Consider the following 56,306-nt stretch of genomic DNA (forward strand, 5'->3'; position numbering starts at 1 on the left):
GCTGGGTGGTGGGGCGGCAGCCGCACCGGTGGCCACCGGGCCGGACGGGGGTGCGGCCGGTGCGCAATGGGCGGCGACCCACGACGGGCCGCAGCAGTACCCGAATATCCACATCACCTGGGATGTGCCGATCACCATGAGCGACGGCACCGTGCTGAAGGCCAACGTGTACCGGCCCGCCGATGCCGCGTCCCATCCGATCGACACGCGCACGCCCGTCTTGGTGAATATGACGCCCTACACCAAGCTGGCGACCAATCTCATGGACCATATGAATTCGGTGCCGGGGATATCCGACGCCATGATGCAGCTGGCCCGCGATATCGATATGACGGGTACGCCGTTGTCCGGCCTCACCGATCTCACCAAGGCGCTGGGCGGCGGTGCGATGCGCAACTTCTCCGTCGACCGGCAGCTGGTGAAGAGCGGCTATGTCCAGGTCGTGGTGGATGTCCGGGGTACGGGGTTCTCCCAGGGCGTCTGGGATATGTTGCGGCAGCGCGAACAGGCCGACACCGTCGAGGTGATCGACTGGGCCGCGCGGCAGCCCTGGGCCGACGGGCAGGTCGGGATGACGGGGATGTCGTATTCGGGGATCAACCAGCTGCAGGCCGCCGAAAAGCATCCGCCCGCGCTGAAGGCGCTGTTCCCGGTGGTGCCGGGCAGTGATCTCGCGCAGGACGTACTCATGCCCGGCGGCGGTTTCGGGTTCAACTTCATTCCGCTGTGGATGACGCTGATCAACGCGACCAAATGGATGCCGAACGTGGAATCCATGGTCAACGGCACCTTCGATCCGGTGTGGCTGCACGACCGGCTCTCCTCGCCGTTCACCTATCTCGACGTCTTCCTCAACGCCTACACCACGCCGCGCGTCGAGGATCTGGATCCGCGGTTGCAGGAGATGATCCGCGGCGACAGCCCCGACCGGCAGGCCTGGCTGGGCGACCCGTCGCAGATCGAGGTGCCGACCTTCGTGACCGGTGGCTGGCACGATCTGTTCACCTACTCCGAATCGCAGATCTACAACGAAATGCCGCTGGTGCCGGGGCAGAAACAGCTGCTCATGGGCGATACGTATCACATCAACTCGGGTAGCGAATCCGGTAAACCGGGGCTGCCGCCGCGCCTGGACGTCCTGCAACGCGCCTGGTTCGACAAATGGCTGAAGGGGATCGACAACGGTATCGATCAATACGGCCCGGTGACCCTGCGCCAGCAGGGCGGCGGCTGGGTGACCCGGGACGGATTCGGGGAGAGCGCACCGGCGAACCAGCAGGCCGGGCACCGGCGGATGTATCTGTCCGCGGCGCCCAGCGGGACCGGCGGCCACAGCGTGCACGACGGGTCGCTGACCTCCGTCGCCGACAGCTCCGCTCGGCTGACCGTAGCGCCGGGACTCACCGGATTGTGTTCCAACGATGCCGGTCAGGCCACCGCGGGGGTTATCGCGATCGTCAACGCCTGTGGTGCGGATTCCCGGATCCAGGAGTCGAACGGGCTCACCTTCACCAGTGCCCCGGTCGCCGAGGCCGTCGATATCTCCGGGCCGATCGCGGTGCATCTGGAGACCGTGCAGGACGCGGCCGACGGGTATTGGTCGGTGACAGTGAACGATGTGGCACCCGACGGGCAGTCGCGGGTGCTGTCCTCCGGGCAGCTCATGGCCTCGCTGCGGGAGATCGACGAATCGCGCAGCAGCCGGTCGGCCAACGGCGACTACACCGATCCCCGGCCCTACGTCACGATCGAGCACCGGCGGCTCACCGTGCCCGGTGAGGTCACCACGCTCGATATCGCGGTGCCCGCGATCGAGGCGCGGCTCGAGCCGGGGCACCGGCTGCGGGTCGATGTCTACGCCGGCAATCCGCCCAAGGGGGTGCCGCCGCTGCCGATGCTCCTCGACACCGGATTCAAGCCGCAGCATGTGCAGCTCGACCCGAACCGGCCGAGTTTCGTGAACGTTCCGGTACGCGGAAACCCCGGTTGGTGAACACCCGCCCCGGATGGGCGGCCGACGCGAACCCCGTTGTGTCCCAGACGCAACGGGGTTCGGCGTCTTCGGGGAGGTGAACACGCCCGGGCCGATTCGAAACCCGGCCACTGCCGAACAATGCGTAAACGACGGGCAAACACCGCCGGAATCGCCCGTGACCTGCATGAAACTTCGCCGACCCCGGGTTTGTTTACGCGTTGTCGACCGTACGATTCTTGATGTGAGCGTTCCCCAGGCCGTACTGCTGGCAGTCCTGGCGGCTGTCGTCGGACTGGCCGTCGGCGGACTGGTGATCCCCTATGTGAACGCCAGGACGGCCCAGCGGCGGCAGGCCGATTCCGGTCTGACCATGTCCCAGGTTCTCGACCTGATCGTGCTCGCCTCGGAAAGCGGTATCGCCGTGGTGGACGAATATCGCGATGTCGTATTGGTGAACCCGCGCGCCGAGGAACTCGGCCTGGTGCGCAACCGGCTGCTCGACGAACGCGCGTGGGAAGCGGTGGAGAAGGTCCTGGCCACCGGCGAATCGGCGGAATTCGACCTCACCGCGGAAAAGCCCACACCCGGCCGGGGGCGGATCGCCGTCCGGGGTCTGGCCCGGCCGCTCTCGCCCGAGGAGACCAGTTTCACGGTCCTGTTCGCCGACGACGATTCCGAGCAGGCTCGGATGGAAGCGACCCGCCGCGATTTCGTCGCCAATGTCAGCCACGAGCTCAAGACCCCGGTCGGTGCGATGAGCCTGCTGGCCGAGGCGCTGCTGGAATCCGTCGAGGATCCGGAAGCGGTCCGGCATTTCGGTCAACGTGTCCTGGCCGAATCCAGCCGTCTCGGGAAGATGGTCACCGAGCTGATCGCGCTGTCGCGGCTGCAAGGTGCGGAGAAACTGCCCGAACTCGAGGTCGTGGACGTCGACACCGTGGTCAACCAGGCCGTGGACCGGTCCCGCACCGCCGCCGAAGCCGCCGGGATCACGGTCAGCACCGACCGGCCCAGCGGACTCGAGGTGCGCGGCGACGAAACCCTGCTGATCACCGCACTGTCGAATCTGGTGGAGAACGCCATCGCCTACTCGCCGCGGGGCTCACATGTCTCGGTGAGCCGCTCCATCCGCGGCAACTACGTCGCGATGGCCGTCACCGACCGGGGCATCGGTATCGCCAAGGAAGACCAGGAACGCGTGTTCGAACGGTTCTTCCGGTCCGATAAGGCGCGTTCCCGCGCCACCGGCGGAACCGGCCTCGGCCTGGCTATCGTGAAACATGTGGCCGCCAACCACAACGGTGAGATAACCCTGTGGAGCAAATTGGGCACCGGCTCGACATTCACCCTGCGCATACCCGCGCACCAGGAGGCCGACGGTAACGGTGCCGCCGGTCTGCCCGCGTTGACGAAGAGAGAACCCAGCCCGCGGCCGAACGGCACGGGCCGATCGAATGGTGTGGAGGCACGCAGATGACGAGTGTGTTGATCGTCGAGGATGAAGAGTCGCTGGCCGATCCGCTCGCCTTCTTGCTGCGCAAGGAAGGTTTCGAGGTCACGGTCGTCGGCGACGGCCCCTCGGCGCTCGCCGAGTTCGACCGCGCCGGCGCCGATATCGTGCTGCTGGACCTCATGCTGCCCGGGATGAGCGGTACCGACGTCTGTAAGCAGCTGCGCACCCGCAGCGGGGTTCCGGTGATCATGGTCACCGCGCGCGACAGCGAGATCGACAAGGTGGTCGGCCTGGAACTGGGCGCCGACGACTACGTCACCAAACCGTATTCGGCCCGCGAACTGATCGCCCGGATCCGGGCGGTGCTGCGCCGCGGCGCCGGCGACGAACTGGATTCCGGCAGCGAGAACGGTGTCCTCGAGGCCGGCCCGGTGCGGATGGATGTGGACCGGCACACCGTGCTGGTGAACGGCAACCCGGTGACGCTGCCGCTGAAGGAATTCGATCTGCTCGAATACCTGCTCCGCAATTCCGGCCGCGTACTCACCCGCGGCCAGTTGATCGACCGGGTATGGGGCGCCGACTACGTCGGCGATACCAAAACCCTCGATGTGCACGTCAAACGGCTGCGCTCGAAGATCGAGGCCGATCCGGCCCGCCCCGAGCACCTGGTCACCGTGCGCGGCCTGGGGTACAAACTCGAAGCCTGAGCGCGTCAGGCCCGGAGGCGGTAGCGGAGCGTCACCACGTAGGGCCCGTGCTCGGGCGCAATGGACACAGCCTGAGCGCGTCAGGCCCGGAGGCGGTAGCGGAGCGTCACCACGTAGGGCCCCGCGCTCGGGCAGAATGGGCAGAGCTCAGGGGAAGTAGATCCAGACTTCGCCGACGGGTGTATCGGTGCGGTGCAGGGGCGCCCAGCCGAGGCCGTCTTCCTGGCTGCAGTCGTAGCGGGGCACGGTGGTCCCGTTGCCGCGGCAGACGATACTGCGCCCGGTGCCGTGCGGGCTGAGTACGAGCTGTTTACCCGAATCCCGGGCGGCGAGTGCGTTCGGTGCGCCGAGCGGTACGAAGTCGGCGGTGTGGTCGGAGAACTGATGCGGGTCCGCGGCCGGCTGGGCGTTCGCCCACGGCGCCGCCGCGGTGATCATGACCGCGGCGAGGGCGGCGGCACCGGCGGCGCCGAAACGCAGAGCGAGCGGCCGGGTGCGGACCGGCGGTATCGCGGTCCGGTTGGTCCGGTTGTGCGAAGAGGTGCGGCGAGTCCTGCGCAGTCGCATGGCGCGGCCTCCGGTGAGGGTGGGATCTATCGCAGCTCGAGTCCCAGAATTTTATCGGGTTTGGCGGGAAACCCGTTCTGACGCGCCTGGGCTTTGCGACGTGCCCGGGTGGTCGCGGGGTGTTCCGCGGCGATCTGCGTGCCCTCGCGGCGGCGCAGCTGTCGTTCCAGTTCCCGGTAGGCGGGTTCGCCGAGCAGTTCGATGAGTTCGGCACGATAGGCCTGCCACACGGGGCGCTCGCCGATATGCGCATCGGGCGAGCCGGAGCAGTACCAGTCGAGGTCGATACCGCCGGGGCCCCAGCCGCGCCGATCGTATTCGGTGATCACCGTTCGCAGGATCTCCACGCCGTCCGGCCTGGTCACGTACTCCTGGGTGCGGCGGATCGGCAGCTGCCAGCAGACGTCGGGTTTGACCGTATGCGGTTCCAGGCCCCGGCGCACGGCCATGATGTGCAGAGCGCATCCGGCACCACCCGGGAAATCCGGCCGGTTCAGGAAGATGCAGGCATCGTTGTAGCGGCGGGTGCGTTCGGCGGGCTCGTCGTCGAGATCGTCGGTTTCCAGATAGGTCTTCCGGCTGATCTTGCCCTTGTCGTCGCGCGCCACATCCATCAGCTGCCAGTCCTCGGCGGTCAGCATTTTCACCGCCTTGCGCAGGCGTTTGCGATCGTCGTCGTCGGAGAGGAACGCGCCGTGCGTGCAGCAGCCGGCATCCGGTTGTTCGGCGAGGATGCCCTGGCACGCGGGGGTGCCGAAAACGCAGGTCCAATGGGAGAGCAGCCAGGTGAGATCGGCCGCGATCAGATGCTCGTCATCGGCCGGATCCACGAACTCCAGCCACTCCCGGGGGAAGTCGAGCGGCACTTCCTGGCTCGGCCGCATCTTCGGCATCGGAAGATCGGTCGGAGCGGGTGCGGAGTCGTTCGTGGCTGCGCCAGACGTCACAACCCCTAACGCTAACACCACGACCAGGTCGATTGCTGTTCAGGTGGACCAAGTACCGTGTTCGTGTGCGTCTAGGTGTCCTCGATGTCGGCAGCAACACCGTTCACCTACTGGTGGTGGACGCACACAGGGGTGGTCATCCGATGCCGATGAGCTCCACGAAAGAGTCGTTACGGCTCTCGGAGAGCATGGACGACGACGGCCGGATCACGGCCGAGGGGGCCCAGAAACTCGTCGATACGGTGGCCGATCTGGCCAATCTGGCGGCGGCCTCGGGCTGCGCCGAACTCATGGCGTTCGCCACCTCGGCGGTGCGCGAGGCGACCAATTCCGACGAGGTACTGGCGCGGGTGCGTGCGGAAGCCGGCGTGGAGCTGCGGGTGCTGTCCGGACCGGACGAGGCGCGACTGACCTTCCTGGCCGTCCGCCGCTGGTACGGCTGGAGCGCGGGCCGGATCATCAACCTCGATATCGGCGGCGGATCGCTCGAGGTGAGTTGCGGGGTCGACGAGGAACCCGATGTCGCGCTGTCGCTACAGCTGGGCGCCGGCCGGTTGACCCGCAAATGGCTGCCCGAGGATCCGCCGAGCAAGCGCCGAATCGGCATCCTGCGCGACTGGCTGACCGCCGAACTGGTCGACCCGGCCAAACAGCTCACCGAGGCCGGGAAACCCGATCTGGCGGTGGGTACTTCCAAAACGTTCCGGTCGCTCGCCCGGCTGACCGGCGCGGCCCCCTCCGGGGCGGGGCCGCGGGTGCGGCGGACGCTGACGAGTTCGGGCCTGCGGCAACTGATCGCGTTCATCTCCCGGATGACCGCCGCCGACCGCGCGGAACTGGAAGGGGTCAGCGCCGAGCGATCGCAGCAATTGGTCGCCGGGGCGCTGGTCGCCGAGGCCGCGATGCGCGCGCTTTCCCTCGATACGCTGGAAATTTGTCCATGGGCGCTGCGCGAAGGGCTGATCCTGCGCAAACTGGATACCGATATGGATGGTGGACCACTGACAACGAACGCTCCGAACGCGGCAACCGGTAACGGTGTGGCGCCCGGCAGCGGTGCGTCGGCGGGCCCGGTCGAAACGGTGCCTTCATGAGCAGGAACTCCAATCAGCTGTCGGTGGCCGAACTACTGGCCCGTAACGGGCAGCAGCCGTCGTCCGGCGGCGGTGGGCGCAGACGGCGCGGCGGGCGCGGGGTTTCGGTCAACGAGCTGACCGGCGATCTACCGGCCGTCGAGGGCGGCTCGGCGCACGCGGCGCCCGACGAGGCCGAGGAACCGGCCGGCAATCCCGCGGACCACGCGCCCGCGGTCGCCGACACCGGTTACGCCCCGCAAAACTATGCGGGGCAAGAATATTCGGCCGAGCCGAGTCATTCGCCGATGTCCGGGCCGATCACGGTGTACAACCCATTGGCTCCGTACCCGGGTGATACGTCCCAGGAGCGCCCGGCCGACCCGGACCCCTACGCCCCGGCGTCGTTCCCGGCCGAGGACAGCGCACCGCGGCGTGGCCGGCGCCGCCGCGCCGATCCGGACGACGATGACGAGGGTTACCCCGGAACCGATTCGGCGAGCCAACCCTGGGAAACCGGACCGCCGCTGCCCAGCGGTGGCCGGGCCGCGCGCCGGCGGGCGGCCGAAGCCGCGGCCGCCGAGACGGCCGAACCCGTGGAGGAGTCGCACCCGGGCTACGACCTACCACCCCGACCCGGCGCCTTTCCGGCGCCGTTCCCCGCGCCGCCACCGCCCGCGCCGCCCGAGTTCGGCGGCCCGGAGTTCGGGCGTCCGGACATGGGTCCACCACGGTCCGGCCCGGAGGCCGGGCCGCCGCGGCTGGGTCCGCCGGCACCTGCCACCGAGGCGTGGCCGGCCTCGACACCCGCCACCGAGGCGTGGCCGGCTCCCGCGCCCACCGGCGATCCGCGACCCGCGCTGGAACGCCGGCGTCGCGGTGCCCGTCCGCTTCCCGATCCCGCGCCGTGGCCGGAACCGGCCGGCGGACAGGCGAACGCGGAACAGGCCACCTCCGTGTGGTCCCTGGCGGAGCAGAGCCAGGGATTCGGGCCCGGCACACCCGATCTCGAAGCTCCACCGCCCGAGCACAGTGACCGCGGCGTGGCCCGCGGGTTCCGCAACGGTCACTCGGCCGGGAAGCCGGACCCGGGCTACGCCGAGCCGCACCCCGAGCACGCACCGGACGACGGTTTCCGCAACACCGATATGTACGCCACGGACGTACACGGCCCCATGCCTCCGGTGCCCGGTCCGCTACCGCGCGAGCACGGCACCGACACAGGCGATTTCGAACCGGATTCCGATATCTACGCCGTCCCGGACGACGACGAGGACGCCGAACCCCGGAGCAGCCGTGCCCGTTCGGCGCTCACCGGCCGGCTCGGCGCGGCGACCGAAAAGTTCACCGCGGTCCGATCCCGGGCCGCCGGATCCCGGAAACGGGACAGCGAAGACGTGGTGGATCCGCGCAAACAGTGGATGATGCTGGGCGCCCAGAGCGTCGGCGCCGCCCTCGCCGGAATGCTGGCGTTCAAGGGTTTCGAACAGCTGTGGGCGCTGCAACCGCTGGCCGCGCTCGCGCTCGCCGTCGTGGTGATCCTCGGTCTCGTGGCGCTGGTGCGGATACTGCGGCGCACCGACGATATTCTCAGTACCGTGATCGCCGTGGTCGTCGGTGTGTTCGTCACATTGGGGCCGCTGGCATTCCTACTCAGTGCGGGCTGAACGAGGCGGCGATGACAGGCAACTCTCCCGCGGCCGGATCGCCCGGCGGTGGGCGCACTCGCGGAATCAAGGTCGGTCTCTCCACCGCCTCGGTATATCCGCAGAACACCGAAGCCGCCTTCCGGTATGCGGCCGAACTGGGTTACGACGGTGTCGAATTGATGGTGTGGGCCGAGCCGGCCAGCCAGAACATCGATACGGTGCGCCGTTACGCCCGTAAATACTCGGTACCGGTCCTCGCGGTACACGCGCCGTGCCTGCTGATCTCCCAGCGGGTCTGGGGTGCCGACCCGGTGGCCAAACTCGCCCGCAGCGTGCGCAGCGCGGAAACACTCGGCGCGGACACCGTTGTCGTGCACCCGCCGTTCCGCTGGCAACGGCGCTACGCCGAGGGGTTCGCCGAACAGGTCGCGGAGCTGGAACAGCGGAGCTCGGTGGCGGTGGCCGTGGAGAACATGTTCCCGATGCGCGCCGACAAATTCTTCGGCCGCCGCTCCGGCGATATCCGGCGCCTGGAACGCCGCGGCGGCCCGGGGCTGTCCCTGACGGCGTTCAGCCCCACCTACGACCCCACCGACACCGGCTTTCAGCACTACACGCTCGACCTCTCCCATACCGCCACCGCGGGCACCGACGCGCTGGCGCTGGCCGACCGTATGGGCGCGGGCCTGGTACACCTGCACCTGGCCGACGGCCGCGGCGCCGCACACGACGAGCATTTGATCCCGGGCGAGGGCACCCAGCCGTGCGCCCAGGTCTGCGCCGCGCTCGCCGGCAACGGTTTCACCGGCCACGCGGTCGCCGAGATCAACACTCAAGAAGCCCGCACCACCGCGTCCCGCGCGGCCATGCTCGCCAAAACCCTCGATTTCGCCCGCACCCACCTCAAGCTCTGTTAATTGGTGCCGCCTCCGGCGGCACGGGTTTTGGCCGCTGTGTTTTTTGGCGCCGCCTGCGGCGCCGCGGGTTTTGGCCCCCTTGGTCCCTGCTGTCAGCACTCGACACTCGCGGCTGCGCCGCATCGCATCGAGCACTGACAGCAGGGACGGGCCAAAACCTCCAAGGGCCTCGTAAGACTCGGCACCGCCGTGGTTGCGTTTCGATTTCGGAATTATGTGAACCTCTGAGGGCCTTGTAAGGCTTGGCGCCGCCGTGGTTGCGTTCGGTTTCGGGGTTATGTGAACCTCTGAGGGCTTTGTAGGACTCGGCGCCGCTGTGGTTGCGTTCGATCTTGGGTTATGAGAACCGCGAGGGCACCGTGGGCATCTCGGCGCCGACGCCGGGATCTTCGGTTTCGGGGTTCATGGGAGCACTCGGGCCCACGCCGGACGCCGTGCCGTCGCTGGGCAAGTCAGGTCTGGGCAACCGTGAAAGGAGGCGGACAGGTCCTCCTTTCACGCAACCTCGGGGGTCACCCGTAGGCTGGTCCCCCAGGAACGTGGCGTTGCCCGCTGGCCGGCGGTGCGCCGGAAAGCACAGGAGTAGTGATGACGACGGAGACGGAGCCTGCCACCGAGCTAGACGTGGTGCGTGCGGAGGCGCCGTTCAGCCGGGTCTGTGTGCTGACCGAACTCGCTGCCGACGAACCGGGTGCCGGCCGTTATCGCGGCATCATCGACGAGATCTGGACCATCGGGCCGAAGGTGCACGGTGGCACGATGGTCGCGGGGTCCGCCGCGGCCGCGACACGCTGGCTGCGCACCGTGGAACCGGATCGGTCCGCTATGGCGCCGCTGTCGGGGAGCACCGACTTCCTCGGCGCCCCGGAGCCGGGCGAGGTCACCTACGAGGTCTCCATCCGCAAGGTGGGCCGGCAGATCTGCCTGGTGGATGTGACCCTGATCCAGCGCGGCCGGCCGCTGGTGCGGACCGCGTTCACGTTCGGGCACCTCGACGGCCCGGACCGGGAACCGCTGCACGCCCCCGCGCTCACCGATCTGCCCGTCGAACCGGCCGCGGACGCCATCGGCTACGAACCGGGTTCGTCGATGGGCCGGATCGTGCACGTGGCCCGCGGCATGGACGCCTTCCTGGATCGTGCATGGGCGCGTTTCATCGATAACGAGGTCGGCGAACCCCGCCTGCGGATGTGGCTGCGCCCGCGCCCACAGGATCAGGCCGACCCGGAGGTGGCGTCCTATATCGCGATGATGGCCGCCGATATGTGCCCGCCGGTGCCCACCAACCTGGGCTACTTCGGCTGGTCTCCCACAGTCCAGATGACGACCTACCTGCGCCGCCGTCCGGCCCCGGGCTGGCTGCGGATCATCGCCACCACCCACGAGGTGGGCGGCGGCATGTTCGACTCCGACCAGATAGTCGTCGACTCCACCGGCGCCCTGGTGGCCCAGAGCCGCCAACTGGCCCTCCTGCCCTCACCCAAACGCTGAGCGGACCGTGTTCCGCGCGGGGAGCTGCGTGGGCCAACCCCGTACCGCGCCGCCGAGGACGGTGGCGTAGACAATGAACTCATGACACGTATTGCGGTTATCGGTGGCGGCCGGATCGGCGAGGCATTGATCGCCGGCCTGCTGGAGGCGGGGCGCGCCGTCAAAGACCTGGTCGTCGTCGAAACACACGCCGATCGAGCGGAACTGATCGCGGGGCGGTTCGGGGTGCGGGTCACCGATACGATCTCCGACGCCGCGGTGGGGGCGGATCTGCTGGTGGTCGCGGTCAAGCCGATGGATGTGGACGCGGTGCTCACCGAGCTGGGTAAAGCGGATCTCGGGGGTGACCGGGATCAGGTCTTGGTCTCGCTGGCCGCTGGGGTGCCCACCGCCCGTCTGGAGGGCAAACTCCCCGCGGGGTTCCCGGTGGTGCGGGTGATGCCGAATACCCCGATGCTGGTGGGCGAGGGGATGAGCGTGCTCGCCGCGGGCCGGTACGCCAAGCGCGAGCAGCTCGATCTGGTGACCGAACTACTGAGCACGGTGGGCCGGGTCTGTGTGGTGCCCGAAGGGCAGATGGACGCGGTGACCGCGGTATCCGGTTCCGGCCCCGCCTACTTCTTCCTCGTCGTGGAGGCCATGATCGAGGCCGGGGTCGGACTGGGGCTCACCCGCGATATCGCCACCCAGCTGGTCAACCAGACCATGCTCGGGTCGGCGGCCATGCTGGCCGAGTCGGGGCAGAGCGCCGTGGACCTGCGAGCGGCGGTCACCTCACCGGCCGGGACCACCGCGGCGGCGCTGCGCGAGCTCGAACGGTCGGGGTTGCGGTCGGCTTTCCTGGAGGCGCTACACGCGGCCAAGCAGCGTTCGGCGGAACAGGGCGCGTCTTCGGAATGACCGGAGGATTCCCAGCGTATGAACCTGTTTTCTCACTCCCGTCGCAGTAATCCCACTGGTCCCGCTAAGCTTCAAGGAGCACGTGCGTGTCTGTTCCGCCGGTGGGGAAGCCGGCGGCGCGGACGTGCCGGAGGTCAGTGGTGCGATGATGTCTTCTAACAAGATGTCCGCTGGTGGCGGCGGTGGTTCGTCGCCAGGACAATCAATACTCGGTGGTGGGACGCAGTTTCTCACCGTCGCCGAGGTGGCAGATCTGATGCGAGTATCGAAGATGACGGTGTACCGGCTGGTGCATTCGGGCGAGTTACCGGCGGTCCGCGTCGGCAGATCGTTCCGTGTGCACGCCAAGGCGGTGCACGAATATCTGGAAACGTCCTACTTCGACGCCGGATGAAGGCGGTTACCGGCCCGGTTCGCCGGGCCGGTAACATCAACCCTCGCTGTGTTGGATCGGCGGCCGCCGGCCTGCCCTCGGGTGGCCGTACCCGGCCGCCGCCTCCAGGGCTGAGTGTTCAGCCGCGAGCAACCGGGCGTACGGCCGGATAGTTGACGTAAGCGAGCGCGTGACGCGCCGAGGAGAGAACGCGAGGACACCCTATGGGTTCTGTGATCAAGAAGCGCCGCAAGCGCATGTCGAAGAAGAAGCACCGCAAGCTGCTTCGTCGCACCCGCGTGCAGCGGCGCAAACTCGGCAAGTAAGCGCGAGCGCGCATCGATACAGCGAAAACCCGCTACCATTCGGTGGCGGGTTTTTCGTTGCGTTTCGTTCAACTGAAGTTGGGGTTAGATCCCTGTTAAGGACGGCGGCGGCCACGGTGATGGCCGTTACCCTGGTACAGGGAACACAGTGAGCGGGGGTCCGATGCTCGAGGTGGGACGGTCCGGTGCAGGTGGACACTGACACGAACGGCGGCTACAAGCCGAAGGTGGTGCTGGTGACGGGTGCCAGCCGCTACTTCGGCGGGAATGTGGTGTGCCGGCTGGTCGCCGATCCCGATATCGAACGCGTTGTCGCAGTCGATGTACTGACCCCGAGTCCGCCGCTGCGCCGCCGAATGGGCCGCGCCGAATTCGTGCGCGCCGATATTCGCAACCCGTTGATCCGCAAAGTCATCGAACGGTATCGGGTCGATACCGTGGTACATACCGCTATTTTGTCGCAACCGCCTTCGGGCGGTGGCCGGGCGGCGATGAAAGATATGAATGTGCTCGGCGCGATGCAGTTGTTCGCGGTCTGCCAGAAATCGCCGACCGTGCGCCGGGTGGTGTTGCGCTCGAGTTCCGGGGTATACGGGGGCAGTGCCAAGGATCCCGCCAAATTCACCGAGGAAATGAGCGCGCGCACCCCGCCGGGCGGCTGGTTCGCGCGCGATATGATCGAGGTCGAAGGATTCGTCCGCGGCCTGGCCCGGCGTCGTCCGGATATCACCGCCATCACCTTGCGCCTGGCGCCGATCGTCGGGCCCGGCCTCGGCGGGCGGGCCGCGCAGTTACTGCGTTCGCCGATCACGCCCACCGTGCTCGGCCGCGACGCGCGGATGCAGTTCCTGCACGAGGAGGACGCCGTTGCCGCCCTCGTCCATGCCACCCAGGCCGGGCCCGGGGGCACATACAACGTGGCCGGTGACGGAGCCTTGGCACTTTCTCAGGCGGTACGCCGTGCGGGCCGGGTCGCGGTGCCGGTACCGTGGTCGGTGTTCCGCACCGTCGGCCGGACCCTGATGGGCCCGGTGATGCGTGATTTCAGTTCCGAACAGCTCGATTACTTCCTTTTCGGTTGTGGTCTGGACACGACGCGTATGCGCGCCGAGCTCGGTTTCGAGCCGCGCTGGACGACGGTACAGGCGTTCGACGACTTCACCGGGGGCGCAGCGTTGCGGCCCGTAGTCGATCCAGCATGGATCGACGCCGCAGAAAACAAACTGCTCGGCCTGCTGAGGGCCGGTACGGGAGCACATACATGAACGACGTCGCCAAAGTTATCCGGCTGCAAGATCTTTCCACCGAGCCGCGGCCACGCGCCGCCGGCCGGGACTGGACCGGTTCCGAGGTCCGGTCGGTGACCTCACTGACCGACCGGCTGACCCCGCCCGCTCCGTCGGCGCCGCGTTCACCGGTCGATCTGGTGCGCGACGCCGTCGGCAAGCAGATCGGGCGCACCGCCGAATTCGCCCGTCGCCGGCTCACCGGCGATTACCAGGTCGACGAATTCGGTTTCGACGAGCATCTGCTCGAATCGGTGCTGCTGCCCGCGCTGCGGCCGCTCGCCGAGAACTGGTTCCGGGTGCAGGTGAACGGAATGGAGAACATTCCGGAGGCAGGTGGCGCGCTGATCGTGGCCAACCACGCCGGCACCATCCCGCTCGACGGGCTCATGCTGCAGCTCGCGGTACACGACCATCACCCGAAACAACGGGCCCTGCGGCTGCTGGCGGCCGATCTGGTCTTCGAGATGCCGATGGTGGGTTCGCTTGCCCGGAAGGCGGGCCACACCCTGGCCTGCCGTCCCGACGCCGAACGCCTGCTGCGGTCCGGCGAGATCACCGGCGTCTTCCCGGAGGGTTTCAAGGGCGTCGGCAAGCAGTACGCCGACCGCTACAAACTGCAGCGTTTCGGCCGGGGCGGGTTCGTCGCCGCCGCGGTGCGAACGGGTGTGCCGATCATTCCGTGCTCCATCGTCGGGTCCGAGGAGATCTATCCGAAGCTCGCCGATATCAAGCCGCTGGCCCGCCTGCTCGGCCTGCCGTACTTCCCGGTGACCCCGACGTTCCCGCATCTGGGCCCGCTGGGCGCCCTTCCGCTGCCCTCCAAGTGGTACATCGAATTCGGCACGCCCATCAGCACCACCGAATACGAGACCGAGGACGCCGACGACCCGATGCTCATGTTCGAGGTCACCGACCAGGTCCGCGAAACCATCCAGCAGACCCTGTACAAGCTCCTCATCAAGCGTCGCAACACCTTCATGGGCTAGTTGTGGTTCGGCCCGCGGAGGCGCGCGGGCCGAACCCACAGGTGCCTCGCCGAACTCCGCGCGGCCGCTGGTCGCGTTCAGGGGACGGTGGACAACTACTTCTTTCTGCGGGTTACCGCCGCAGCGACCGCGCCGCCGGCTGCTCCCAGGGCCAGGGCGGTGGGGACTCCGATCTTGGCGGCCTTGCGGCCGGTGCGGAAATCGCGGATCTCCCAGCCGCGGGCCTTGGCGACCTCACGCAGGTCCGAATCCGGGTTGATGGCGACCGCGGTGCCGGTGAGCGAGAGCATCGGCACATCGTTGTGGCTGTCGGAGTAGGCCGTGCAGCGTTTCAGGTTGAGGCCCTCGCGGATGGCGAGCGCGCGGACGGCATGTGCTTTACCGAGGCCGTGCAGAATATCGCCGACCAGGCGGCCGGTGAATTTTCCGTCGACACTTTCCGCGACCGTGCCGAGGGCGCCCGTCAAACCGAGGCGTTTGGCGATCACCTGGGCGAGTTCGACCGGGGTCGCGGTGACCAGCCAAACCTGTTGTCCCGCATCCAGATGCATCTGCGCCAAGGCGCGGGTGCCGGGCCAGATCTTGTCGGCGATGATCTCGTCGTAGATTTCCTCGCCCAGCGCCGCCAATTCGGCGGTGGAGCGTCCGGCAATGAATTCGAGCGCTTTTTCTTTACCGGTGGCCATATCGGTGCTGTTCTCTTTGCCGGTGACCCGGAACTTCACCTGCTTCCACGCGATATCCATCAGATCGGCGCTGCGGAAATATTTGCGCGCCGCCAGGCCGCGCGCGAAATGCACGATCGAGGCGCCCTGCACCATCGTGTTGTCCACATCGAAGAACGCCGCGGCGGTGAGGTCGCGGGGGACCTCGGGGGCGCCGGTATCGCCCGCACCGGCGCGTTCGGCGTCCTGCAACGCCAGGGCGGCATCGGCGCTGGCCTCACCGGCGACGTTGGCGCGGACCTCCTCCTCGCTGGGCCCGAACGGGCTCCGCGAGATACGCGCCAGCTGCTCGGTAAGGCCCTGCCCGAGCGGCCCCAGATTCCAGCGGACCGGAAGTTCCCCGAACCGGCCCGCGATGAACCCGGATTTCCCCACCTTCGATCGTTCCGGCACCAGCACCTCCGCCTGTTCGCGCGAATCACGTCCACACTAACCGGACCTGCGCTCCGGACGCACCGCACCGGCGGGTAGGGCTCGGTGGCGGGTTGAATAGCGTCATGACCGACCCGAGGACCCATGAAGTGACTCTGCTGACCCGCGCGGGCTGTGCGCTGTGTGATCGGGCACTGGACCAGCTGCGCACGATCTGCGCGGAATTCGGGCTCACGCCCGGTGTCGTGGATGTGGATGTGGCCGCCGCCACCGATCCCGGACTGCGCGCGGAATACGGGGACCGGCTACCTGTGGTCCTGCTCGACGGCCGCGAACACAGCTATTTCGACGTGGACGAGACCCGCTTGCGCGGCGACCTGGTGCGCTGAATCCATTCCGGAGGGGCGAGGGCTCCGGGTAGTGCGTATCCCTCGGGGCCCGGCTCGCCCCTCGGAATTGCGGCGGCAGATCGTACAAGGCCGGGCCGCGACACAAAATGAGGCGAATTTCACCGACTTTGTGCATGGGTTCACAAGCGGTTACGGTGGTGGCACGCGAACCGCAGGCCGGGGCGAGTATCCGGCCGCCGGTAGCAGGTGAATCAACCCGATATCCGACCTCCGGCACATGAATCATGCGCCAGGGTCGCCGACCACCCGGGCCGTCTGGCGGTCCGGACGAGGAGCCGAGGACGTGACAGAGCACCATGAGACGCGCGACGTCTCCGGCGATGCTCCCAATGTCACCACTCGACCACCGCAGAAGGACATCCCCCAGGCTACGGTGGCGCGCCTCGCCACCTATCTCCGGGTGCTGGCCCTGCTGACCGATGACGGTGTGGCCATCGTATCCAGTGAGGAACTGGCTGTCGCGGCGGGTGTCAATTCGGCGAAACTGCGCAAGGATCTGTCCTTCCTCGGCCCGAACGGGGTTCGTGGGGTCGGCTACGACGTGGCCAGGTTGCGGGCCCGGATCGAAGACGTGCTGGGCCTGTCCGGCGGGCATCGGGTGGTGCTGGTCGGCGCGGGCAATCTGGGTCGCGCGCTGGTCGGCTATCGCGGTTTCCGGCGCCGTGGGTTCGCGGTGGTGGCGATCTTCGACAACGATCCCGAGGTGATCGGCCGTGAGGTCGAGGGCCTGCGGGTGCGCGATGCCGCCGATCTGGCCGCCGGGATCGAACTGCTGCGGCCGACCATCGCGGTGATCGCGGTACCCGACGACAGCGCCCAGCAGGTGTGCGACGAACTGGTGGCGGCGGGGATGCAGTCCATCCTGAGTTTCGCGCTGTGCCCGCTGACCGCGCCGCCCGGTGTCGAGTTGCGGCGGGTGGATCTCGCGGTCGAGATGCAGATGCTGTCTTTCGAGCGGGTTCGCAATGCCGATGCCGACGAGCCCGCCGAGGGTGTGACCACCGCGAATGTGGCGGAGACCGCGTCCGCCGCGGCGAATGAAACCGGTACCACCGGCGTTGTACCCGGCAGTGCCGTATCGGCCGCTCATCCGTTGGCCGGTTCCGGCCGGATCGCCCGCCGGGTGCCCGCGCACCCGACGCCGGGCACCGCCGGCATGAGCGTGTCAGGCGCGGAGGCGGTAGCGGAGCGTGACCACGCAGGGCCCACGCTCGTGCCCAGTAGGCCCGGCATGAGCGTGTCAGGCGCGGAGGCGGTAGCAGAGCGTGACCACGCAGGGCCCACGCTCGTGCCCAGTAGGCCCGGCATGAGCGTGTCAGGCCCGGAGGCGGTAGCGGAGCGTGACCACGCAGGGCCCACGCTCGTGCCCAGTAGGCACAGCCTGGCCCATTGCGCGGCGCCGGCCGCCCAGTCGACCTCGCATACGGCAACGGAGCCAACCAGCAAGGGATCGGTGGTCACACCATGAGCGTTCTTCTCGTCGGGATCTCCCATCGCAGCGCACCCGTTGCGATGCTGGAGAAGGTGGCGATCACCGATGCCGATCGGCCCAAACTGATCGACCGCATGCTGGCCTCCAGCCATATCTCCGAAGCGATGATCGTCTCGACCTGCAACCGGGTGGAGATCTACGCGGTGGTCGACGCCTTCCACGGTGGTCTCGCCGATGTCGGTGAACTGCTGACGGCGCATTCCGGGCTGCCGATGCCCGAACTCACCCGGCACGCCTACGTCCGCTACAGCGAGGCCGCCGCCGAACACCTGTTCGCGGTGGCCAGCGGGCTGGACTCGATGGTCGTCGGTGAGCAGCAGGTGCTCAGCCAGATCCGCAGCGCCTACACCACCGCCGACGCCCAGCAGGCGATCGGGCGCACCCTGCACGAGTTGTCGCAGCAGGCGCTGCGGGTCGGTAAGCGGGTGCATTCGGAAACCGGGATCGACCGCGCCGGCGCCTCGGTGGTGTCGGTGGCGCTGGACCGGGCGAGCACGGTTCTCGGACCGCTGGCCGGCCGGACAGCGGCGGTGGTCGGCGCCGGTGCGATGGGCGGGCTGTCGGTGGCGCATCTGTCCCGGGCCGGGATCGAGCGGATCCTGGTGGTCAATCGCACCATCGAGCGGGCCGAGCGACTCGCCGCGACGGCCGAATCGCACGGTGTGTCGGCGCAGGCCTACGAACTTTCCCGGCTGGCCGAGGCGCTGGTGGCCGCCGACGTGGTGATCACCTGCACCGGTGCGGTGGGCTCGGTGGTGACCCTGGCCGACGCGCACAACGCGCTCTCGCACCCGCAGCGTCGCAGCGGCGCGCCGCTGGTCTTCTGCGATCTCGGGCTACCGCGCGATGTGGATCATGCGGTGGCCGGGCTGCCCGGTGTCACCGTGATCGATATCGAGACCTTGCAGCGCGACCCCGCCGCCGGCGCCGCGGCCGACGATACCGCCGCGGCCCGCGCGATCGTCGCCGAGGAACTCGCCAAATACCTGGCCGGGCAGCGGATGGCGGAGGTCACGCCGACCGTCGCCGCCCTGCGGCAGCGCGCCGCGGAAGTGGTCGAGGCCGAATTGCTCCGGCTCGACTCCCGCCTGCCCGGGCTCGACGATCCTGCCCGCGACGAAGTGGCCCGCACGGTGCGCCGGGTGGTGGACAAACTGCTGCACGCGCCGACGGTGCGGGTCAAACAGCTGGCCACCACCCCGGGCGGCGACAGCTACGCCGAGGCCCTGCGCGAACTCTTCGAACTCAAGCCCGGTGCGGCCCAGGCGGTCGCCGCGCCCATGGAGATCAGCCGCGCCGAACACAACGGCGCGGGCTGGATGAGCCTGGACGGCGAGGTGGCGCTCGCCGACGATTTCACCCCCGCCGGCCCCGACGACGAACAGGAGCAGTCGACATGACAGTCCTGCACGGCGAAGGCGCTGCGCGGGCGGCGGAAGCCGGTGGCCGGGCGGCCTGGCGGATCGGCACCCGCGGCAGTCTGCTCGCCCGCACCCAGGCCGGCGATGTGCGCGACGCGCTCATCGCGGCCGGTCATCCCGCGGAACTCGTACTGATCGAAACACCGGGCGATCTGTCCACCGGGCCGGTCGAGGATATCGGCGTCGGTGTGTTCACCAGCGCATTGCGCGCCGAACTGGCTGCCGGCGGTATCGATATCGCGGTGCACTCGTACAAGGATCTGCCCACCGCCGCCGACGAGCGCTTCGTGCTCGCCGCGGTCCCCGCACGCCAGGACCCGCGCGACGCGCTGGTCGCGCGCGACGGAATGGTGCTGGGCGAACTACCGCCGGGTGCGGTGGTCGGGACCTCGGCTCCGCGCCGGATCGCGCAGTTGCGTGCGCTGGGACTGGGCCTCGATATCCAGCCGCTGCGCGGCAACCTGGACACCAGACTGCGCAAGGTCGCCGACCGGGAACTGGACGCGGTGGTGGTCGCCCGCGCCGGGCTCGCCCGTATCGGCCGGCTCGACGCCGTCACCGAAGCGCTGGAACCCGTGCAGATGCTGCCCGCACCCGCCCAGGGTGCGCTGGCCGTCGAATGCCGGGCCGGCGACACCGAACTGATCGAGCTGCTGGCCGCGCTCGACGACCACGGCACCCGCACCGCCGTGACCGCCGAACGCGCCCTGCTCGCCGAACTCGAGGCGGGCTGCACGGCGCCCGTCGGAGCGATCGCCGAAATCGTCGAATCGTTGGATGACGACGGACGCATCGTCGAGGAACTGTCGTTGCGCGGCTGTGCCGCCGCGATCGACGGTTCCGATGTGATACGGGCCTCGACGGTGGGAGCACCGGCGCAGGCCGCGGAACTCGGCCGCGCACTGGCCCGCGAACTGCTGGATCTGGGCGCGCGCGAGCTACTCGCCGCCGAACCCGGCACCGCGGGTGCAACCACAGCGCCACCCGGGGACGACACCACCCAGGTGGGAACGAGCACCGCCGCAGCGCAGTCGAGCGGCACTGCCGCAGCGGGAACGAGCACCGCCACGGACTTCACCGAACCCAGTCCAATGGAGAACAACCGATGAGTCGAGCCAGCAAGAAGCATCCGGGGCGGATCCTGTTCGTAGGGTCGGGCCCGGGGGACCCGGCATTGCTGACCACCCGATCCCGCGAAGTGCTGTGCCGGGCCACCCTCGCGTTCACCGACCCCGATGTGGACGCCGGAGTACTCGCCCTGATCGGCACCGAGGTGGAAGCCGAACCCGACGGGGAGCGCCCCGTGGACGTGCGCCCCGCCCTCGGCGATCCGGCCGAGGTCGCCAAAACCCTGATCGCCGAGGCGAAAGCCGGTCACGATGTGGTGCGGGTGGTCTCCGGCGACCCGCTCACCACCGACGCGGTGATCGCCGAGGTCACCACGGTCACCCGCTCACATATCGTGTTCGAGGTGCTGCCGGGCCTGCCGTCCGGGTCGGCGGTGCCCAGTTACGCGGGGATCGCGCTCGGCTCCGGGCATACCGAGGCCGATGTGCGCGGTGAGGTCGATTGGCCCGCGCTGGCCGCGGCCCCCGGCCCGCTGGTCCTGCACGCGACCTCCGGCCATCTGGCCGAGACCGCGAGCGCGCTGGTGGAGCACGGGATGGCGCCGCAGACCCCGGTCGCGGTGACCGTCCGCGGCACCACCCGCCAGCAGCGCACCATCGAGGCCACCCTGGCCACGCTGAACAGCACCGCCTCCGAACTGGTCGGGCCCCTGGTCGTGACCATCGGCAAGGCCGTCGCCCAGCGGTCGAAGATGTCGTGGTGGGAATCGCGCGCGCTCTACGGCTGGACGGTACTGGTGCCGCGCACCAAGGACCAGGCGGGCGAGATGAGCGAACGGCTCGTCACCCACGGCGCCATCCCGAAGGAAGTCCCTACCATCGCCGTCGAGCCGCCGCGCAGCCCCGCGCAGATGGAACGCGCGGTCAAGGGTCTGGTGGACGGCCGGTATCAGTGGGTGGTCTTCACCTCCACCAACGCGGTACGCGCGGTATGGGAGAAATTCGCCGAATTCGGTTTGGACGCCCGTGCGTTCTCCGGTGTGAAGATCGCCTGCGTCGGCGAAGCCACCGCCGAGAAGGTGCGCTCCTTCGGTATCAATCCCGAACTGCTGCCCAGCGGTGAACAGTCCTCGCTCGGCCTGCTCGCCGACTTCCCGCCCTACGACGACGTTTTCGACCCGGTGAACCGGGTGCTGTTGCCGCGCGCCGATATCGCGACCGAGACGCTCGCGGAAGGGCTGCGCGAACGCGGCTGGGAGATCGACGATGTCACGGCCTACCGCACGGTGCGCGCGTCCCCGCCGCCCGCGGAGACCCGCGAGATGATCAAGACCGGTGGTTTCGACGCGGTCCTGTTCACCTCCAGCTCCACGGTCCGCAACCTGGTGGGTATCGCCGGTAAACCGCACGCCCGCACGATCGTCGCCTGCATCGGCCCGAAAACCGCGGAAACCGCCGTGGAATTCGGCCTGCGCGTCGACGTCCAGCCGGAGGTCGCCCAGGTGGGTCCCCTCGTGGAAGCCCTGGCCGAACACGCCGCCCGCCTCCGCGCCGAGGGCCTCCTGCCCCCACCCAGGAAAAAGAGCCGCCGCAGTAGGTAATTTTGGCGGCGCCTGTGTTTTCGGCGCGCTGGCGCGCGCGGGGTTTTGGCCCCCTTGGTCCCTGCTGTCAGCACTCGACACTCGCGGCTGCGCCGCATCGCATCGAGCACTGACAGCAGGGACGGGCCAAAACCTCCAAGGGCCTCGTAAGACTCGGCACCGCCGAGGTCGCGTCCGGTTCCGGGGTTATGCGAACCGCTGAGCCTCGGTACCGCCGTGGTGACGTTGGGTTCCGGGGTTATGTGAACCTCGGCAGAACCCACGGGCTCGGCGGTGGCGCCGCCCACCTAGACTCGACCGCATGAGTGGGATCGAGCGTCCGCGGCGGTTGCGGCGTACGCCGGCATTGCGGCGGCTGGTGGCCGAGACCAGTCTGGAGCCGCGGCATCTGGTGTTGCCGATGTTCGTCGCGGACGGGTTGTCCGGACCGCGCGAGATCGGTTCCATGCCGGGCGTTTTCCAGCATTCGCTGGATTCGCTGCGTAAGGCCGCGGTCGAGGCGGTGGAGGCCGGGGTCGGCGGGTTGATGTTGTTCGGGGTGCCCAAACCCGAGGACAAGGATGCGGTGGGCAGCCAGGCCGCCGATCCCGACGGCATCCTCAACCGGGGGTTGCGGGCGCTGGCCGCGGAGGTCGGCGACGCGACCGTGGTGATGGCCGATACCTGCCTGGACGAATTCACCGACCACGGACACTGCGGCGTACTCGACGCTGCGGGCGCGGTGGACAACGATGCCACCCTGCTGCGCTATGTGGAGATGGCGCTGGCACAGGCCGAGGCGGGGGCCGACCTGCTCGGGACGAGCGGGATGATGGACGGTCAGGTCGGGGCGATCCGCGAAGCGCTGGACGAGGCCGGTCGGACCGATACCGCCATCCTGGCCTATGCGGCGAAATACGCCTCCGCATTCTACGGCCCGTTCCGGGAAGCGGTGGCCTCCTCGCTGCAGGGTGATCGGCGGACCTATCAGCAGGATGCCGCGAACCGGCGGGAATCCCTGTACGAGCTGGACCTGGATCTGGAGCAGGGCGCGGATATCGTGATGGTCAAACCGGCCATGGCCTATCTCGACATCCTGCGCGACGTGGCCGACCGCTCGCCGGTCCCGGTCGCCGCCTACCAGATCTCGGGGGAGTACTCGATGATCACCGCGGCCGCCGAACGCGGCTGGATCGATCGGCGTGCCGCCGTGCTGGAATCACTGACCGGTATCCGCCGCGCCGGCGCGGATATCGTGCTCACCTATTGGGCGACGGAGGCGGCGCGCTGGTTACGGTGAAGCCGCCCGCGGATGTTGTCACCGCGCGGCAATTGTGGTGGGGCATCATCGCCCTGGGAATTGTCCGGTTGTTCGTCTCGCTGGCCGATACGCTGCTGAACCGGGAGCGGGTCAGCGCCGAGTTCCGGGAACGGATGCAGGCCGCCGATCCGCAGCTCGCTCCGGCGACGATCGATCTACTGGTGCTCGTGGGCGCTGTGCTCGGTGCGGTTTTCGGTTCGCTGATCGCCGCGCTCGGTGTGCTGGTGGTGCAGCAACTCGGCAAGGGCAAGGTATGGGCGCGTACGCTGCTGACCTTCGCCGGGGTCTGGCTGGTGATCATGGGCGTCGCCGCGCTGTTCTCCATCGGTGTCGTGGAGGGTGCCGGGCCGGTGCTGTCCGGAGGGATATCGATCGTGCAGGCGGTGCTGGCGGGCGGAGCCATCTTCTTGTGCCGGCGGCCGGAGGCAGAGCAGTGGTTCGCGCCTCGCGGGCCCGGTACGCCCGGAAAGCTGTGAGAACCCGGCTTCGAGCCGCCCGGGCGGAAATCTTGTTCGGCTGAGTCCGGGTTTCGTTGTCGGCTGTCCTGACCAGCGTCTTGATACCGACCGCCCGTAGGCGGCGCATCCTCAGGACGAACGTCGAGTTTGTTCCGCGTATTCCGGCATGTATGGTGAGGGCTGTCACAGAGGACATGCGAACCGGTGGCCACGGGTACCCGTCCAGTAGGACGAAATCCCGGGCCGGTTTTCCGGGGATCGGAGGCAACGATGCGAGTGGTTATCCAGCAGCCACAGAGTATCCGGCGGGATATGCTCGTTTTGAGTCTGTTGATCCTGTTCGGTGTACTCACCGTCGCGGTCCTGCTGATTCCCAGCATCGTCGGCTGATTCGAAGTGGTTTCCGCTTCCGGTACCCGCGCGTATGCCTGATCGGTCCGATACCGTCGCCGATACCGGAGAGGTGTTGTTCGCCGAGCCCGGCGCGCGCTGGCGAGCGGTGGCGTACGGCCCGCTGATCTGCTTACTGCTACTGGCCGCCGAACTCGCGGCCGGTGTCACCCCGCACTGGTTCGCCCTGCTGTTCTGCGCGGCGCTGATCACCGGGTTCGGTGTTCTCCAAGTCTATGCGGCACGTACGCACGTGAGTGTGGAACTGACCGAGGATTACCTGCGCAACGGCCCGGAGACAACCCCGGTCCGATCCATCGCCGCGGTCCTTCCCGCCGATGCGGACGAGCCGTGGGAGGACGGCCGCGCGCTCGGTGAGCTGACGGGGGTCCCGCGGCGGCGTACCGCCATCGGCCTGCGCCGCACCGACGGCGAATTGGTGCGTACCTGGGCGAAGGACCATCGCGCCCTGCGGGCGGCCTTGACCGAGGCGATCGCCCGGTCGGATCGCGTCGGCGAGACAGGCGAATCGGCCGGCACGTAGCGCCGTCCCCAGCTCTGACGACACGGCTTGTCAAGGCTGATTGCTTATCCGATTCCGCGCGGGCAGCATCGTGTATTCAGGGCGGAGAGTCCGCGCCGGCCCGAAGCGCCCGGCGGGATCGCCGATCCGGCCACAGCAGAGATGAGGAGACCTGTGAACCGTTCGCTCGTCGTATCCGTCGATATCGCGGTGGCGGTTCTCGCGGTCGCGCTGGCCGCGCTGTGCTGGGCGCTGGGCGTGCAGACCACCGATCTCCCGGCGACCGGGGACTACCCGGCCTACACCGCGACCCGCTATGTGGCGCCGTGGTTGTTCCTGGCCATGCTGCTGGTCACCGGCGCCGGGCTGGCCGTCACCGATGCCGCCGCGCGGCTCCTGCGCCGCGGGAGGGTATGAGTGGGCCGGGCCCGGAGCGGCGGTGCGCTACCCGCGCCGCCGGCCTCCGCATCGGCATGTCGGCGTGGATCAGCCCCACTGCTGGTAGATATCGAACACGCGGCCGTGCGGGGCGCCCGGAACGTGCACGAACACGATGACCGAACCGTTGTTGTCGACCGATTCCAGCATCACCTGCCGCAACGAGGCGTGCACGCCCCCGTTTTCGTCGCGGTAGAGGCGGGTGTCGCTGTTCAGGCCCGCGCCGATCCGGGACGCGGGGACGATCTGGTCGACCAGCGCCGGTACCGGGCCCGCGGCCAGCGCTGCGGTTTCGGCCTGGTTCAGCCGCAGCCCCGCGCGGGCGTTCTCGGTGTCCACGACCGGTTCGGCGGCCGCGGCCGTACCCGCGCCGAGGCCGCTCGCCAGGACGCCGCACGCGACCGAGGCCACAGCCAGAGCCGCACCACTGATGGCAATTCGCAAAACGACCTCCCCGGCCGGTGATTCGGGCAATTGTTCCGACGGAACAGAACAGTACGCACTCGCGGCGAACGCCTGGTGTATTTGGTGCGGCAAGTGGCTGTGTGATTTGCCGCGCGGCGGTGTGCGTCACCTATGCCGCACCCTGTCGTGACGCCGTGCGGGCAGGCTGCCAAACTGGAGGCCGTGAGTTCTCTGCGCGTGGCCGGTACGGCGGTGCCGGCCTCCAGTCAGCTTTTCCAGCGAGCCGAAGCGGTTGTTCCCGGTGGGGTCAATTCCCCCGTGCGGGCCTTCGGCTCGGTGGGTGGTACGCCGCGGTTCATCTCGTCGGCCCGGGGCTGCCATCTGGTCGACGCGGACGGTAACGACTATGTCGATCTGGTGTGCTCCTGGGGGCCGATGATCCTCGGGCACGCGCACCCCGCGGTGGTCGAGGCGGTGCGCAAGGTCGCCGGGGACGGGTTGTCGTTCGGCGCGCCGACGGCCGCCGAGGTGGAACTCGCCGAGCTGATCGTGGAGCGGGTCGCGCCGGTGCAGAAGGTGCGGCTGGTGAATTCCGGTACCGAGGCGACCATGAGCGCGGTGCGCCTGGCGCGGGGTTATACGGGCCGCACCAAGATCATCAAATTCGCAGGGTGCTATCACGGCCATGTCGATGCGCTGCTGGCGGACGCGGGCTCCGGGGTCGCGACGTTCGGATTGCCTACTTCGCCCGGGGTCACCGGTGCGCAGGCCGCCGATACGATCGTGCTTCCGTACAACGATTTGGAGGCCGTGCGCGCGGCGTTCGAACAGCATCCGGGTGAGATCGCGGCCGTGATCACCGAGGCCGCCGCCGGGAATATGGGTGCGGTGGCGCCGCTGCCCGATTTCAACGCCGGGCTGCGCCGGACCACCTCCGACCACGGCGCGCTGCTCATCATGGACGAGGTGATGACCGGGTTCCGGGTCAGCAGCGCGGGCTGGTACGGCATCGAATCGGTGGCCGCCGACCTCTACACCTACGGGAAGGTGATGAGTGGTGGACTGCCCGCGGCCGCGTTCGGCGGCCGGGCCGAGGTGATGGACCGGCTCGCTCCGCTCGGTCCCGTCTACCAGGCCGGCACCCTGTCCGGGAACCCGGTGGCGGTGGCGGCGGGCCTGGCGACGCTGCGTGCCGCCGACGAACAGGTGTACGCGGCCCTGGACCGTAACAGTGAACGGCTGGGCATTCTGCTCACCGAGGCGCTCACCGGCGCGGGGGTCGCGCACCAGGTGCAGTTCGCGGGCAATATGGTGAGCGTGTTCTTCGCCGAATCCCCGGTACTCGACTATGCCGCCGCCAAGGCGAGCCAGACCTGGCGTTATCCGGCCTTTTTCCACGGACTGCTGGACGCCGGGGTGTACGCCCCGCCCAGTGCCTTCGAGGCCTGGTTCGTTTCCGCGGCGCTCGACGACGATGCGTTCGAGCGGATAGCGGCCGCGCTGCCCGCCGCCGCGGCGGCTGCCGCGAGCGCCACAGCCGAAGGAAGCCGGTCGTGAGCCGCCCCGACCCCGAGAACGACGCCCCCGCGGCCGGCACCGAACCCGAGCGCATTGCCGCCGGGCACGGGGACGCCGACGACCTCGCCGCCGCGGCCGGTAGCGAATCCGAAACTGCGGGCGGTGTCGCCGCCGAACCGCCCACACCCGGTGCCGCCGACCCCGAATCCGTGGAAACCATCGTGCATGTGCTGCGCCACGGCGAGGTGCACAATCCGCGCGGCATCCTGTACGGCCGGTTGCCGGGCTTCGGCCTGTCCGTCGCCGGGCGCGCCCAGGCGGGCGCCGTCGCGCGGGCCCTGGCCGACCACGATATCGCCGTGGTGATCGCCTCCCCGCTGCAGCGCGCGCAGGAGACGGCGGAACCGATCGCGGGCCGGCACGGGCTCACCGTGCGCACCGACGAGAACCTCATCGAGGCCGGTAACACCTTCGAGGGCCTGCGGGTGTCGGTGGGCGACGGGGCGCTGCGCAAACCCCGGCACTGGTGGAAGCTGCGCGATCCGTTCACCCCGTCGTGGGGCGAACCGTATCTGCAGATCGCGCACCGCATGCTCGCCGCCGTGAACAAGGCGCGGGTGGAGGCCACCGGCCGCGAAGCGGTGCTGGTATCGCACCAGTTGCCGGTCTGGACGCTGCGCCGGTTCCTGCAGGGCCAGCGCCTGTGGCACGACCCGCGTAGCCGGCAATGCGGTCTCGCGTCGCTGACCTCGCTGGTCTACCGGGGTGACACCCTGGTCGATATCGTCTACTCCGAGCCCGCGGGCGGATCGGATCCGACGGTGCACGGCGCATGAGCGAGTCAGGCTTATGAAGGGGTTCGCCTCGGCGGTCCGGGGCCGGCTGGTGCCGGTGCTCGCGGTGTTGCTGTGCCTGGCCGCGGTATCGGGCTGTTCGACCGGTACCGATGCGGTCGCCACGGGCGGCGGTACCTTCGAGTTCGTATCGCCCGGTGGGCAGACCGATATTTTCTACGATCCCCCGTCCACCCGCGGGACCATCGGGGAGCTCTCCGGTCCGGACCTGATGTCCGAGGACGGCGAAACCGTCTCGGTGGACGATTTCCCGGGCCAGGTGGTCGTCATCAATCTGTGGGCGCAGTGGTGCGGCCCGTGCCGCGGCGAAGCGCCCGCGCTCGAACAGGTCTACGAACAGACCAAGGATCTCGGGGTCGCTTTCCTCGGGATCAATGTCAAGGATCAGCAGGACAAAGCTCGCGATTTCGTTATCGATAACCACGTCGGTTATCCGTCGATTTTCGACCCGCCCATGCGCACATTGCTGGCGCTCGGTGGCATCCCGACCAGTGTCATTCCCAGCACGGTGGTGCTGGATCGGGATCACCGGGTGGCGGCGGTGTTTCTGCGCGCCTTACTCGCTGAGGATCTAATGCCGGTGGTGCAGCGCATCGCCGCGGAGGGAGCATCATGAGAAGTCTTCGGTCCCGAGGTGTCCGCCGGTACGGCGCCACCCGCCCCCCGCGGGGGGTACGTGCCGAGGTACTGGTGAAGTCGTCGCTCGGTGCCTGGGAGCTACAGCCCGCGGCCACCGCCGGTAGCGACCGGAAGGTGTCGAATTCGCGTCCGTCCGGTGCGCGCGGTTCGACCGCTCCGGGCGGCCGGGGCGAAGACCGCCGCACGAGCAATTCCGAAACGGAATCGGAGCGTAGTTCGCGTTGACGGTTCTGGCAGGAGTGGGGGAGTCATTCCAGCAGACGGCGGCCACCGGTCCGCTGCTGCTGGCCCTCGGCGCCTGCCTGCTGGCCGGTCTGGTGTCGTTCGCCTCGCCGTGCGTGGTGCCGCTGGTGCCGGGGTATCTGTCGTATCTGGCCGGTCTGGTGGGTGCGCAGACTCCGCCGGTGACGGTCGAGGAGGCCCGTCGCGAACGTGCGGCGGCTGCCTCCGGCGGAGGCGCGACGGCGGTGCTGACCGATACCGCCACCGCCCGGAAGACGGCCCCGCCGCCCGATACCGGGCGATTGCGGGTCGCCGGTGCGGCCGGATTGTTCGTCGCGGGGTTCACGGTGGTTTTCGTGCTGGCCACCGCGACCGTTTTCGGGTTGATCCAGACCCTCAACGTGAATCGTGAGCTGCTGCAGCGGCTGGGCGGCGTCGTCACGATCGTGATGGGCCTGGCCTTTCTCGGGCTGATCCCGGCGTTGCAGCGCGATACCAGGATGGCGCCGCGGCGGCTGGCCGGTATCGCCGGGGCGCCGTTGCTCGGTGCGGTGTTCGCGCTCGGCTGGACGCCGTGCCTGGGGCCCACGCTGTCGGGTGTGATGGCGGTGGCCGCGGGGACCGAGGGCACCACCGCCGCGCGCGGGGTCGCGCTGATCGTGGCGTACTGCCTCGGTCTCGGGTTGCCGTTCGTGGTGCTGGCCTTCGGTTCGGCGAGCGCGCTGCGCGGGGTGGGCTGGCTGCGGCGCAACTCCCGCGGTATCCAGGTGCTCGGTGGCATCCTGCTCGTCGCCGTCGGCGTGGCGCTGGTTTCCGGGGCCTGGGATGTGTTCATCGGCTGGGTGCGCGACGGTTTCGTCTCCGGGGTGACGTTGCCGATATGACCGTGACCGACCATCCCGAGGCGCCCGCACATCCGCCCCGGCAGTCCCCGCTGGGCCGTGCCCGGGCGCTGATCCGCAACGGCTGGCGCGGGCTCACCAGTATGCGTACCGCGCTGGTGCTGCTGTTCCTGCTGGCTCTGGCCGCGATTCCGGGTGCGTTGCTGCCGCAGCGGAGCCTGAACGAGCAGAAGGTCGCGGAGTACATCGCGGACCGTCCGGTACTCGGTGCGTGGATGGACCGGTTCGAGCTGTTCGACGTGTTCTCCAGTTTCTGGTTCACCGCGGTGTATGTGCTGCTGTTCATCTCGCTGGTGGGCTGCATCCTGCCTCGTACCGTGGACCACTACCGTGCGTTGCGTACCCCGCCGGTGCGGGTGCCGCGCAACCTGGCCCGGCTACCGCACCACCATCGTGTGGTGGTCGACGGGTCCGCGGCCGAGATCGCCGAACAGGTGCGGACGCGTTTGCGCGGCTGGCGTACCGAGGTCCGGCCCGGCGAACGCGACGGTGAGGTGACGCTGTCGGCGGAGAAGGGTTACACGCGCGAACTGGGCAATCTGGTTTTCCATCTCGCACTGGTGGGGTTGCTGGTGGCCATCGCGGTGGGGCGGTTGTTCAGCTACGAGGGCAACGTGATCGTGATCGCCAACGGCGGGCCGGGCTTCTGCACCACCTCGCCGGCGGTTTTCGATTCGTTCCGCGCCGGGAACGTCAACGACGGCACCGGGATGACCCCGTTGTGTGTGCAGGTGAAGAATTTCCGGGCCGACTATCTCGACAATGGTCAAGCCGAGATGTTCACCTCCGATATCGCGTATCAGTCGGGTGCGGACCTCGATTCGAACACCTGGCGGGATACGACCATCAAGGTGAACCATCCGCTGCGGGTCGGTGGGGACCGGGTCTATTTGCAGGGCCATGGATACGCGCCCACTTTCACCGTCACCTTCCCCAACGGCGAAACCCGCACCGAGACGGTGCAGTGGCAGCCGAACGATATGCAGACCTTCCTGTCCAGCGGGGTGCTGCGGATCGATCCGCCCGGCGGTATGTACGCCACCGAGACCGAGCGGCGGCAGAACCAGATCGCGATCGAGGGCCTGTTCGCGCCGACCGCCAGTTTCCACGGTTCACTGCTCACCTCGGTGTACCCGGAGATGACCGACCCCGCCGTGGCGGTGGATATCTACCGGGGGGATACCGGTTTGGACACCGGCCGGGCGCAGTCGATCTTCGCGCTGGATCAGGAGATGGTGCGGCAGGGCCGGCTGGCCAAGGAGGCCCGGGTGAACCTGCGGCCGGGTGAATCGACCACCCTGCCCAATGGCACCGAGGTTCGTTTCGACGGTGCCGAGGAATTCGTGAACCTGCAGGTCTCGCACGATCCGGCCCAGCAGTGGGTGCTGGTGAGCGCGCTGGTGATGATGGGCGGGCTGCTGGTCTCGCTGCTGATTTCCCGGAGGCGGGTGTGGTTGCGGGTGACCCCGGAGGGTACCGTGGACCAACGACGCGCCGTAGTAGAGATGGGTGGACTGGCCCGTACCGACCAGGCCGGCTGGGGCGGGGAGTTCGAGCGCCTACGGCACCGTCTGCTGGACGCTTCTGGGACCGACACGGGAGAACAATGATGCCGATCGACGAGACTCTCGCCGGCTACAGCGACCTCGCCTACAAAACGTCGATCGTCGTGTACGCGCTGGTGCTGGTTCTGCTGATCGTGCAGTACGCCTCCGCCCGCGCCCGGCAGGTCGGCGAGAAGGAACTGGTCGCGGCCGGTGGAGTGAGCGCGGGCAGCGATACGCCGGGCAAGATCAGCGAGGCGCCCCGGCTGCCGCTGTCCGAACGGCTGGGCAATATCGCCTTCTCGGTGCTCTTCGTGGCGGTCGGCCTGCATATCGCCTCGATCGTGCTGCGCGGTTTCGCGACCGGCCGTTTCCCGCTGGGCAATATGTACGAGTTCGTTTCCATGGCGACCGCGACCGCGGCGGTGGTGGGACTCGTATTCATGCGCGATTCCCGCTACCGCGGAATGTGGACGTTCCTGCTGGTGCCGGTGCTGATCCTGATGTTCCTCGCGGGCACCGTGCTCTATTCCGATGCCGCGCCCGTGGTACCGGCCCTGCGGTCGTTCTGGCTGCCGCTGCACGTCACGATCGTGAGTATCGGCAGCGGTGTCTTCCTGGTCTCCGGTATCGCCAGCCTGCTGTTCCTGTACCGGCTGCGCCAGCCCGAGGGCGCGGAATCGGGCAATATCCTCGGAGCCGTCGCGCGCCGCCTGCCCGACGCCCGCACGCTGGACCGGCTGGCCTACCGCACGACGATCATCGGCTTCCCGCTCTTCGGCGCGGGTGTCATCCTCGGCGCGATCTGGGCCGAAGCGGCCTGGGGCCGGTTCTGGGGCTGGGATCCGAAGGAGACGTGCTCGTTCATCGCCTGGGTGCTCTACGCCGCGTATCTGCACGCCCGGGCGACCTCGGGCTGGCGGGATACGAAGGCCGCGTGGATCAATGTCGCCGGATTCGTGGCCATGCTGTTCAACCTCTTCATCATCAATCTCGTCGTTTCGGGTTTGCACAGCTACTCCGGGCTCACCTGATTCGCACGATATTTGCCACGTTCCGATTTCGACACGGTGTTTCCGACGCGGTAATGATCGTTACTCCGCCGCAATGCAGGGTTGCTATTGTTCCGTCGGTATCAGCTGAATTGCATACAGCCCGGTAGTTGTCGAGTAAACGGGCGTGACCGGTCATTTCCCCTCCACCACGCGGATAAAGCCGCGTCGAACAGTGAGGAGAGCGGCAGTGGATTCGGAGAATTTCAGTTCGGATAACGGCGCCGGCTCGGATTGTTGTCCACCCGAGACCGTGAACTCCGCGATCATCTGCGGGCTCGAGCCCGATTCGCTCGTCAGATTGGTACGTACCGCAGTGGGATTACCCGCCGAGGCGCTGGACCGCCTGGCCGGTGTCGCGGATAAATTGCGCGCGGTGGAAGGGTTGCCGCAACTCGACAGCACCGCGGACTAGACACACCGCGCCGGCGGCGCGACGCTACCGGGCCGCGCCGTACCGGCTCGGCTCTCAGGGTTCGGTGGATTCCGGATCGCCGTCGGTGCGGTGGCGCGGGTGCGAGATACGCCATAGGAACTCCGGATCGTCGTCCGGTCCGAGCACCCGCTTCCGGCCCGGACCCGGCGCGGATGTGGGGCGTACGGGACCGAACGCTTTCCAGCACAGCACCGCGATCACCACGATCACGATGAGGGCCAACACGTACATCACGTGGCTCACCTCCTCTATCGAGGTTAACTCCCGGGGTGCCGGTCGGTAAGTGCACCGGCCCCGAGAGGTGGATCACCGCCACGGGTCGCGCTCGGCCGCATCCGCTGTGCGGCCGAGGTGCCCTGGTGCGGGTGAGGTGGAGCCGGAAAGTCAGGCGCTGTGCACGGTCGCTTCGGTGGTGAGCGATTCGAGCAGGCGCATCACCTCCGATTCACGGAACCGTCGATGCCCGCCCGGGGTGCGCAGGGAGCCGAGCCGCCCCGCATGTGCCCAGCGGGTGACGGTTTTGGGGTCTACGTGGAACAGGGCGGCAACCTGGCCGGGGGTCAGCAGGTTCTCCTGGGCCCCGACGGCAATCGCGGTCATGGCAAACCTTTCTGTTTCGTCACGTTTTCTCATCGGATTCCGACATAGTGGCACCGCGACCCCCGGGTGTTCGAACCACCTACTGTTGGTAAAGCGGAGGTAATGGACAAATCGGATGCACCGGTGCGGCGGTCGCCAGGGGTTCGCTTACGCTGGTCAGGTGAGTGATGCGAACCCCTCCGAGGAATCGAACGCCCCGCAGCCCGGTACATCGCCCGGACGCCGGCTCGCCCGGAATCTGGCGCTCTACACGCTGGCGCGGCTGGTGCTCGTCGTGCTGCTCACCGTCGTGATCCTTGCCGGCGCCGCGGTGGTCTCGGTGCAGATACCGCTGGTCGTGGCCATTCTGTTCGCCATCGTGATCGCGATGCCGCTTTCGCTCACGCTGTTCAAGGGGCTGCGTGCCCAGGTCAATTCCGATATCGCCGCGGTCGACGAACGCCGCCGCCGGGACAAGGCGGAGTTGCGCGCCCGGTTGCGCGGAGAACCCGGCCCCGCGACCGAGGCCGGTGGGGCGGACCGTGGCACAGCCGAGGAGGCAACTGCCGGGGACGACGACTCCGGGGAACCGCCGCAGCGTCCGGCGGACGGCTCCGGCGGTACCGCGTGAAAAGCTGTACTCGCGGTAACCCGAGGGACTGGGCCGAAAATGCCGTCCGGCTCATCGATGCCGACGCGCAACGCAGCGCCGATACTCATCTGCTGCGATATCCGCTGCCGCCGGACTGGAATGTGCAGCTGTATCTCAAGGACGAATCGACCCATATCACCGGAAGCCTGAAACACCGGCTGGCCCGGTCGCTGTTCCTGTACGGGCTGTGCAACGGCTGGATCACCGAGGGAACCACGATCGTGGAGGCATCCTCGGGGTCGACAGCGGTCAGCGAGGCATATTTCGCCCAATTGCTGGGGCTGGATTTCGTCGCGGTGGTCCCGGCGCGCACCTCGCCGCAGAAGATCGCGCTGATCGAAGCCCAGGGCGGGCGTTGCCACTATGTGGAACGTCCCCCGGATATGTACACCGAGGCGGCCCGGCTGGCGGCCGAATGCGGCGGCCACTATCTGGATCAGTTCACCAACGCCGAACGCGCCACGGACTGGCGCGGCAACAACAATATCGCCGAATCGATCTTCGAGCAGTTGCGGCTGGAGTCCAACCCGGTGCCGGAATGGGTCGTCGTCGGCGCCGGGACCGGCGGGACCAGTGCCACCATCGGCCGGTACCTGCGGTATCGCCGGCACACGACCCGGCTGGCGGTGGTGGACCCGGACAATTCCGCCTTCTACGGCGCCTACGAAACCGGCGCCCGCGACTACACGACCGGTATGCCCTCCCGGATCGAGGGTATCGGCCGCCCGCGGGTGGAACCGTCGTTCGTCCCGGAGGTGGTGGACCGGATGATCCACGTACCCGACGCCGCCTCGATCGCCGCGGCCCGGTTCGCGAGCCTCGGGCTGGGTCGGCGGGTCGGCGGCTCGACCGGCACGAATTTCTGGGGTGCCTGCGCGCTGATCGCGGAAATGCGGGCCGCGGGGCGCGGCGGCAGCGTCGTGACACTGCTGTGCGACGGTGGCGAACGGTACGCGGGCACCTATTTCGACGACGACTGGGTCGCCGCGCAGGGCTGGGACCTGGCCGGTCCGACGGCGGTCCTGGAGGAGTTCATCGCGACCGGCCGCTGGTCCGGCTGACACCGGGCTTCGGCGCGGCCCGCGCCGCTGCCCTGCGCATACGATGACTGCGGTATGGCTCTCGATCCTGGCCGCGCGGGCGGCCGACTCTCCGTGACGCCGGCGCCGGCGGACGATCCGCTCGTGGTCACCCTGCTGGGCCGGATCGCGCTGCGCCGCGACACCACTCTGGTGGATGTGCCGGGGCAGCGTGCGCGTTCGCTGCTGGTGGCGCTGGCGCTGCGACCCGGCCGGACCCGCACCGCGGCCGCCCTCATCGCGGAGGTCTGGGGCGGCGAGCCGCCGCGTTCCCCGGCGAATGCCCTGCATACGCAGATATCCCGGCTGCGGTCGGTATTGCCCGAGGGCGTGCTGGAAGCGGCACCGGGCGGTTATCGGCTCGCGTTGCGGGCCGAGCAGGTGGATCTCGGCGCGGTGCGGATACTGGCCGGCCGGGCGCGGGATCAGGTGGCGTCCGGCGAACCGGCGGCCGCCCGGGCGAGCGTCGCCCGGGCCCGGGCGCTGTGGTCGGGGGAGCCGGGCGCGGATCTGCCCGAGGGGCCGCTCGCCGGCGAACTGTCCGCCGCGGCCGCGGCGCAGGCCGACGCCTTGGACGAGATCGAACGGGAAGCCTGCGAAGCGGCCGGAGATCTCGACGCCGCGATCGCCGTGGCGCGGCGCCGGCTGCGGCGCCGGCCGATCGATGAATCGCTCGCGCATACGCTCATGCGGCTGCTCGCCACCGCCGGCCGGGACAGCGCGGCGCTGGCGGTGTTCGCCGACCTGCGAGCGGCTCTCGCCACGGAACTGGGTACCGGGCCCGGTCCCGCGATCACCGAGCTGAATACCGCGATACTGCGCGGCCGGTTCGAAGCACGCTCCGCACCGGCGGGCTCCGGCGCCGGCGCGGGCAGCCGGGTACCTGCGGCCGTGGGTGTGCGCGCGGCGCCCAACGAGTTGCTCGGACGGGCGGACGATCTGGCCGCACTGTCCCGGCTGCTGCGGGTTTCGCGGGTAACCACCGTGCTGGGCCCGGGCGGTACCGGCAAGACCCGCGTCGCCAACGAACTCGCGGCGCGGGAGGCGCAGAACCAGCCGGTGGTGCTGGTGGAACTGGCCTCGGTGCGGCCCGGCGGTTCGCCGGCGGAGGCGGCCGTCGAGGTCGAGTCGGCGGTGGCCGCGGCCCTGGGGCTCGGGGAGATCAGGCGTCAGCCCGGTTTACCGCAGCCGGTTTCCCGATCCGATACGCCCCGGCGCCTCCGGGACGCGCTCTCGGCCCGGCCGATGCTGCTGGTCCTGGACAACTGCGAGCATCTGGCCGAGGCCGCGGCCGCGGTGGTGGCGGACCTGGTGGGTAGTTGCCCGCAGCTGACCGTCCTCACCACCAGCCGGGCGCCGCTGGCGATCACCGCCGAGACCGTGTACCCGCTGGGCCCGCTGCCGAGCGACCCCGCCGGATCGCCGGCCACCGACCTGTTCACCGCGCGGGCGCGGGCGGTACGGCCGTCCGTACGCCTCGATATGGAGGTTGTGGCCCGGCTCTGCCGCACGCTGGACGGGCTGCCGCTGGCCATCGAACTCGCCGCCGCCCGCGTGCGCACGATGAGCGTGGAGGATATCGAGCGGCGGCTGGATCAGCGCTTCGCGCTACTGCGCGGCGGCGACCGGACCTCGCCGGAACGGCATCGCACCCTGCACGCCGTGATCGCCTGGAGCTGGAATCTGCTCGAACCCGGCCAGCAGATCACGCTGCGCCGGATGTGCCGGTTCCCGGCGGGTTTCACGCTCGCGGCGGCGGAGACGGTGGCGGGCGGCGCCGAGGCCGGCGATATCGCCGCGGCGGTGGACGGGCTGGTCGGCCAGTCGCTGCTGACGGTCGTCGAGGACGAGGACACCGGTCTGCGGTACCGGATGCTGGAAACCGTCCGCGAATTCGGCGAACAGGAACTCGGCGCCGCGGATGACGGGCCGGGCACCGAGATCGCTCTGGTCGAATCGCGGATGGCGCGCTGGGCGCGTGAATTCGCGGTCCGGATGGCCGAACGCTACAGCGGCGGCGACCAGTTGGGACCGGCGCTGACGGTGGCGGCCGAACTCGACAACCTGGTCGCCGTACTGCGCCGGGCCGAAGCGGCCGGTGACGCGCGGACCCTGTACGCGGTGTTCCCCGTGGCGGCCATGAGATGGGTCATGCACGGTGCGAATCTCGAGCTCATCGGGTGGATCCCGCGCATCACCGCGACGGCCCCGCCGGCGGGAGCGCGGGGTGTGTACGCCGAGCTGGAAATGGCCGGCCATATGCTCACCGCGCTGCACCTCGCGTTCATGACCCGGAGCCTGCGGCAGCTGGCCGTGGTGCGGATCCGGGTCCGGACGCTGCTCCGCGACGTCCCCGAGCTGCATGTGTCGTTCCGGTTCATAGGCGAGTTGCTGACCTGCCCGCCCGATATGCCGCGGCTGGCCCGGTTACTGGCGCGCGGCGCGCGCGCAGCGGACCGGCAGACCAGGTCGGTGGCGTTGATGGCCCGCGCGAACATCTGGGAGAACATGGGCCGCATCCACGAATCCAGCAGGGACGCCCGGTTGGTCGTCGCGGATTTCACCGAGGGGGAGGTGTGGAGCCGGGCGATGGTGGCTCAGCACCGGGGTTCGCTGGCCGGTCAGGTCGCCCGATACCGCGAGTCGGTGGCGTACTACGAGGAGGCGGCCGCGCTGTTGCACCGGATCCGCGCCTACGAGGAAAGCCTGGAAATCCATTCGTACCTGGCCGCCTCGCTGGCCGGGAGCGGGGAGCCGGAGCGGGCCCGGCGGGAACTCGGTACCGCGCTGGGCTTTTCCGGGGCGGGGTCGGCGGATCTCGCGGTGGTCGACGATCCGGGGATCCGCCGCAATCACCGTTTGTCGACCGTGGCCGCGGTGCTGGCCGCGATCGAACTCGTCGAAGGCGAGATCGATACAGGGTTGCGGCATTACCGCCGGTCATTGGAGCTGCTGGACTGGCCGAGCCAGGATTTCACGCCCGGCCCGGGCCTGCTTCTCACCGGCGCGGCGACGCTGGCCGCGCATGCGCTGTACGGCCGAAACGACGTGGTCGAGCAATTGGTGCCGCAACTCGCCGGGTTCGCGCGCCGCCGCCTCGGGTACGTCCTGGATCTGCTGGACCTACCGCAGCTGGGCGCGGTCGCCTGCGCGCTCGGTTCGGGTCTGCTGGTACTGGGCGAGCAGCAGGCGGCCGGTATCGAATTACTGGCGCTGGCGCCGCGGGTGCAGCCCCGGCAGGACTATCCGGTGATGCGGTGGGCGCGACACCACGACCTGTGGCGCGATCGGATCGGGGCCGACCGGATGGCCGCGGCCGTCGCCGCCGCCGGCGGGTTGCGCCGGACGGTGGCCGCCGAGCGGATCGTGGAACTGATCCGGGCGGTGGGCGAGCGGATGCCGGCCCCGCCCGCCCGGCCCGTGGCCGGGTGAACGGGGCCGGCGTATCACTCAGGCCCGGCGCATATAGGCGCGGACGGTCAGCGGCGCGAAGACCGCGACGATCACCGCGGCACCCACCAGCGACCAGACCACGTGCATACCGATATGGCCGGTATTCATCAGTTCCCGGCAGGCCCACACCAGATGCGAGACGGGGTTGACATCGATGAACGCCTGCAACCAGCCCGGCATCGTCTCCTTCGGGACGAACGCCGGTGAGGCGAAGGTGAGCGGGAACATCACCAGCATCGAATAGCCCTGCACCGCGGAAGCTTTGTTCGCGATGACGCCGAAGAAAGCCCAGATCCAGCTGGTGGCGAACGAGCACACGACCACCAGCGCGACGGCCCCCACGACCCCCGCGGCATTCGGCCGGAAGCCCATGAGCAGGCCCATCACCACCGTCAGTACCGAGGCGATACCGTAGCGGACCATATCGGCGGTCAGCGCGCCGGAAAGCGCTGAGATACGCGCTATGGGCAGGGATTTGAAGCGGTCGAAAACGCCCTTCTCCATATCCTCTTTCAGCTGGACCCCGGTGACCACCGAAGTCATCACCACGGTCTGCACCAGGATGCCCGGGATGATCACCGGCAGATAGCTCTGCACGTCACCGGAGATGGCGCCGCCGAAGATATAGGTGAACATCAGGGTGAAGATCACCGGCTGGATCACCACGTCGAACAGCTGCTCGGGGTTGTGCTTGATTTTCAGCAGGCCGCGATAGGCCATGGTCAGGGTGTTGTCCACGGTCCGGCGCAGGCCGATCCGGGGCGCCGGCCGCGGCACCGCGGGTGCCGGTTTCGCCGTGGGTTCCAGGAGTGTGGTGGTCATGCCGCCGTCCGTTCGGTGTCGTCGGTATCGGCCGGGTGGCCGGTGAGGGTGAGGAAGACTTCGTCGAGGCTGGGTTTGCTCACCGTGATCTCGTCCACGGCGATATCGCGTTCCCGCAGCCGGACCAGTAGTTCGGTGGTGTCGTTGGGATCCGGCAGTGCCGCGGTCAGCCGGCCGGCCTCCGGGGTGGTCTGCGGTTCGGTGCCCAGTACCTCGGCGATGATCCGGCGGGCGGAGTCGAGCTGGGTGTGCCGCGCCAGGGTCAGATGCAGTGCGGAACCACCGATCGACGATTTGAGTTCGTCGGCGGTGCCGTCGGCGATCACCCGGCCGCGGTCGATCACCGCGATCCGGTCGGCCAGCTGGTCGGCCTCGTCGAGGTACTGAGTGGTGAGCAGGACCGTCGCCCCGTCGCGGACCAGTTTGCGGATGGTCCCCCACATCTGCGCCCGGGTGCGCGGGTCCAGCCCCGTGGTGGGTTCGTCGAGGAACAGCAGCGGCGGGGTCGCGATGAGGCCCGCGGCCAGATCGAGGCGGCGGCGCATACCGCCGGAGAAGTTCTTCAGTGCCTTGTCGGCGGCCTCGGTGAGCGCGAATTCCTCCAGGAGTTCGGCGGTCCGGCGGCGGGCCGCGGCCCGGTTCAGGCCGAGCAGCCGGGAGAAGACCATCAGGTTCTCGGTGGCGGTCAGGTCTTCGTCCACCGAGGCGTACTGACCGGTGACGCCGATGAGCGAGCGGACGGTATCGGGCTCGCGCTGTACATCGTGGCCGAAGACGCGGGCGCTGCCGCCGTCGGGGCGCAGCAGGGTGGCGAGCATGCGGATGGTGGTGGTCTTCCCGGCACCGTTCGGTCCGAGGACGCCGTAGACCGCGCCCTGCGGTACCGCCAGGCTCACTCCGTCGACGGCGCGCTGGGTGCCGAACACCTTGACCAGGCCCGTCGCCTCGATGGCGAGCGGCGCCGCTGATTCGTGATTCGTCATGGCACTCACGGTCCCCTGCCGGTCTTGCACGGCTCTTGCACCGCTGTTGCGGGATTCTTGCGTCAATTTTTGTTGACAGTCGGTGGATCGTCAATCAAAATTGACATATGACAGAAGCAACCACACTCGCCGCCGCGGCCGGCAGCCCCGACCCCGCTGTGGGGCTCCGGGCCGTACTGGCGCTGCGCCGGCTACTCGAACGGCTGGAGGCCATCCAAGTGGGCAACGCCCGCGACCAGGGCTGGTCCTGGCAGGCCATCGCGGACGCGCTCGAGGTCAGCAAGCAGGCAGTTCATCAGAAGTACAACCGGAAAGTCAGGAGTCGGTAGATGTTCGAGCGATTCACCAAGAACGCCCGGTCGGCGGTTGTCGCGGCCCAGGAGTCCGCGCGCGAACTACGGTCGCCGGAAATCGGGGTCGAGCATCTGCTGCTCGGTCTCCTGGAAGAAGCCGAGCCGGCACTGCACACCCTGCTGGAATCCAACGGGATCACCCTCGCCGTAGCGCTGCGCGAACTCGGCACCGCGGCCCGCGACGAACCACTGGGTGCGGAAGACGCCGAGGCGCTGCGGTCCATCGGGATCGACCTCGACGCGGTACGCGAAAGCCTGGAAGCGAATTTCGGTGCCGACGCGCTCGATCGCGCCGCCGTCCCGGAGGAATCGCGGAGCCGCCGGATGCGGTTCGGGCATATCCCGTTCAGCCGGGACGCCAAGAAGATCGTGGAGCTTTCGCTGCGGGAGGCGCTGGCGCGTAAAGACAAAACCATCGAATCGGGACATATCCTGCTCGCGATCCTGCGCGCCCCGAACCCGGTCACCACCGAACTCCTCGGCGGGCCCGACGGTCTCAGCGGGTTGCGAGACCAGGTGAACGCCCACCTGGACCGCGCAGCCTGAGCAGCGCGGTCGGGCTCGGCGGGCCGAAACCCGCGCGCCGAAGGCGCGCACAACCGGCACACCTGTGCCTAGCATGAAGTATGCAGCTTGTGCTTCGGTTGATAGGCACCGCGTTCGCCATCTGGCTGGCCGCGTTGTGGGTCGGCAAAATCGAGATCATATCCCCGCCGGATCAGGGCAACGGCGCGAAAATCGTTGTCCTGCTCGCGGTGGCGGTGGTGTTCACGCTGGTGAACGCGTTCGTCAAGCCGTTCGTGAAGTTGTTGTCGCTGCCCTTGGTGATCGTGACACTCGGCTTGTTCCTGCTGGTGATCAACGCGTTGATGCTGTGGCTCACCGCCTGGATCACCGAGGCCACCGATTACGGCCTGCGGATCGACGGCTTCTGGGCGGCGTTGCTGGGCGCGATCATCATCACCATCGTGAACTGGGCGATCGGCATCCTCCTGCCCGACGACTGAGTTCGGCGCGTCGGCCGGAGGTGTGCCGGCGGCCCGCTCTCAGATGGTGGGCGGGTTCAGGGGGCCAGGCCGAGGGTGAGGGCGGTGAGGGCGGACCAGGCCAGCATGGCCAGGCCCGAATCACGGAGCGCGGGGATCAGCTCCAGCCCGCCTTTACCGGCGCGGACCGGGGCGTTGGCGCGCAGGGCCAGAGGCGCGGCGAGCAGGCCGGCCAGGACCCACGGGGTGCGCAGCACGAGGACCAGGCTCACCACGAACGGTGCCGCCAGCAGGACGATATGCAGCGTGCGGGTTCTGGTGTCGCCGAGTTTCACGGCCAAGGTGGTTTTCCCGGATTCGGTATCGGTGGGGATATCGCGCAGATTGTTCGCCACCAGCACCGCACTGGAGAACGAGCCGACCCCGATCGCCAGCGCCAGCCCGGCCCAATCCACCCGCCCGGCCTGCACGAACTGCGTGCCGAGCACCGCGACCAGGCCGAAGAACACGAACACCGCTATCTCGCCGAAGCCGCGGTAACCGTACGGTTTGCTCCCGCCGGTATAGAACCACGCCCCGGCCAGGCAGACCGCGCCGATCAGCACCAGCCACCAGGCGGAGAGTACGGCCAGCACCAGCCCGAGCACCGCGCCCACGGTGAGGCTCGCCACAGCCGCGGCGCGTACCGAAGCGGGGGTGGCGAGGCCGGAACCGACCAAGCGCAGCGGTCCGACGCGTTCGTCGTCGGTACCGCGGATTCCGTCGGAATAGTCGTTGGCGTAGTTGACGCCGATGATCAGGGCCATCGAAACGCCCAGCGCCAGTAGCGCTTTCCACCAGACGGCACCGTCGATGGCGGCCGCGGCACCGGTTCCGGCGAGGACCGGGGCGATCGCGTTCGGCAGAGTGCGGGGCCGGGCGCCCTCGATCCATTGTGCTGCGGTAGCCATTCCCGAAGCCTAATGCGCGCGGCCGGACGGGACCCATTCGCAGACCGGAGGAGCGGAACAAAGGGACAGGTGCGCACGGCGTGCCGTCCGGTGCGGGGCCATCCATACATCACAGACAGGCGAGTCCGCGGGTCGGCGAGACCGATGGTCGCCGATACCGGCTGATGCAGCGGTGTCCGGCCGGCCGGCTCGGCCGGTCCGAGCCGCGGCGGGAGGGGTACTTGCCCGATCGGGCTCGCGCGGGCATTCTCGAGTTCGTTGGACTGATCTTCCTCTCGACGGGTATACGCCCGGCGAGGTCAATGCGGAGGAGAGGAGCCCACCATGGCCCAGCGCAAGCTTTCCCGGACGGCCGAACCCGGCACCTTCGATGCGGTGCCCGAGGCCGACCGTGCCGAACAGGACGCACCGGCCTACCCGGACGACGCCCCGTACACCGATATCGACCCGCGTTCGGTTCCGGAGGATATGCCGGTTCCGGAGGACACCGTGCCCGCCGCGGGCAGCCCGGACCGGTGGCATGCCGCCGACCCCGCCGATGTGGCCGAACAGTCCATTCCCGTACCGCTGGTCGACGACTACGACGGTGCCTACGCCGACGAGGAGCCCTGACCCCAGGTCGTACCGGCGGCCGCTGCCGGCGGGCGGTAACTCCGCGCCGAGGTCGCGGGGCAGTGCTCGCCGCGGCGGTCACGGTCCGGGCGTGCAAGCGGGTCAGTGGTTCACAACGCCGAACCGGCCGGCAGCTGGTTCACGACGCCGAACCGGTGAGCAGATGTTTGCGCAGTTCGGCGCGGTCCGGTTTACCCGGCCCCAGGAGCGGGATCTCGTCGACCAGCGTGAGTTCGCGCGGCGCGGCCACGGCGTCCAATTCGGCGAGGACGTGGGCGCGGAGTTCGTCCAGCGTGGGTGTCGCCCCCGGGGCGGGCACCACCGCGACCGCGACCCGCTGCCCGAGCCGGTCGTCGGGCAGGCCCAGCACCACGCATTCGGCGACGCCCGGGTGTGTCGCGAGTACCGCCTCCACGACCTGCGGGATCACCAGCAGGCCGCCGGTGGAGATCGCCTCGTCGAGCCGGCCCTGCACGCGGAGGACACCGTTGTCGAATACGCCCGCGTCGTCGGTGCGGAACCAGCCCGGTTCGGCGAAAGCCGGGTGGTCGGGCATATTGCGGTATCCGGCGGCCAGCATCGCGCCGCCGAGCAGGATCCGTCCGCTGTCGATCCGCACCCGGGTGCCGGTCAGCGGTACCCCGTCGTACACGCAGCCGCCGCAGGTCTCGCTCATCCCGTAGGTGCGCACGACATTGATCCCGGCGTCGCGCGCCCGCTCGTAGAGCGGCAGCGGGGTCGCGGCGCCGCCGATCAGTACGGCGTCCAGTTCGGCCAGGGCGGCGCTCGCGGGCGGGGAGTCGAGCACCTTGATCAACTGGGTCGGCACCAGCGAGGTGTAGCGGCGTTCCCCGCGCATACCCGCGATCGCCCCGGCCAGCGCCTCGGGCAGGAACCCGCCGGATACATCCACCACCGTGGGTTCCGTGCCCGCCAGCAGCGAGCGCATCAGCACCTGCAGGCCGGCGATGTGATGGGTGGGCAGGGCGAGCAGCCAGCTGCCCGGGCCGCCGAGTCGTTCGTGGGTGGCGTCGCCGCTGGCGCGTAAGGCGGCCGCGGTGAGCATGGCGCCTTTCGGCACGCCGGTGGTTCCCGAGGTGGTGACGACCAGCGCGATATCGTCGTCGATCGGCTCGCCGGGGGCGAGCGCGTCACCGAGCCGGCGGGCTTCGCGGCGATCGCTGGTGGGCACCGGCAGCCAGGCCGCCGAACCGCTGCCGTCGAGCACTTGCCGCAGATGCGGCAGGACGTCGCTGACTCCGCTGCCGGTGGGCATGGGCAGGGTACGCAAGGTTTTCGTCACGGCCGCGCCTTGTCCCCGGGATTCCGGAAAGCCGTGCCGCGCTCGCTGTACTCGCTCACGGCTGCGATGGTGTCACGTCCGCCGGACCGCGGACAGCAGGGGTCGGCGCTGCCGGGACAGGGCGCCGGAGCCGGATGGTCGGAGGGGGCTTGGCCAGGCATGGGGCTGCGATTCACTCGTCGGACGGTACGAATTCGGTCGCACCGGGCGTCGGTGATCGGGCGGCCATCCGATCGTATCGTCGCCCGGCGGGCCGGTCCTTGGCAACCCGGCGGAAAACCCGGTCCGGTCCCGGTCAGCGGTTGTCGCGCCGTAGCGGATGTTCCTCGGGCACTTCCACCAGCACGATCGGCACCCCGTCCGGATCGGTCACCCACATTTCGATCAACCCCCACGGTTCGGTCACCGGCGCCCGGTCGATCGCTACTCCGCGCAAGGCCAGTTCGACCGCGACCGCGCCGATATCGCGCACCTGCAACCAGATCGCTCCCGCGAATCCCGCCGGATCGTCCGCCGACCCGCCGTGGCCGGCGACCTCGAGTAGCGATTGCCCGGCGAAGAACACCGTGCCACCCGGGTATTCCCGGGCTACGGCCAAACCCAGGGAATCCCGGTAGAACGCCAGCGTGGTCGCATAATCGCGCGGGCGCAGAATGATCCGGCTGCTGAGAATATCCACCCTGAACAAGTGTAGGGGCGGCACGGCCACCGGCGCGGCATCGGCGTCCGCCGAAGCCGCGCCGCCGCGTTTCGGCGACAATCGGACCGTGACGCTCTACCTGCCAGACCTCCAGCAGATCAGGACCGTTGCCCTGGGCGCGCAGCTGCGTAACTGGCATCCGAGCGCAAGGGACTGGCTGCTGGGCAAGATCGACCACCCGTTGGACGATTGGGACACCCGGGCATTTCTGACGGTTCCGGGTGTCGTCTGGACGGTCTCGAGCGATACCTGTGCGACCGGTCGGTTGAGTGCACCCGGGAACGTGGCCTACGACCACGACTACCGCGAATTCGTCTTCCGTCAGCCCCGTGACGACGAGGAACTCGCGGCGATCATGAGCGCCGACTCCGAAGAAGTGTTCGGTTGCTACCGCTTCGACGGCCTGAATCGCTGGACGTCACAGAGCCTCGCCGCCTGGGTCGCAGACAAAGAGGTCATCGTGGGCTACGTCCGGCACATCCTCGCCACCGGGGACAACTCGGAGATCCTGGACTGTCTCGGGCAGTACGAGTCTTATCTGGCCAGTGCGGAGTTCAGCGACTACCTCAGCGATTTCCGGCAGCACTTGGAGACGCGCGAGCGGAAATCGGCAGCCATGACGGACGCCGCGCGGGCAGCCGCCGCGCAAGGACCGGCAACAGATCTCTGAACTGCGGAACCGGGCCGACTCAGAAGTACCAGGGGTAGGGGCTCCAGTCGGGGGCGCGCTTCTCCAGGAAGGAGTCGCGGCCTTCGACGGCTTCGTCGGTCATATAGGCCATGCGGGTTGCTTCGCCGGCGAAGAGTTGCTGGCCGACCAGGCCGTCGTCGGCGAGGTTGAAGGCGTATTTGAGCATGCGCTGGGCCTGCGGGGATTTACCGTTGATCGCCGCGGACCATTCCAGGGCCACATCTTCGAGTTCCGCGTGATCGACCACGGCGTTCACCGCGCCCATCGCGTGCATTTCCTCGGCCGTGTAGGGGCGGCCGAGGAAGAAGATCTCGCGGGCGAATTTCTGGCCCACCAGTTTGGCCAGGTAGGCGCTGCCGTAGCCGCCGTCGAAACTGCCGACATCGGCGTCGGTCTGCTTGAAACGCGCGTGTTCGCGGCTGGCCAGGGTGAGGTCGCAGACCACGTGCAGGCTGTGGCCGCCGCCGGCCGCCCAGCCGTTGACCAGGGCGATCACCACCTTGGGCATGAAGCGGATGAGTCGCTGCACCTCCAGGATGTGCAGCCGGCCGGCGCGGGCCTTGTCGACCGTATCGGCGGTGTCGCCGCTGGCGTACTGATAGCCGCTGCGGCCGCGGATCCGCTGGTCGCCGCCGGAGCAGAAGGCCCAGCCGCCGTCCTTGGGGCTGGGGCCGTTGCCGGTGAGCAGGACGGCGCCGACATCGGCGGTGGTGCGGGCGTGGTCGAGTACCGCATAGAGTTCGTCGACCGTATGTGGGCGGAAGGCGTTGCGCACTTCGGGCCGGTCGAAAGCGATCCGGACGGTGCCCTGTTCGATATGCCGGTGGTAGGTGATATCGGTCAGGCCCTCGAACCCGGCCACGTCGCGCCACAGCGTCGGATTGAACGTCATGGGGGTGATTACATCAGGCGCGGTGCGGGCGGCGCGGCCGCGTTGAGTTCACCACATCTGCGCCGAATTGTTTGGACGCCGTAAAACCGCGGGTTACCGTGCCTGTATGAGCGAGCAGACCCAACCGGCAGTCGGCGACCGGGTCGTCGAGGATCGGATCGCGCACCAAGCCCCCGCGGTGGGGCGCGGCAGCGCGGCGGTGGCGCAACGCTCGGCCGCGCGACCGGCACCGAGCCCGGCCGCTCGATCGGCACAGCGGGCGACCGAGGCGCCGGCCGACGAATACGAGCAGCACGGTGGTTTCCCGAAACTCACCCCCGCCGAGGTCGGCCCGGAATTCGGCGAATTCGTCGAGGCCATGCGCACGCTGCAGGATCTGGCGGTATCGGCGGACGCGCCGATCGAGGTCTACCGCGAAGCGCGGGACAAAGTCGACGCCCTGATCGAGCTGCTCGCACCGTATCGGGCGGCGGAGGGCAAGAGCCCGGCCGGCCGGGCCGTCGAACTTCCGGGGCGCGGCAGTCTGCTCCTGCTGCCGTGGCGCATGGTGTCGGCCGGACCCGACGGCATCGTCATGGAAGGTGTGTTCCGCCGGTTCCATCTCGGCGGGAACGCCGCCGCCCACGGTGGTGTGCTGCCGCTGCTGTTCGACGATCTCTTCGGGATGACCGTCCACTACGCCGGGCGCCCCATCAGCCGGACCGCCTTCCTGCACGTCAACTACCGCAAGGTGACCCCGCTGGATACGCCGTTGACGGCGCGTGCCCGGGTCGAGCGGATCGAGGGTCGTAAAACGTTCGTCAGTTCCGAACTGGTCGACGAAGAAGGAACCGTCCTCGCCGACTGCGAGGGCCTGATGGTGCAACTCCTGCCCTGGCAGCCGTAACCGGTTCGGCCGGCACTTACTTCGGTACCCCCGCGTACGAATTGGTGCGGGAATGCATTCGTGTGGGCGATGCGTATAGTTGCGTTGCCCGTCCATACGAGTACTGATCCGGAGGATCCTTAAATTGGTTGCAGCACTGTCTGAATCACTGCTTGACGAGGCTACGCGCCCGGCCTTCCTCGCCGACGCCGTCCAGGTCCTGGACGCCGAGGTCTCCGATAAGGGCGGTGCCTCGGGTCTGGCCGTGAAGGGTGGGTACGCGGCGGTGAAGAAGATCAGCCCGTCCATCGTGCCCGACGCCCTGGAATCGCTGGCGCCCAAACTGCTCGAGCAGCTGGAGCCGTACTGGAACGAGTACAAGGCCGGCGCCGCCGGTAGCTTCGGCGAACTGCTCGCCGGTAAGGGTGACGAGGTCGCCGAGGCCTTGCTGACCGTCACCGATGCGCGTGCCGCGGCCTCCAGCCGGCCCGCTCTGCAGAAGGTGTACAACTCGATGCGTTCCTCGGCCAAGAAGAACGTCATCGAGGCGCTGCCCCGGGTCGGCGACCTGGTGCAGAAGCACGCCGGCTGACCGGATTCCGGCACCGTTACGGCCGCGCTCGCGCGCGGTACGTGGGGGCCTCGACGACGAGGTCCCCAACGGGGGACAGTCGCAAAAGGTCTGTGGCACGGGCGGGGCGTGCCCGCGACCAGCGCTCATGATGTGAGCAGGGTGACGCAGACGCGCCCGCCGGGGTCTGACAGTCTGGAGGCGTGAATCCGTCAACAGCGCAAGCCCGGGTGGTCGTCGACGAACTCGCCCGCGGCGGGGTGCGGGAAGTTGTCCTGTGCCCCGGCTCGCGGAACGCTCCGCTGGCGTTCGCGCTGCAGGCCGCCGACGCGGCCGGGAAGCTGCGGCTGCATATGCGCGTCGACGAGCGCACGGCCGGATTCCTGGCGGTCGGCCTGGCCGTGGCCTCGGGCGCACCGGTACCGGTGGTGATGACCTCGGGTACCGCGGTCGCCAATCTGGGTCCGGCGGTGCTGGAGGCCAATTACGCCCGGGTACCGCTGATCGTGCTCAGCGCCAACCGGCCCTACGAGATGCTCGGTACCGGCGCGAACCAGACCGTGGAACAACTCGGCCTGTTCGGCAGCCAGGTCCGGGCAACCATCAGCCTCGGGCTCGCCGAAGCCGAGCCCGCCCCCGAATACCCCCGGCAGAACAGCGTGTGGCGTTCCGCGGTGTGCCGGGTGCTGGCCGCCGCGCGCGGCACCCGGTCGGGCAATGCCGGCCCGGTCCATTTCGATATCCCGCTGCGCGAACCGCTGGTACCGGATGCCGCGAGCGACGAAACCACACCCGCCGGACGCGGCGTGGACCAGCCGTGGACCGCGACCCAGTACGCCACTCTCGACGTCCCGCTCGATATCGACCTCACCCCGGATACCGTCGTGATCTCCGGCCACGGCGCCGGTTTGCGCGATGAACTGGCGGCTTTGCCCACGGTCGCCGAACCCACCGCGCCCGTGCACGGCCCGGCCCTGCATCCGCTGGCGCTCTCGCTGCTGAAACCGCGGCAGGCGATCATCACCGGCCGGCCCACCCTGCACCGGCAGGTATCGCGGGTGCTGGCCGATCCCGAGGTCACCGTGTATGCGCTGACCACCGGACCCCGCTGGCCCGATGTCTCGGGCAATGTGGTCGGTACCGGCACCCGCGCGGTCACCAGTGGTGCGCCCACCGCACAGTGGCTGGCCCGCTGCCGCGAACTGGATCTGCGGGCGCGCGAAGTGGTGCGCGAGGAGCTGGCCCGCCATCCCAAACCCACCGGCCTGCACGTCGCCGCGGTGATCATGGACGCGCTCCGCGACGGCGATCAGCTGCTGCTGGGCGCGTCGAACCCGGTCCGCGACGCCGCGCTGGTCGCGGCGCCGAAACCGGGCGTGCGGGTGCTCTCCAACCGCGGTGTCGCGGGGATCGACGGCACGGTCTCCTCGGCGGTCGGCGCCGCACTGCATCATCCGGGCCGTACGATCGCCCTGATCGGCGACCTCACCTTCCTGCACGACGCATCCGGTCTCCTGATCGGCCGCGGCGAGCCCCGCCCCGACGATCTCACCATCGTGGTCGCCAACGACGACGGCGGCGGTATCTTCGAACTCCTCGAACAGGGCGACCCGCAGTACGCCGGTGTCTTCGAGCGTGTTTTCGGCACCCCGCACGGGATGGACCTCTCCGCCCTGTGCGCGGCGTACCGCATCCCGCACCGGCAGGTGGACCCGGCGGAGCTGTCCGCCGAACTCGCGGGCTCCGGCGGCGGTTTCCGGGTACTTGAGGTGCTCACCGATCGCACCGGTCTGCGCGAATTGCACGCCGCGGTCCGCACCAAGATCGACGCTTAGCCCCGGAATCGTTCGTTCTCGCGCGCCGGCAGCCCGGTCGCACGGTGAACGGGACGTTTCGCCCACGGTCGCTCGGCGTGCCGTGCAATAGCTCGTGCGGGACGACGGGAGCCGGCGTGTGGTGGGGCAGCTACCCGCCGGGCGACGCCATCGAGGTGCACCCACGGTGTACTCCGCTGCTCCCTGGTCCGCAGGATGGTCCGCCCCGGCGGACCTGGTTCCGGGGGCTGCCGGTGGCAGGGCGGTAACCCGAGCGATGAGTTCGCGGTCTTCGCCTCGTCTCCACTGGAGCAGCCCTGGATCGAGGAGACCGTATGCACCCCGAATTCGACCTGTCGCCCGCGGCGCACGCGCTGGCCGATATCGTCGCCGCGATCGACGACGCGCAACTCGATGCGCCGACGCCCGCCGATATCCCTGTCCGCGCCTTGATCGAGCATGTGGACGGTTTGGCGGAGGCGTTCCGCGCCGCCGCCACCAAGGAGGCGTCGGGTGCGTCCGCCGCGCCCGAATTCGGCTCCGGCGAATCGCTTCCCGGTGACTGGCGCACGTCCGTACCGGCCCGGCTGAGCGCGCTGGCACGGGCGTGGCAGGAATCCGCGGCATGGGAGGGGGATACCGAAGCGGGCGGGGTCGCGATGCCGGCGCCCGTGACCGCACGGGTCGCCCTGGACGAACTCGTCATCCACGCCTGGGACCTGGCGCGCGCGACCGGGCAGGACCTGAAGGTGAACGATGCGGACCTGGCCGTGCTGCTGGAATTCCTGCAGGACACCCCCGCGGAAGGCACCCCCGGGCTTTTCGGCCCCGTGGTCCCGATGGGCCCGGCGGCCCCGGCGGTGCACCGGGTACTCGGATTCACCGGTCGCGACCCCTTCTGGATTCCCTCGGCACGATCAACGTGCACCGCACCGCGTCACTCGGCTGACCCGGCCCGGCCGGTGTAACGAGCGAATCGCGGCGGGGAACACGGGGGCGCGGCGGGGATACCGCGATCACCGAGGACCCAGCCCGTCCTCCGGTGCGCCGTGCTCAGGGCGGTCGCGCCCGTCCCGTCCGAACCGTTCGCTCCGGAACTCGCGATCACTGTCGCCGCCGCTACAGCAGGAGAGCGCCGACGATCGCCGGGACAGGCGACCGCTCGAGCCGGAGAATGCTGGGCCGGCCGGCGCTATGGCCACCGATTCTCCCGTCCACGCTGGTCGTGCGTGCCGACCGCCGATGCCGGCTCGGCCGGTGGGCCACCGGCAACGGTGCTCGATGCCGAAGCTCGGCGAATACGGGACCGAGTGCGGCATGGATGCGCGCAGGGAGAGCCGGCGGCGGCGCGTAGGCTGTCGGCGTCATGATCGCTCTCCTGCTTGCTCTCGCCGGGTTCGCGTTCATGGATTCGCTCGATCTGCTGCTGGTGGGGGTCACCGCGGCGGTGGTGGTGGACAGCCGGCTCGCCCGGCAATCGCCGGTGCCGGGTGGGGCGAGTTTCATCGCCGGCGTTTTCGTGGTCACCACGACGTTCGGCCTGCTGGCGGTGCTGGGGATCGACTTTCTCACCGAGCTGGTGGATTTCGAGTTGACCCCGACCATCCGTACTTGGGGCGCGCTGGCTTTCGGTCTCGCGTTGCTCGTGCTCGCCGCCGTGCCCGCGGGTGCCCGGGCCGAACCCCCGGCCTGGACGGTATCCATCCGGCGGCGGCCCTGGTTGCTCGGCGTGCTCGGGATGGCCATCGGTCTGGCGCAAGCGCCGACCGCTATCCCGTATCTGGCGGGACTGGCCATGATTTCGGCCCGCGATCCGCGGCCGGACTTGTGGCCGCTGATCGTCGTCGCCTATTGCGCACTGGCTTTGCTACCGCCGCTGCTGGTGCTCGCGCTGGCGACCCGCCGTACACCCGCCGCACAGCGGGTCTATCGGACCGTTCTGCGCGGTGTCACGGAATACGGTCCGCTGTCGGTACGTATCGTCTTCGTGCTACTGGGGGTCGGCCTGATCGGCGCCGCGGCCCTCGACTACGACCACCTCTGGTGACCCGGAGACCACCCGGGGTCTCAGACCGTGGAACGTACGAAAACTCCCGCGGCAGCAGCGCTCGCCGCGGCCTCCGCCGCGAACCGGACAGCGTGCTCGTCGATCGGGTCGCCGCTGGCCAGCAGGCGGTAGTACAGCGGTCCGGAGACCGCGCCGAGTACGGCGCGGGGGTCGGTGCCCGGTGGTACCTCGCCCCGTTCGACGGCATCGGTGATACACGCTGACCATTCGGTGAGGCGTGCCTCGTAGAAGCGGTGCAGCGCTTCGGCTGTGGCTTCGTCACAGGTGGCCGCGGCGATGACTGCCCGGAAGAGGCGGCCCTGCCGCGGGTCGGTGAGGGTTTTCGCTACCAGGCGGGCGTTGGCCGCGAGATCGCCGCGCAGCGATCCCGTCGCCGCGCGCGGTACCGACTGTTCCGCCATGTCCACCAGGAGGTCGGCGACGAGTCCGGCCGGGGTGCGCCAGCGCCGGTAGACCGTTGTCTTGCCGACCTCGGCCCGGCCGGCTACCTCGCCTAGATCGAGTCGGGCGAAGCCGTGTTCGGCCAGCAGTTCGCCGGCTACCTGCAATACCGCCGTGCGTACCCGGGCGGTGCGGCCGCCCGGCCGGACCGATCCTGGTGCGGCCTCGTCAGCAGTCATAACGGAACTCCAGTTTCATTTGTGCGTGCGACGGTGTATGTTCGAATCACTAACGAAACTCTAGACCCTTTAGGAGTCGAGATGGAATACCGTCGCCTGGGATCCTCCGGACTGGTCGTACCCGCATTGAGCTTCGGTGCCGGTACCTTCGGCGGACGCGGGGAACTGTTCGGCGCCTGGGGTGATACCGATGTCGACCAAGCACGCCGGTTGGTCGATATCAGCCTCGATGCGGGGGTCACGATGTTCGACACCGCCGATGTCTATTCCGACGGCGCCTCCGAGGAAGTGCTCGGCGCCGCCATCCGCGGCCGCCGCGACCGGCTGCTGCTGTCCACCAAGGCGAGCCTGCCCACCGGGCCCGGCCCGTTCGACGCCGGTTCGGGTCGCGCCCGGCTGATCGGTGCCGTGGAGGCCGCACTGCGCCGCCTCGGCGTCGAGCACATCGATCTGTTCCAGTTGCACGCCTACGACGCCCGGACCCCGATCGAGGAAGTGTTACGCGCCCTGGACGATCTGGTGCGCGCCGGCAAGATCCGCTACCTCGGCGCCTCCAATTTCGCCGGCTGGCAGCTGATGAAATCGCTGGCCGCCGCCGACCGGCACGGGCTCACCCGCTACATCGCCCACCAGGTGTACTACTCGCTGGCCGGGCGCGACTACGAGTGGGAACTGATGCCGCTGGGCCTCTCCGAAGGGGTGGGCGCGGTGGTCTGGAGTCCGCTCGGCTGGGGCCGGCTCACCGGCAAGATCCGCCGCGGGCAACCATTGCCCGCGGGCAGCCGGCTGCACCGCACCGCCGAAGCGGGGCCGCCGGTGGACGACGAGCATCTCTACAACGTCGTGGACGCGCTGGACGAAATCGCCGCCGAGACAGGCCGGACGGTGCCGCAGATCGCCTTGAACTGGTTGCTGTCGCGCCCGACCGTGAGCACGGTGATCGTCGGCGCCCGCAACGAGGAACAGCTGCGGCAGAATCTCGGTGCCGTCGGCTGGGAACTCACCGCCGGCCAGATCGCCCGGCTCGATGCCGCGAGCGCGCTCACCCCGCCGTACCCCTACTACCCGTACTACCGGCTGCCCGATTTCACCCGGCTCAATCCGCCCGCCGTACCGGTCACCGCGGGTCAGTAGACGTCGCGCACATAGCGCTTCTCGGCCACCAACTGCTTCTTGAAGGCCAGGGCGCCGTCCTCGTCGAGTTTGCCGTGGATGCGGGCGATGCGCAGCAGCGCGTCGTCCACATCCTTGGCCATCCGGGCGGCGTCACCGCAGACATAGAAGTGGGCGCCGTCGCGCAACCACGACCACAGTTCCGCGCCGTGCTCGATCATCCGGTGCTGGACGTAGATCCGTTCCCGCTGATCGCGGGAGAAGGCCAGATCCAGCCGCGAAAGGTGGCCGGAGCGGAACATATCCTCGAGTTCGGTGCGGTAGTAGAAGTTCTGCGCCGCGTGCTGATCGCCGAAGAACAGCCAGTTCTTCCCGGTGGCACCCAGCGCGCGGCGCTCGTGCAGGAAACCGCGGAACGGCGCGATCCCCGTGCCCGGGCCCACCATGATCATCGGCACGCTCGGATCCAGCGGCGGCCGGAAATGCGGGGCGCGCTGCAGGAAGATCGGCACCTGCGCGCCGGCGGCGCGATCGGCCAGAAAGGTGGAGCACACGCCGCCGCGCCGGGCGGCCGAGCCGGCGGCCCGCGGATCGCCGTACCGGACGATGCCGACGGTCAATTCCACCTGCCGCGGATTCACCAGCGGGCTCGACGAAATCGAATATTGACGCGGTTGCAGTTTTTTCAGGACATCGAGCCATTCCACCAGGTCGGCCCGGACCGGGAAATCGCGCAGCACGTCCACCACCTGGCGATCCCACAGGTAACCGGCCAGTTCGTTGCGGTTGTCGCGGCGCAGCAGCTTGGCCAGCCGGTTGCTCGGATTGCGTTCGGCCACGAATTCGAGGAGATCCCGGGAGATCTTGGCGATGTCGTACTGCGTGCGCAGCGCCTGTTCCAACGGCATCTCGGTACCGCCCGCGGTTACCGTCCGGCCGGCGTCCAAGCCGGTCGCGTCGAGGAATTCGGCGACCAGCGACGGACAGTTGGCCGGCCATATCCCGAGCGAATCGCCCACCTCGTAGCGTGCGTCCGAACCGCTGAGGTCGAAGGCGATCCGCCGGACCTCCTTGACCGAATCGGGTGTGGTCAGTACCTCGTTGCGGGTCAGGGGTGCCGGGACCGGCAGGTTCCGGGTGAACGGGGCCGGCGCCGGCCGGCGCGTCGGCGCCGGCGCGGTGCGTTCCAGCACTCCGGTCGCCGTGGCCGGGCCGGACGGAAGTCCGGCCCGCTCGGACGTACCTATGGCACCGAACCCGCCGCCGGGGTTTCCGCCGAGCCCGTTGCCGGTGTCGCCGGGATGCGCGCCGAACCCGTCGCCGGTGTTCGGGCTGTTGGCGAGGGTGTCCGGTTCCGGCCCGGCGCCGGTGAGCGCCGCGATCACCCGGTCCAGCCAGTCCGCCCCGCGTTCGGCGAAATCGGGTTCGCTGTCGACCCGCGGCAACAGCCTGGTGGCACCGCGTTCGGCGAATGTCGTATCCAGCCGGCGGCCGTGACCACAGAAATCGTCGTAGGAGGAGTCGCCCATCGCGAACACCGCGAATCGCATACCGGTGAACCGCTGCATGCTCGCCGCGAGCCGGGTCCAGAAATCGGCGCCGTTGTCGGGCGGTCCGCCGTCGCCGAACGTACTGCTGATCACCAGGACCTCGCCGGACAGCGCGGCGAGATCGCAGGAGTCCATATCGATCAGGCGCGGCTGGAAACCGGATTCGGTCAGCCGCTGCGCCGCGGTGGCCGCGAACTCCTCGGCATTGCCGGTCTGCGAGGCCCACAGCACCGTCACCACCGGACTCGACGGCGCCGCAGCGGTGTCGGCCGGCGGATTCGCGGGCTCGACGCGCGAATACATTCCGGCCAGCAGTCCATCCACCCACAGCCGGCTCTGCCGGGAGAGCGGGGCGGTTTCCGGGAGCACCGGCTGCCCCGAGACCGGTAGCGACTGCAACGCCGCCAGATAGCCGCCGAGGTAGATCCGTTCGGTCTCGCTGAGTGTGGGCGAGGCCGCGCCGTCGAGACCCAGCACCGCGGCCAGCGGATGCGCCCCGGCCGATTCCGGCCGGCTACCGGGCATTTCGGGTGCCTCGGCCCGCACCACCGGTGCCACCCGGCGCAGCGCGACCGCGCACGCCTTGAACTCCGGCTGCAGCGAATCGGCATCCACCGCATCGTTGGTGACGGCATTGATGGTCAGGTATTCGCCCTGTTCGTCGTTCCAGTGGAACGGTGCGAAACACCCGCCGGGACGTACCCGGTCGCTGATCCGCACGGGCAGCACCGCGCGACCCCGCCGCGAGGTGATCTCCACCTGATCGCCCGCGGCCAGCCCCAGTTCGCGGGCGTCGTCGGGGTGGATCTCGGCGAAGGGGTCGCGATTCAGTTTGTTGAGCTTGTCGATGCGGCCCGTTTTGGTCATCGAATGCCACTGATGCTGCAGGCGGCCGGTGTTGAGCAGGAACGGGTAGTCGTCGTCCGGCATCTCGGCCGGCAACATGTGCGGGCGCGGCCAGAAAACCGCCCGCCGGTTCGGCGTCGGGAAGGCCAGGCGCGGCCGGTGCCCGTTCTCGTCGACGAACGCGGTCTGGCTCACCCCGTCGTTGACGTAGCGAATCGGGTTGCGGCGCTGCTCGGGGTCCGGGCAGGGCCACTGCATGGGGCCCTCGCGCAACCGGTCGTAGCTCATTCCGCGCAGGTCGTAGCCGGTGTTCGGATTGGCGAAACGGCGAATCTCTTCGAATACCTCGGCGCTGGAGGTGTAGGTGAATCCGGGGAAA

The 56,306-nt window shown here is 68.9% G+C and carries 56 protein-coding genes (2 of these 56 running past the window's edge); 42 read left to right on the forward strand and 14 right to left on the reverse strand.

The window, feature by feature from the left end; translation table 11 throughout:
* The 3 genes from ACQEVO_RS33410 to ACQEVO_RS33420 form a co-directional block, all read left to right on the forward strand.
* A protein-coding gene (locus ACQEVO_RS33410) for a CocE/NonD family hydrolase (protein ID WP_432920866.1) crosses the window boundary here: on the forward strand, positions 1–1,993 show its 3' portion. 59 nt of this gene lie to the left of the window's left edge; 1,993 of the gene's 2,052 nt are visible here — the last part of the coding sequence; its start codon lies off the left edge, out of view; its stop codon occupies positions 1,991–1,993.
* A gap of 223 nt (positions 1,994–2,216) precedes the next feature.
* Complete coding sequence (locus tag ACQEVO_RS33415; protein ID WP_432920869.1) at positions 2,217–3,452, forward strand: sensor histidine kinase; 1,236 nt, start codon at positions 2,217–2,219, stop codon at positions 3,450–3,452.
* Complete coding sequence (locus ACQEVO_RS33420; RefSeq protein ID WP_432920872.1) at positions 3,449–4,138, forward strand: response regulator; 690 nt, start codon at positions 3,449–3,451, stop codon at positions 4,136–4,138. Before ACQEVO_RS33415 ends, ACQEVO_RS33420 begins: the two co-directional genes overlap by 4 nt.
* 147 nt (positions 4,139–4,285) lie before the next feature.
* Here ACQEVO_RS33420 and ACQEVO_RS33425 read toward each other — a convergent pair whose 3' ends face one another.
* Both ACQEVO_RS33425 and ACQEVO_RS33430 read right to left on the reverse strand, forming a co-directional pair.
* Entirely contained in the window at positions 4,286–4,705 is a 420-nt protein-coding gene (locus ACQEVO_RS33425) for a hypothetical protein (RefSeq protein WP_432920875.1), read from the reverse strand.
* A gap of 26 nt (positions 4,706–4,731) precedes the next feature.
* Positions 4,732–5,589 carry a hypothetical protein gene (locus ACQEVO_RS33430; RefSeq protein ID WP_432923291.1) on the reverse strand — a complete coding sequence of 286 codons (858 nt, stop codon included), beginning with the start codon at positions 5,587–5,589 and terminating at the stop codon, positions 4,732–4,734.
* A gap of 128 nt (positions 5,590–5,717) precedes the next feature.
* Between ACQEVO_RS33430 and ACQEVO_RS33435 the strand changes: the two genes are divergently transcribed.
* From ACQEVO_RS33435 to ACQEVO_RS33475, 9 genes are all read left to right on the forward strand, one after another.
* Positions 5,718–6,746: a hypothetical protein gene (locus ACQEVO_RS33435; protein WP_432920878.1), complete on the forward strand. Its 1,029-nt coding sequence runs from the start codon at positions 5,718–5,720 to the stop codon at positions 6,744–6,746.
* A complete protein-coding gene (locus ACQEVO_RS33440; protein ID WP_432920881.1) occupies positions 6,743–8,392 on the forward strand; it encodes a hypothetical protein in 1,650 nt (549 codons plus the stop codon). Before ACQEVO_RS33435 ends, ACQEVO_RS33440 begins: the two co-directional genes overlap by 4 nt.
* A gap of 11 nt (positions 8,393–8,403) precedes the next feature.
* A complete protein-coding gene (locus ACQEVO_RS33445) occupies positions 8,404–9,291 on the forward strand; it encodes a sugar phosphate isomerase/epimerase family protein (RefSeq protein WP_432920884.1) in 888 nt (295 codons plus the stop codon).
* A gap of 588 nt (positions 9,292–9,879) precedes the next feature.
* Entirely contained in the window at positions 9,880–10,782 is a 903-nt protein-coding gene (locus tag ACQEVO_RS33450) for a thioesterase family protein (RefSeq protein WP_432920887.1), read from the forward strand.
* An 81-nt stretch (positions 10,783–10,863) separates the two neighbouring features.
* A complete protein-coding gene (proC, locus tag ACQEVO_RS33455; RefSeq protein ID WP_432920890.1) occupies positions 10,864–11,682 on the forward strand; it encodes a pyrroline-5-carboxylate reductase in 819 nt (272 codons plus the stop codon).
* Positions 11,683–11,845: 163 nt separating this feature from the next.
* Positions 11,846–12,076, forward strand: coding sequence for a helix-turn-helix domain-containing protein (locus tag ACQEVO_RS33460; protein ID WP_086007797.1), 231 nt, complete (start codon positions 11,846–11,848; stop codon positions 12,074–12,076).
* A gap of 203 nt (positions 12,077–12,279) precedes the next feature.
* Positions 12,280–12,381 (forward strand): 30S ribosomal protein bS22, encoded by a 102-nt coding sequence (locus ACQEVO_RS33465; RefSeq protein WP_003402602.1) that lies wholly within the window; start codon positions 12,280–12,282, stop codon positions 12,379–12,381.
* Between the two features lie 191 nt (positions 12,382–12,572).
* Positions 12,573–13,646, forward strand: coding sequence for an NAD-dependent epimerase/dehydratase family protein (locus tag ACQEVO_RS33470; RefSeq protein ID WP_432920898.1), 1,074 nt, complete (start codon positions 12,573–12,575; stop codon positions 13,644–13,646).
* Positions 13,643–14,656 (forward strand): lysophospholipid acyltransferase family protein, encoded by a 1,014-nt coding sequence (locus ACQEVO_RS33475; protein ID WP_432920901.1) that lies wholly within the window; start codon positions 13,643–13,645, stop codon positions 14,654–14,656. The genes ACQEVO_RS33470 and ACQEVO_RS33475 overlap by 4 nt, the downstream gene beginning before the upstream one ends.
* 95 nt (positions 14,657–14,751) lie before the next feature.
* On the opposite strand, the gene ACQEVO_RS33480 is transcribed toward ACQEVO_RS33475, so the two are convergent.
* Positions 14,752–15,774 carry an HAD family hydrolase gene (locus ACQEVO_RS33480; protein ID WP_432920904.1) on the reverse strand — a complete coding sequence of 341 codons (1,023 nt, stop codon included), beginning with the start codon at positions 15,772–15,774 and terminating at the stop codon, positions 14,752–14,754.
* A gap of 104 nt (positions 15,775–15,878) precedes the next feature.
* Between ACQEVO_RS33480 and ACQEVO_RS33485 the strand changes: the two genes are divergently transcribed.
* From ACQEVO_RS33485 to ACQEVO_RS33525, 9 genes are all read left to right on the forward strand, one after another.
* Positions 15,879–16,142, forward strand: coding sequence for a glutaredoxin family protein (locus tag ACQEVO_RS33485; RefSeq protein ID WP_432920907.1), 264 nt, complete (start codon positions 15,879–15,881; stop codon positions 16,140–16,142).
* A gap of 304 nt (positions 16,143–16,446) precedes the next feature.
* The gene (locus ACQEVO_RS33490; RefSeq protein ID WP_432920910.1) at positions 16,447–17,631 is read left to right on the forward strand and encodes a redox-sensing transcriptional repressor Rex; all 1,185 of its coding nucleotides are present in this window, start codon (positions 16,447–16,449) and stop codon (positions 17,629–17,631) included.
* On the forward strand, positions 17,628–19,055 hold the full coding sequence (locus ACQEVO_RS33495) for a glutamyl-tRNA reductase (protein ID WP_432920913.1): 1,428 nt from the start codon (positions 17,628–17,630) through the stop codon (positions 19,053–19,055). The genes ACQEVO_RS33490 and ACQEVO_RS33495 overlap by 4 nt, the downstream gene beginning before the upstream one ends.
* Positions 19,052–20,185, forward strand: a complete 1,134-nt coding sequence (gene hemC / locus ACQEVO_RS33500) for a hydroxymethylbilane synthase (RefSeq protein WP_432920915.1) — start codon at positions 19,052–19,054, stop codon at positions 20,183–20,185. Before ACQEVO_RS33495 ends, hemC begins: the two co-directional genes overlap by 4 nt.
* Positions 20,182–21,744, forward strand: a complete 1,563-nt coding sequence (locus tag ACQEVO_RS33505) for a uroporphyrinogen-III synthase (RefSeq protein WP_432920918.1) — start codon at positions 20,182–20,184, stop codon at positions 21,742–21,744. The genes hemC and ACQEVO_RS33505 overlap by 4 nt, the downstream gene beginning before the upstream one ends.
* A 301-nt stretch (positions 21,745–22,045) precedes the next feature.
* Positions 22,046–23,023 carry a porphobilinogen synthase gene (hemB, locus tag ACQEVO_RS33510; protein WP_432920921.1) on the forward strand — a complete coding sequence of 326 codons (978 nt, stop codon included), beginning with the start codon at positions 22,046–22,048 and terminating at the stop codon, positions 23,021–23,023.
* The gene (locus ACQEVO_RS33515; RefSeq protein ID WP_432920924.1) at positions 23,020–23,520 is read left to right on the forward strand and encodes a hypothetical protein; all 501 of its coding nucleotides are present in this window, start codon (positions 23,020–23,022) and stop codon (positions 23,518–23,520) included. The genes hemB and ACQEVO_RS33515 overlap by 4 nt, the downstream gene beginning before the upstream one ends.
* A gap of 406 nt (positions 23,521–23,926) precedes the next feature.
* A complete protein-coding gene (locus tag ACQEVO_RS33520) occupies positions 23,927–24,436 on the forward strand; it encodes a hypothetical protein (RefSeq protein WP_432920927.1) in 510 nt (169 codons plus the stop codon).
* A gap of 153 nt (positions 24,437–24,589) precedes the next feature.
* The gene (locus tag ACQEVO_RS33525) at positions 24,590–24,832 is read left to right on the forward strand and encodes a hypothetical protein (RefSeq protein ID WP_432920931.1); all 243 of its coding nucleotides are present in this window, start codon (positions 24,590–24,592) and stop codon (positions 24,830–24,832) included.
* Positions 24,833–24,901: 69 nt separating this feature from the next.
* Here ACQEVO_RS33525 and ACQEVO_RS33530 read toward each other — a convergent pair whose 3' ends face one another.
* A complete protein-coding gene (locus tag ACQEVO_RS33530) occupies positions 24,902–25,297 on the reverse strand; it encodes a hypothetical protein (protein WP_432920934.1) in 396 nt (131 codons plus the stop codon).
* Between the two features lie 183 nt (positions 25,298–25,480).
* Between ACQEVO_RS33530 and hemL the strand changes: the two genes are divergently transcribed.
* From hemL to ACQEVO_RS33565, 7 genes are all read left to right on the forward strand, one after another.
* Entirely contained in the window at positions 25,481–26,815 is a 1,335-nt protein-coding gene (hemL, locus tag ACQEVO_RS33535; protein ID WP_432920937.1) for a glutamate-1-semialdehyde 2,1-aminomutase, read from the forward strand.
* 170 nt (positions 26,816–26,985) lie between these two features.
* The gene (locus ACQEVO_RS33540) at positions 26,986–27,612 is read left to right on the forward strand and encodes a histidine phosphatase family protein (protein ID WP_432923295.1); all 627 of its coding nucleotides are present in this window, start codon (positions 26,986–26,988) and stop codon (positions 27,610–27,612) included.
* 13 nt (positions 27,613–27,625) lie between these two features.
* Positions 27,626–28,246, forward strand: coding sequence for a TlpA family protein disulfide reductase (locus ACQEVO_RS33545; RefSeq protein ID WP_432920940.1), 621 nt, complete (start codon positions 27,626–27,628; stop codon positions 28,244–28,246).
* A gap of 244 nt (positions 28,247–28,490) precedes the next feature.
* The gene (locus tag ACQEVO_RS33550) at positions 28,491–29,375 is read left to right on the forward strand and encodes a cytochrome c biogenesis CcdA family protein (RefSeq protein ID WP_432920943.1); all 885 of its coding nucleotides are present in this window, start codon (positions 28,491–28,493) and stop codon (positions 29,373–29,375) included.
* Positions 29,372–31,003: a cytochrome c biogenesis protein ResB gene (resB, locus tag ACQEVO_RS33555; protein ID WP_432920946.1), complete on the forward strand. Its 1,632-nt coding sequence runs from the start codon at positions 29,372–29,374 to the stop codon at positions 31,001–31,003. The genes ACQEVO_RS33550 and resB overlap by 4 nt, the downstream gene beginning before the upstream one ends.
* Entirely contained in the window at positions 31,003–31,971 is a 969-nt protein-coding gene (gene ccsB / locus ACQEVO_RS33560) for a c-type cytochrome biogenesis protein CcsB (protein WP_432923298.1), read from the forward strand. The genes resB and ccsB overlap by 1 nt, the downstream gene beginning before the upstream one ends.
* Positions 31,972–32,179: 208 nt before the next feature.
* Positions 32,180–32,404: a hypothetical protein gene (locus ACQEVO_RS33565; RefSeq protein ID WP_432920949.1), complete on the forward strand. Its 225-nt coding sequence runs from the start codon at positions 32,180–32,182 to the stop codon at positions 32,402–32,404.
* A gap of 54 nt (positions 32,405–32,458) precedes the next feature.
* Here the strand turns inward: ACQEVO_RS33565 and ACQEVO_RS33570 are convergent, their stop codons facing one another.
* Both ACQEVO_RS33570 and ACQEVO_RS33575 read right to left on the reverse strand, forming a co-directional pair.
* Entirely contained in the window at positions 32,459–32,656 is a 198-nt protein-coding gene (locus tag ACQEVO_RS33570) for a hypothetical protein (RefSeq protein WP_432923301.1), read from the reverse strand.
* A gap of 153 nt (positions 32,657–32,809) precedes the next feature.
* Positions 32,810–33,025, reverse strand: a complete 216-nt coding sequence (locus ACQEVO_RS33575) for a BldC family transcriptional regulator (protein ID WP_432920952.1) — start codon at positions 33,023–33,025, stop codon at positions 32,810–32,812.
* Positions 33,026–33,185: 160 nt separating this feature from the next.
* On the opposite strand from ACQEVO_RS33575, the gene ACQEVO_RS33580 reads away from it, so the two are divergent.
* Genes ACQEVO_RS33580 through ACQEVO_RS33590 form a run of 3 tightly spaced genes read left to right on the forward strand, consistent with a single transcriptional unit; the run spans position 33,186 to position 38,167 of the window.
* Entirely contained in the window at positions 33,186–33,635 is a 450-nt protein-coding gene (locus ACQEVO_RS33580; RefSeq protein WP_432920955.1) for a DUF4229 domain-containing protein, read from the forward strand.
* Positions 33,632–34,717 (forward strand): PLP-dependent cysteine synthase family protein, encoded by a 1,086-nt coding sequence (locus ACQEVO_RS33585; RefSeq protein WP_432920958.1) that lies wholly within the window; start codon positions 33,632–33,634, stop codon positions 34,715–34,717. Before ACQEVO_RS33580 ends, ACQEVO_RS33585 begins: the two co-directional genes overlap by 4 nt.
* Positions 34,718–34,771: 54 nt before the next feature.
* Positions 34,772–38,167, forward strand: coding sequence for an AfsR/SARP family transcriptional regulator (locus tag ACQEVO_RS33590; protein ID WP_432920961.1), 3,396 nt, complete (start codon positions 34,772–34,774; stop codon positions 38,165–38,167).
* Between the two features lie 18 nt (positions 38,168–38,185).
* On the opposite strand, the gene ACQEVO_RS33595 is transcribed toward ACQEVO_RS33590, so the two are convergent.
* Positions 38,186–39,010 (reverse strand): ABC transporter permease, encoded by an 825-nt coding sequence (locus ACQEVO_RS33595; protein WP_432920964.1) that lies wholly within the window; start codon positions 39,008–39,010, stop codon positions 38,186–38,188.
* A complete protein-coding gene (locus ACQEVO_RS33600; RefSeq protein WP_432920967.1) occupies positions 39,007–39,993 on the reverse strand; it encodes an ATP-binding cassette domain-containing protein in 987 nt (328 codons plus the stop codon). The genes ACQEVO_RS33595 and ACQEVO_RS33600 overlap by 4 nt, the downstream gene beginning before the upstream one ends.
* Before the next feature lie 107 nt (positions 39,994–40,100).
* Between ACQEVO_RS33600 and ACQEVO_RS33605 the strand changes: the two genes are divergently transcribed.
* The 3 genes from ACQEVO_RS33605 to ACQEVO_RS33615 all read left to right on the forward strand — a co-directional run bounded on the left by ACQEVO_RS33605 (position 40,101) and on the right by ACQEVO_RS33615 (position 41,353).
* Entirely contained in the window at positions 40,101–40,322 is a 222-nt protein-coding gene (locus ACQEVO_RS33605) for a helix-turn-helix domain-containing protein (RefSeq protein WP_432920970.1), read from the forward strand.
* Positions 40,323–40,892 (forward strand): Clp protease N-terminal domain-containing protein, encoded by a 570-nt coding sequence (locus ACQEVO_RS33610; RefSeq protein WP_432920973.1) that lies wholly within the window; start codon positions 40,323–40,325, stop codon positions 40,890–40,892.
* Positions 40,893–40,972: 80 nt separating this feature from the next.
* Positions 40,973–41,353, forward strand: a complete 381-nt coding sequence (locus ACQEVO_RS33615) for a phage holin family protein (protein ID WP_432920976.1) — start codon at positions 40,973–40,975, stop codon at positions 41,351–41,353.
* 56 nt (positions 41,354–41,409) lie between these two features.
* Here the strand turns inward: ACQEVO_RS33615 and ACQEVO_RS33620 are convergent, their stop codons facing one another.
* The gene (locus tag ACQEVO_RS33620; RefSeq protein WP_432920979.1) at positions 41,410–42,282 is read right to left on the reverse strand and encodes a 1,4-dihydroxy-2-naphthoate polyprenyltransferase; all 873 of its coding nucleotides are present in this window, start codon (positions 42,280–42,282) and stop codon (positions 41,410–41,412) included.
* A gap of 324 nt (positions 42,283–42,606) precedes the next feature.
* On the opposite strand from ACQEVO_RS33620, the gene ACQEVO_RS33625 reads away from it, so the two are divergent.
* A complete protein-coding gene (locus ACQEVO_RS33625) occupies positions 42,607–42,894 on the forward strand; it encodes a hypothetical protein (protein ID WP_432920982.1) in 288 nt (95 codons plus the stop codon).
* Between the two features lie 139 nt (positions 42,895–43,033).
* On the opposite strand, the gene menE is transcribed toward ACQEVO_RS33625, so the two are convergent.
* Positions 43,034–44,170 (reverse strand): o-succinylbenzoate--CoA ligase, encoded by a 1,137-nt coding sequence (gene menE, locus ACQEVO_RS33630; protein ID WP_432923304.1) that lies wholly within the window; start codon positions 44,168–44,170, stop codon positions 43,034–43,036.
* Between the two features lie 322 nt (positions 44,171–44,492).
* Positions 44,493–44,876 (reverse strand): VOC family protein, encoded by a 384-nt coding sequence (locus ACQEVO_RS33635; RefSeq protein WP_432920985.1) that lies wholly within the window; start codon positions 44,874–44,876, stop codon positions 44,493–44,495.
* 88 nt (positions 44,877–44,964) lie between these two features.
* Here ACQEVO_RS33635 and ACQEVO_RS33640 point away from each other — a divergent pair, with 88 nt between their 5' ends.
* Entirely contained in the window at positions 44,965–45,567 is a 603-nt protein-coding gene (locus tag ACQEVO_RS33640) for a hypothetical protein (protein ID WP_432920988.1), read from the forward strand.
* A 19-nt stretch (positions 45,568–45,586) separates the two neighbouring features.
* Here the strand turns inward: ACQEVO_RS33640 and ACQEVO_RS33645 are convergent, their stop codons facing one another.
* The gene (locus ACQEVO_RS33645; RefSeq protein ID WP_432920991.1) at positions 45,587–46,480 is read right to left on the reverse strand and encodes a 1,4-dihydroxy-2-naphthoyl-CoA synthase; all 894 of its coding nucleotides are present in this window, start codon (positions 46,478–46,480) and stop codon (positions 45,587–45,589) included.
* Positions 46,481–46,586: 106 nt separating this feature from the next.
* Here ACQEVO_RS33645 and ACQEVO_RS33650 point away from each other — a divergent pair, with 106 nt between their 5' ends.
* From ACQEVO_RS33650 to ACQEVO_RS33670, 5 genes are all read left to right on the forward strand, one after another.
* Positions 46,587–47,366 carry a PaaI family thioesterase gene (locus ACQEVO_RS33650; protein ID WP_432920994.1) on the forward strand — a complete coding sequence of 260 codons (780 nt, stop codon included), beginning with the start codon at positions 46,587–46,589 and terminating at the stop codon, positions 47,364–47,366.
* Between the two features lie 124 nt (positions 47,367–47,490).
* Complete coding sequence (locus ACQEVO_RS33655) at positions 47,491–47,937, forward strand: DUF6918 family protein (protein WP_280396908.1); 447 nt, start codon at positions 47,491–47,493, stop codon at positions 47,935–47,937.
* 182 nt (positions 47,938–48,119) lie between these two features.
* A complete protein-coding gene (gene menD / locus ACQEVO_RS33660; RefSeq protein ID WP_432920999.1) occupies positions 48,120–49,751 on the forward strand; it encodes a 2-succinyl-5-enolpyruvyl-6-hydroxy-3-cyclohexene-1-carboxylic-acid synthase in 1,632 nt (543 codons plus the stop codon).
* 314 nt (positions 49,752–50,065) lie between these two features.
* Positions 50,066–50,698 (forward strand): TIGR03086 family metal-binding protein, encoded by a 633-nt coding sequence (locus tag ACQEVO_RS33665; protein ID WP_432921002.1) that lies wholly within the window; start codon positions 50,066–50,068, stop codon positions 50,696–50,698.
* 398 nt (positions 50,699–51,096) lie between these two features.
* Positions 51,097–51,777, forward strand: coding sequence for a GAP family protein (locus ACQEVO_RS33670; RefSeq protein ID WP_432921005.1), 681 nt, complete (start codon positions 51,097–51,099; stop codon positions 51,775–51,777).
* 20 nt (positions 51,778–51,797) lie between these two features.
* Here ACQEVO_RS33670 and ACQEVO_RS33675 read toward each other — a convergent pair whose 3' ends face one another.
* Positions 51,798–52,418: a TetR/AcrR family transcriptional regulator gene (locus ACQEVO_RS33675; protein WP_432921008.1), complete on the reverse strand. Its 621-nt coding sequence runs from the start codon at positions 52,416–52,418 to the stop codon at positions 51,798–51,800.
* Between the two features lie 81 nt (positions 52,419–52,499).
* Here ACQEVO_RS33675 and ACQEVO_RS33680 point away from each other — a divergent pair, with 81 nt between their 5' ends.
* On the forward strand, positions 52,500–53,552 hold the full coding sequence (locus ACQEVO_RS33680) for an aldo/keto reductase (RefSeq protein ID WP_432921011.1): 1,053 nt from the start codon (positions 52,500–52,502) through the stop codon (positions 53,550–53,552).
* On the opposite strand, the gene ACQEVO_RS33685 is transcribed toward ACQEVO_RS33680, so the two are convergent.
* Positions 53,546–56,306, reverse strand: the 3' portion of a protein-coding gene (locus ACQEVO_RS33685) for a molybdopterin-dependent oxidoreductase (protein ID WP_432921014.1). It continues 1,511 nt past the right edge of the window; only the last 2,761 of its 4,272 coding nucleotides appear in the window; its start codon lies beyond the right edge, outside the window; its stop codon occupies positions 53,546–53,548. The two genes, ACQEVO_RS33680 and ACQEVO_RS33685, sit on opposite strands and share 7 nt — an antisense overlap.

Origin of the sequence: Nocardia sp. CA-290969, from assembly GCF_050936135.1 — a bacterium.
Lineage (GTDB): Bacteria > Actinomycetota > Actinomycetes > Mycobacteriales > Mycobacteriaceae > Nocardia.

Coding starts and splice junctions, on each gene's coding strand:
- ACQEVO_RS33665 (WP_432921002.1), top strand. CDS start 50,066: ATGCACCCCGAATTCGACCTGTCGCCCGCGGCGCACGCGCTGGCCGAT.
- ACQEVO_RS33610 (WP_432920973.1), top strand. CDS start 40,323: ATGTTCGAGCGATTCACCAAGAACGCCCGGTCGGCGGTTGTCGCGGCC.
- proC (WP_432920890.1), top strand. CDS start 10,864: ATGACACGTATTGCGGTTATCGGTGGCGGCCGGATCGGCGAGGCATTG.
- ACQEVO_RS33625 (WP_432920982.1), top strand. CDS start 42,607: ATGGCCCAGCGCAAGCTTTCCCGGACGGCCGAACCCGGCACCTTCGAT.
- hemC (WP_432920915.1), top strand. CDS start 19,052: ATGACAGTCCTGCACGGCGAAGGCGCTGCGCGGGCGGCGGAAGCCGGT.
- ACQEVO_RS33590 (WP_432920961.1), top strand. CDS start 34,772: ATGGCTCTCGATCCTGGCCGCGCGGGCGGCCGACTCTCCGTGACGCCG.
- ACQEVO_RS33545 (WP_432920940.1), top strand. CDS start 27,626: ATGAAGGGGTTCGCCTCGGCGGTCCGGGGCCGGCTGGTGCCGGTGCTC.
- ACQEVO_RS33645 (WP_432920991.1), bottom strand. CDS start 46,480: ATGACGTTCAATCCGACGCTGTGGCGCGACGTGGCCGGGTTCGAGGGC.
- ACQEVO_RS33430 (WP_432923291.1), bottom strand. CDS start 5,589: ATGCGGCCGAGCCAGGAAGTGCCGCTCGACTTCCCCCGGGAGTGGCTG.
- ACQEVO_RS33620 (WP_432920979.1), bottom strand. CDS start 42,282: ATGGCTACCGCAGCACAATGGATCGAGGGCGCCCGGCCCCGCACTCTG.
- ACQEVO_RS33605 (WP_432920970.1), top strand. CDS start 40,101: ATGACAGAAGCAACCACACTCGCCGCCGCGGCCGGCAGCCCCGACCCC.
- ACQEVO_RS33445 (WP_432920884.1), top strand. CDS start 8,404: ATGACAGGCAACTCTCCCGCGGCCGGATCGCCCGGCGGTGGGCGCACT.
- ACQEVO_RS33450 (WP_432920887.1), top strand. CDS start 9,880: ATGACGACGGAGACGGAGCCTGCCACCGAGCTAGACGTGGTGCGTGCG.
- ACQEVO_RS33520 (WP_432920927.1), top strand. CDS start 23,927: ATGCCTGATCGGTCCGATACCGTCGCCGATACCGGAGAGGTGTTGTTC.
- ACQEVO_RS33475 (WP_432920901.1), top strand. CDS start 13,643: ATGAACGACGTCGCCAAAGTTATCCGGCTGCAAGATCTTTCCACCGAG.
- ACQEVO_RS33465 (WP_003402602.1), top strand. CDS start 12,280: ATGGGTTCTGTGATCAAGAAGCGCCGCAAGCGCATGTCGAAGAAGAAG.
- ACQEVO_RS33670 (WP_432921005.1), top strand. CDS start 51,097: ATGATCGCTCTCCTGCTTGCTCTCGCCGGGTTCGCGTTCATGGATTCG.
- ACQEVO_RS33485 (WP_432920907.1), top strand. CDS start 15,879: ATGACCGACCCGAGGACCCATGAAGTGACTCTGCTGACCCGCGCGGGC.
- ACQEVO_RS33675 (WP_432921008.1), bottom strand. CDS start 52,418: ATGACTGCTGACGAGGCCGCACCAGGATCGGTCCGGCCGGGCGGCCGC.
- ACQEVO_RS33570 (WP_432923301.1), bottom strand. CDS start 32,656: ATGTACGTGTTGGCCCTCATCGTGATCGTGGTGATCGCGGTGCTGTGC.
- ACQEVO_RS33595 (WP_432920964.1), bottom strand. CDS start 39,010: ATGACCACCACACTCCTGGAACCCACGGCGAAACCGGCACCCGCGGTG.
- hemB (WP_432920921.1), top strand. CDS start 22,046: ATGAGTGGGATCGAGCGTCCGCGGCGGTTGCGGCGTACGCCGGCATTG.
- ACQEVO_RS33440 (WP_432920881.1), top strand. CDS start 6,743: ATGAGCAGGAACTCCAATCAGCTGTCGGTGGCCGAACTACTGGCCCGT.
- ACQEVO_RS33425 (WP_432920875.1), bottom strand. CDS start 4,705: ATGCGACTGCGCAGGACTCGCCGCACCTCTTCGCACAACCGGACCAAC.
- resB (WP_432920946.1), top strand. CDS start 29,372: ATGACCGTGACCGACCATCCCGAGGCGCCCGCACATCCGCCCCGGCAG.
- menE (WP_432923304.1), bottom strand. CDS start 44,170: ATGCCCACCGGCAGCGGAGTCAGCGACGTCCTGCCGCATCTGCGGCAA.
- ACQEVO_RS33495 (WP_432920913.1), top strand. CDS start 17,628: ATGAGCGTTCTTCTCGTCGGGATCTCCCATCGCAGCGCACCCGTTGCG.
- ACQEVO_RS33575 (WP_432920952.1), bottom strand. CDS start 33,025: ATGACCGCGATTGCCGTCGGGGCCCAGGAGAACCTGCTGACCCCCGGC.
- ACQEVO_RS33650 (WP_432920994.1), top strand. CDS start 46,587: ATGAGCGAGCAGACCCAACCGGCAGTCGGCGACCGGGTCGTCGAGGAT.
- ACQEVO_RS33680 (WP_432921011.1), top strand. CDS start 52,500: ATGGAATACCGTCGCCTGGGATCCTCCGGACTGGTCGTACCCGCATTG.
- ACQEVO_RS33615 (WP_432920976.1), top strand. CDS start 40,973: ATGCAGCTTGTGCTTCGGTTGATAGGCACCGCGTTCGCCATCTGGCTG.
- ACQEVO_RS33505 (WP_432920918.1), top strand. CDS start 20,182: ATGAGTCGAGCCAGCAAGAAGCATCCGGGGCGGATCCTGTTCGTAGGG.
- ccsB (WP_432923298.1), top strand. CDS start 31,003: ATGCCGATCGACGAGACTCTCGCCGGCTACAGCGACCTCGCCTACAAA.
- ACQEVO_RS33420 (WP_432920872.1), top strand. CDS start 3,449: ATGACGAGTGTGTTGATCGTCGAGGATGAAGAGTCGCTGGCCGATCCG.
- ACQEVO_RS33460 (WP_086007797.1), top strand. CDS start 11,846: ATGTCCGCTGGTGGCGGCGGTGGTTCGTCGCCAGGACAATCAATACTC.
- ACQEVO_RS33600 (WP_432920967.1), bottom strand. CDS start 39,993: ATGACGAATCACGAATCAGCGGCGCCGCTCGCCATCGAGGCGACGGGC.